Raw genomic sequence first — 57,671 nt, forward strand, 5'->3', positions numbered from 1 at the left:
TGATGACGCCCGACTCCACGCCGTGCAGCACGGTCTCCTGGTCCCTGCGCTGCAGGCCGATGCAGAAGCGGTACGTGATGAAGTACGCGATCGCCGGCCCGACGAAGATGGCCACGCGGCCGACCTCGGTCGTGGTGTACAGCGGGATGTGGAACGTCGAGGAGATCTCGTCGTTGGCGCCCAGCAGCCACAGGATGCCGTAGAACGTGATCGCCGAGATGCCGATCGAGGTGCGGTGCGGGTTGTTACGAGGACGGTCGGTCAGGTGGTGCTCGCGGTTGTCCCCGGTGATCCAGCGCTCCGCGAACGGGTACAGCGCGAGCCCGGTCATGATGATGCCCATGGGCACCAGCGCCGGGATCAGCACGCTCAGCGGCAGCGTGTAACCGAGGAAGTTGATCTCCCACGCGGGCATCAGGCGCAGCGCGCCTTCCAGGAAGCCCATGTAGAAGTCGGGCTGCGAGCCCGCCGAGATGTCGGCCGGCGTGTACGGACCGAACAGCCAGATCGGGTTGATCTGGGCGAACGTGCCGAGCAGCGCCAGCGCGCCGAACGTGAACAGGAAGTACGCGCCCGACTTGACCATGAAGGTCGGGTAGAACGGCGCGCCGACCACGTTGGTCTCGGTGCGGCCCTTGCCCGGCATCTGCGTGTGCTTCTGCACCCACATGAGGATCATGTGCGCGGAGATCAGCGCCAGCAGGATGCCCGGGATCAGCAGGATGTGCAGGCTGTAGAACCGTGAGATCACGTCCTCGCCGGGGTACTCGCCGCCGAAGAGGAAGAACGTGATGTAGGTGCCCACCAGGGGGATCGAGATCGCCACGCCCTCGGTGATCCGCAGGCCCGCGCCGGAGAGCAGGTCGTCCGGCAGGGAGTAGCCGGTGAGGCCCTCGGCGAGCGCCAGGGTCAGCAGCAGGACGCCGATGATCCAGTTGAGCTCGCGCGGCTTGCGGTACGCCCCGGTGAAGAACACGCGGAGCATGTGCACCATCATGCCCGCCACGAACAGCAGCGCCGCCCAGTGGTGGATCTGCCGGATCAGCAGGCCGCCGCGGACGTCGAAGCTGATGTGCAGCGCCGAGGCGTACGCCTCCGACATGTGGACGCCGTACAACTGAGGGTAGGAGCCCTGGTAGACGACCTCGCCCATGCTCGGCTTGAACCAGAACGTCAGGAACGTACCGGTCAGCAGCAGGATGATGAACGAGTAGAGCGCGATCTCACCGAGCAGGAAGGACCAGTGGTCCGGGAAGACCTTGCGCAGGTTGCGCTGGAGGAAGTTCCCGGCGCCGAGGCGGTCGTCGAGGAAGGACGACGGCCCGGCGATGGGCTTCGGGACGGTGTCCAGGCTCATGCCTGCCCCCTAGCTTCGGCCTCAGCGTCCCCGCGCTCCCAGAAGCTGGGGCCCACCGGGACGTTGAAGTCGCTCTGTGCGATGAGGTACCCCTCATTGTCGACGCCGATCGGCAACTGGGGCAACGGGCGGGCCGCCGGGCCGAAGATGACCTTGGCGCCGTCGGCCGCGTCGAACGTGGACTGGTGGCACGGGCAGAGGATGTGGTGCGTCGTCTGCTCGTAGAGCGCCGCGGGGCAGCCCACGTGGGTGCAGATCTTGGAGTAGGCCACGATGCTGTCGTGCGTCCAGTTGAGGTTGACGCCCGGCTTGAGGTCCTCGGGCCTGAACTTGATCAGGATCAGCGTGGCCTTGGCCAGCGCGTTCAGGTCGTCCTCGTGCCCCTGCGGCACCACCGACAGGATGCCGCCGGGGGAGTTGAAGTCCGCCGCGCGGATCGGCTGGCCGGTGCCCTCGACGATCAGGCGCAGGCCCTTCTTCCACACCGTGTGGCGCAGCGAGGTGCCGGGCAGGGGGCCGAGGTCCTTCAGCATCACCAGCGGCAGCAGGCCGAGCGGAGCCGCGGCCAGCAGCAGCGTGCGGCGCAGCAGCTTGTGCCGGACGAAGCCGCTCTCCTCCGCGCCCTCCAGGAACGTGCGGGCGACGTCCGCCCGCACGTCGGGGCCGGAGGCCATCAGGTGGCGCTGCTGCACCAGCGTGTACTTCGGCATGATCTGCCGCGCCCACACGACCAGGCCCGCCGCCAGCGACAGCAGCGCGAGGGCCAGGAAGCCGCCGAGCGCCAGGTTCGAGGTCTGGGTCTTCTCGACCGTGCCGACCTGGAAGATGACGTAGGACGCCACGAACCCGACCGCGGCGAGGAAGGTCACCACGAACAGCAGGGCGGCGCGGCGCTCACCCTTGCGCGCGGCCGCGGGGTCGGGGAACTTCACCTCGCCGACCGCCACCGGCTCGTTGGCCGAGTGCGGGGGCTCGCCCGCCGTGGCCGCGCCGTGACCGCCCGCCCGGGAGCCGCCCTCGGAGGGCTCGCCGAGCAGCAGGCCGCCGCCGCGCGGCGCGGGGGTGCCGATGACACGCCTCGGAAGGCGCTCCTCCGGCTCGATCTCGTTCGGGTTGTCAGTCATGGTTGACCTGCCGCCTCTTCGCGGTGATCCAGATGGCGGCAAGGATCAGCAGGCTGATGCCGCCGACCCACGCGACGAGACCCTCGGTGACCGGGCCGATGCGGCCGAGGCCGTTGCCGCCCGGGTTGGGCTCGTTGCGGACGCCCACGATGTAGGCGATCATGTCGCGCTTCTGCTCGGGGGTGATGGTGCTGTCGTTGAAGACCGGCATCGCCTGCGGGCCCGTGGCCATCGCCTCGTAGATCTGCGTCGGCGTGGCCGGCTGCAGCGAGGGGGCGTACTTGCCGTAGGTCAGCGCGCCTCCGGCGCCGACGAAGTTGTGGCACTGGATGCAGTTGGCGCGGAAGAGCTCACCGCCCTTGGCCGGGTCGCCCTTGGCGGGGTCGACGGCCTCCAGCGACGGCTTGGTCGGGCCGCCGCCCAGCGACTGGACGTACGCCGCCAGCTGCCGGACGGTGTCCGGGTTGACCCACTCCGGGGGACGCTTGCGCGGCGCCTGCGGCCCGGGGTTGCTGAAGGGCATGCGGCCACTGGAGACCTGGAAGTCGACGGCGGCGGCACCGACGCCGATGAGGCTCGGGCCCGATGCACCACCGGGCGTGTAGGACCCCTCGGCGTTCAAACCGTGGCAGCTCGCGCAGTGCGCCGCGAACAGGTCCTTGCCCGCGGCCACGTCGTCCGCCTTGCCGGAGGCGATCGCCGCGTCGGCCCGGTCACCTCCGGGCACCAGCAGGGCGTACACCCCTCCGAGGACGCTCAGGGCCAGAAGGAGGACGACATAGCGCGCGAGTGGATGCCGTCTCCGAGCGGTGATCGAGTTCACCGATATCCTCGTTCCGATCATTTGATGATGTAGATGGTCGCGAAGAGGCCGATCCAGACGACGTCGACGAAGTGCCAGTAGTAGGACACGACGATCGCGCTGGTGGCCTGCTCATGTGTGAAGCGCTTCGCGGCGTACGTGCGTCCCAGCATGAACAGGAACGCGATCAGGCCACCGGTCACGTGCAGGCCGTGGAAGCCCGTGGCCAGATAGAAGATCGAGCCATAGGCGTTCGAGGACAGGGTCAGACCCTCTTCCACGAGGTTGCGGTACTCGTACAGCTGGCCTCCGACGAACCACGCGCCCATGAGGAAGCTGACGATGTACCAGAACCGGAGCTTGCCGACCTGTCCCTTTTCTGCGGCCCACACGCCGAGCTGGCACGTCACACTGGACAGGACCAGGACGATCGTGTTGACGAGCGCGTAGGGGACGTCGAGGTGGACGCCCTCGGGAAGGGTGGGCCAGGGCTTGTCCATGCCCAGGCTGACCGACCGGATCGTGAAGTACATCGCGAACAGCGCCGCGAAGAACATGAGCTCAGAGGACAGCCAGACGATCGTGCCGACGCTGACCAGGTTCGGCCGGCGGGACGATGGGGCTGTCGTCGTCGTGATTGCGGATGCTGTCGCCACGCGCAGCATTATTGCGGCTCGACCGGTCGGGTCGCCGCACGACCCCCCGCTAAGGGGCACTTGACGCGGATAAACCGGACATACGCCGGGTTCTACGCCAAGTATGGCTCGTCTGGGCTTCGGTCGGCGGGGACCGGTACCATCTTTGGTGACCATACCTCGTCAATCGATAGTGAGCGCGACCGTGAGCATGAGGGTTCTCGTCTACAGCGACGACGCCGGCACCCGTGAGAAGGTCCGGCTGGCGATCGGAAGGCGTCCCGCGGCCGACGTGCCCCAGGTCGAGATCGTCGAGTGCGCCACCCAGCCCGCCGTCGTCAAGCATCTCGACTCCGGGAACATCGACGTCGCCGTCCTCGACGGCGAGGCCGTCCCCGCGGGCGGCATGGGCATCTGCCGCCAGGCCAAGGACGAGGTCTACGACTGCCCGCCCATCTGCCTGGTCATCGGCCGCCGCGACGACCGCTGGCTCGCCGAGTGGTCCCGCGCCGACGCCGTCGTCGCCCAGCCGATGGACCCCATCGCCCTCGCCGAGGCCGTGGCCGGCCTCATGCGGCGCCGCTCGGAGACCCGCATCGCCTCCCACTGACCGTCGCCGCCCGTCGCGCCGACGGCCGACGGCCAGGCCGACCGTTGACGGTCCCACCGCCCGCCGACCGTTGGACCATCTCCTGTAGACCAGCTCCTCGACGGCCGACCGCAAGACCGTCTCGCCCACCGATCGTCCGTCACCTGCCGCCATCGACCTTCTCACCGACCGGAGCCCCCATGGACGCGCGCACCACGTGGCCCGCGCTGCTCACCGCCCTCCTGTCCCGCGAGAACCTCACCGCCGACGAGACCGCCTGGGCGATGAGCGAGATCATGTCCGGGTCGGCGACGTCCGTGCAGATCGCGGCGTTCGCCACGGCGCTGCGCGCCAAGGGCGAGACCGTCGCCGAGGTCACGGGGCTCGCGCGCACCATGCTCGCGTTCGCGACCCAGCTCACGATCGACGGCCCGACCGTCGACGTCGTCGGCACCGGCGGCGACCGCGCCCACACCGTCAACGTCTCCACCATGGCCGCCATCGTCGCGGCCGCGGCGGGCGCCAAGGTCGTCAAGCACGGCAACCGCTCGGCGTCCTCCTCCTGCGGCGCCGCCGACGTGCTCGAACAGCTCGGCATCGTCCTGGAGATGAAGCCGGAGGCCACCGCGCGCGTGGCCGCGGAGGCGGGCATCACCTTCTGCTTCGCGCCGGTCTACCACCCCGCGCTGCGCTACGCGGGCCCCGCCAGGTCCGAGCTCGGCGTGCCCACCTTCTTCAACTTCCTCGGCCCGCTCACCAACCCCGCCCGCCCCAAGGCCCAGGCCATCGGCGTCTACGACTCCCGCATGCTGCCGGTCATCGCCGGGGTCTTCGCCGAGCGGGGCGTGTCCGCGCTGGTGTTCCGCGGCGACGACGGCCTGGACGAGCTGTCCACCGCCGGCACCTCCACGGTCTGGGTGGTCAGGGACGGCGCGGCGGTCCAGACGGTCTTCGACCCCCTGGACATCGACGTCCCCCGCTCCGACCCCGGCGCGCTGCGCGGCGGCGACCGCGAGTTCAACGCCAAGGCCGTCCTCGACCTGGTCGACGGCAAGACGGGCCCCGTCCGCGACGCCGTCCTCCTGAACGCCGCCGCCGCCCTGGTCAGCGTCGACGCCCTCACCCTCCCCGCCGGCACCCCGCCCCTGGACGAGACCGGCGCCGGCGAGGCCCTCGTCAGCGCCATGGCCACCGCCTACGCCCGCGCCGCCGAAGCCGTCGACTCCGGCCGCGCCTCGGAGACCCTCACCCGCTGGATCGAGGTCAGCCGCTCCCACGGCTCCTAGACGGCGGACCTTTCCCGCAGGCTCATCGACGAAGCGACGACGGCCGTCGTGTGAACGCCCGGATCGCCTTCTCGGCTCAGTCGTGACGGGGGATGCCTGACACCTCGTGGTCGGCGTGGAAGAGCGCCTCCTTGATGAGAGAGCGGACGTGGACGTCGCGTGCCCGGTAAAGCACCCGGCGTCCGTCCCTGCGCGTCTGGACCAGCCCGGCGAGACGGAGTTTGGCCAGGTGCTGCGAGACCGAGGGGCGGGCGGCCGCGAGGGTTTCGGCGAGGCTGCCCACGTCGTACTCGCCGGAGGACAGCAGCCACATCAATCGCAGCCGGGTGCCGTCGCTGAGCAGGCGGAACGCGTCCACCGCCGCGCTGACCTGCTGGTCGGTCGGCTGCTGTTGCACAGGAGTCGCACCTGATTCGTTGTCGCGTGCGTACATGGCTACATATACTGCCGGGCCAGGCGAAGTCAGGGAAGAAGGGCCGACATGTCGGATGGCGACGGCCACGGTCATGGCCACGGCGGGCACAGGCATGATCACAGCGACGGGCATGAGCAGGGGAGCGAGCTCACCGCGCTGAGGAAGCTGCTCCACACGGTGGGCCATGCCTTCACCCCGCACGGCCACGACAGCACCGGCAAGACGGACGAGGCGCTGGAGTCCAGCAGCCGCGGCATGCGCGTGCTGGCCATCTCCTTCGCCGCGCTCACGGTGACCGCCATCGTGCAGGCGGTGATCGTCGCCTTCTCCGGCTCGGTCGCGTTGCTCGGTGACACCTTGCACAACTTCGCCGACGCCTTGACGGCCGTCCCGCTGGCCTTGGCCTTCTGGGTGGGCCGCCGGGCCGCGACCCGCCGCTTCACCTATGGGTACGGCAGGGCGGAAGACCTGGCCGGCATCGTCATCATCGTGCTCATCGCGGCATCTGCCGGTCTGGCCGGATATGAGGCGGTCAAGCGTCTGATCAGCCCGCAGGACGTGCGGGCTCTGGGCTGGGTGGCCGCCGCAGGCCTGGTGGGCTTTCTCGGCAACGAGTTGGTCGCCCGTTACCGGATCAAGGTCGGCAGGGAGATCGGCTCGGCCGCCCTGGTGGCCGACGGGCTGCACGCCCGCACCGACGGTTTCACCTCCCTCGCCGTCCTGCTCGGCGCCGGTGGCGCCGCTCTCGGATTCCCCATCGCCGACCCGATCGTGGGCCTGCTGATCACGGTGGCGATCGTCTTCGTCCTGCGGGACGCGGCCCGGGAGATCTACCACCGGCTCATGGACGCCGTCGACCCCGAACTGGTGGAGCGCGCCGAACACCTGCTCGCGGAGGTTCCCGGTGTCGAAGGCGTCGGTTCGGTGCGGCTGCGCTGGATCGGCCACACGCTCCGGGCCGAGGTGGACATCGTGGTGAGTCACCGGCTCACCTTGGTCGAGGCGCACGCGGTCGCGGTGGAGGCCGAGCACCGGCTGATCCACGACCTGCCGCGGCTGCGCGCGGCCACCGTGCACGCCGACCCCGACGGCCCGGTCGGCGCCGATCACCACGCGGTGCTGGCCACCCACCGATAGAGCCGAACCAGGAATGCTTCCCCCACCCCGAGCAGCCTCAGGGCATGGTTACACAGCGTGCCGATGTGGGCACAGAATCACCGATCGGGGGCATTGAGAAAGTTCGGGGACGGCCGTGGCGCGCGTGAAGGGGTTGTCGGCACTGATGGCTGCCGCGGTCATGGCAGCCGGATGCTCCCTTGCCGGGGGCGACGCGCGGACCGCCACCGGGGTCGGCTCCGTGCGGCATGACGGCGATCCCGGCGAGACCCCGTCCCCGGCGGCCGGTGGCGAGGCGGAGTGGGAGGGCGTGGCGCGCGCGCTGGGCCGGGCGGGGAAGCTGTCGTCGGACAAGAAGGTCTACCGGGTTTCGTTTCCGCGCTCGGACCTGAAGGTGACCTCCTACGGGGTGAGCATCGAACCGGGCCTCGCCCTCGGAGGGTATGCCGCCTTCACCCGCCACTCCGGCGGCGATGTTCTGATGATGGGCGACCTGGTGGTCACCGAGCCGGAGTCGCAGAAGGTCACCGACGTCCTGCAGCGTCAGGGGATCCAGCAGACCGCGCTGCACAAGCACCTGCTGTCCCACCAGCCGGAGGTGTGGTGGACCCACGTCCACGCCAGCGGACCCGATGCGGTGGCCATCGCCCGCTCCATCCGGGCCGCCCTGGACGTCACCGCCACCCCGCCGCCCCCGGCCGCGGCCCCCAAGCCCGCCCTGCGGCTCGACACCGCCGCGATCGACCAGGCGATGGGGACCAAAGGCACCAACGACGGCGGAATCTACAAGTTCACCTTCAAACGCACGAAGCCGGTCACCGAGCACGGCCGCGTCATCCCGCCCGGGATGGGTGTGACCACGGCGATCAACTTCCAGCCCACCGGCGGCGGCAAAGCCGCCGTCAACGGCGATTTCGCCATGGTCGCCGACGAAGTCCAACGCGTCATCCGGGCCCTGCGCCGCGGTGGCATCGACATCGTGGAGATTCACAATCATGCCCTGCACGACGAACCACGCCTGTTCTACATGCACTTCTGGGCCGACGACGACGCCGTGAAACTCGCCAGGACCCTGCGCCAGGCCGTCGCCGAGCAAGCCGTCACCCCGGCGGCGTGAGAAGGAGCTCGGCCCCTGAGCCCGCGGATGAGGGCGACCGGTCCGCGGCAGGCCCGGGGGAAGTGATCGTTTCCTTCGATCCTGTCAGTCGGCCTCGGTGAAGCCGATGGAGAAGGCGGCGTCGAGGTCGTGTTTGGAGTAGGTGCGGAAGGCGAGGTGGGTCTCGGTGGCGAGGACGCCCTCGACCTTGTTGATGCGGCCGGGGATGACCTCGGCGACGTCGTCGTAGTGAGGGACGCGGACCATGGCGACGAGGTCGTAGTCACCGGTGATCGAGTAGACCTCGCTGACGCCGTCGAGCTCGGCGATCGTCTCGGCGACCTCGGGAATCCGGGCGACCTCCGCCTTGATGTGGACGATCGCGGTGATCATACGCGCTCTCTCCTTCGAGTACCGAGTACGGCCTGGCCCGACTCTAGCGCCGAGCGGCGCCCCCGCCCTCATCGGAGCCGGGCGGGGGCGGTGGCGTGCCTGGCGCGCCGGCGTTGTTCGGGGAGGTCCAGGAATAGGGGACGCCTCAGTACGGGGATGCCGACGAGTAGTGGCGGCCCAGCCATCCCGTGGCCATGTGGTCCCCGCGTTTGGTGAAGATCGCTCCGCCGGTGTCGGCATCGTCGGGGTCGTCGGGGGGACGGGGCGGGTACGCGGCCGTCGCCTTGCCGATCACGGCGGTGGTCGCGGTGGCCCGGCCGTTCCAGGTGATCAGGTGGCCGGCGCTGATATCGGTGACGCTCACGTGGTCGAGGCCCTCGGCCAGCTCGCATCCGGTGGTCCGTTCCCGGAGCAGGCCGATGTACTGATCGTGGTCGAGCTGACAGTCGCGCGGCGGAGTGGTCTGGGCCCAGTCGGGACTGGTGAAGCCCGACTCCGTGGCGCACCGCCACAGGGTCGGGACGAACTCCTTGGCGAGAGGGGCGGTCGCCATCTGCTCGCACATCCACAGCAGCCTGCCGGAGCCTCGCCGGGGACCCCACCGGCGCCAGCGCACCCGGCGGTCGATGTCGCCGGCGACGATCGCGATCCACGGGTGCATGGTCCCCAGGTAGCCCTGCGCTCCGAGCCAGGCGAAATAGCGGGACGCCGCCTCGAGGATCGGGGCGATGGTGCTGGAGGGCAGGCCCGCGACGAAGCGGAAGGACCGCGTGAACAGCCGAGGGCTGTGCGCCGCCAGCAGCAGCGCCGCCCGTGCGAGATCGCCTGGCCCGTACGTGCGGGCGGCGCCGAGCCCGCTGACCGCGCTGCTGGAGTCGTTCTCCTCGCGCCGGCCGCCGGCCCTGATGATCTTCGCCACGACCGGCCGGAGGAAGTCGGCCACCGGGGCGAAGGCGAGCTCGGGCACGAGCGCGGCCACCACGTGGATCAGGACGTCCTCCGCGATGTCGGGATCGGAGGGGACGGGGATCTCGCCCAGTACCGCGCGGAGGTCGGCGGCCACGTCGGTGTTGACCATCAGCCGCGCGGTGAGCAACCCGAGGTCGGTCACGGCGACACGCGTGTCGCCGCCGTTGCCGGGGACCTGCGTGAGGTAGCCGTGGTCGATGAGGAAGTCGACGGCCTCGATCACCGGCTCGGTGTCGTCGTCCCCCTGGTGGTGGCACAGGGTGTGCTTCCACCACTGCTCGGCCTGTTCGACGCTGGTGATGCGCCCCTGGACCACCTCGGCGAGGACATGATCGGTGAGCGTCGCGTGGATCTGTGAATGGACGTGGTATCCGTCCACCAGCGCGCCCTGCCAGTCGGCGCGTTTCACCTCGCTGGTGATGAGATAGGCCCAGCCTTCGTGCTCGCCCGCCCCGACCCGGCCGGCGCGGCCGAACATCTGCAGCAGGGTGGCGACGTCGAGGGGGTCGCGGCCGACCATGGTGTCGCGGACGATGACGGCGCGGGCGGGCAGGTTGACGCCGGCGGCGACGGTGGTGGTGGCCACCAGGACATCGAAGTCGCGGCTGCGGAAGCGGGCCTCGGCCTCGTGCTTGAACTCCCAGTCCTTGTAGTGCAGGCCGATCCTGGCGGCGGTGCAGAGCTCGTTGACGCGGTCGATGTCCTCGTCGTCGACGCCCCTGATGTCCACGCCGCGTTCGGCGGCCAGCGCCAGCGCGGTGACGCGGACGTTGCGTTTGCTCCCGCAGAACACCAGAACGCTCCCGCCGTCGTCGGTGACGCGCCGGGCCAGCACGACGGCGAGGCGGTTGCGCACGCTGTTGTCCGCGGCCTGATCGGGGGTGACGGGGATGGCCGGGAGCTGCCAGGTCAGTCGGCTGGGACGCCAGGCGGTGGAGATGAGCCGGCCGTTGAGCCATTCGGCGATCTCGGCGGCGTTGGACACCGTGGCCGACAGCCCGACGATCCGGACGGGGGAGTTCACACCGCGGACCCGGGCGAGCAGGGCCTCCAGGAGAGGGCCTCGTCCGGGGGAGCCGAGGAGGTGGACCTCGTCGACGACCAGGCAGCCGACCTCGCCGAGCGCGGCCTGCAGGGAATTGGTCCTGCAGATCGCCTCGAACTTCTCGGTGGTGGCCACCCATAGATCCGCGGCGCGGATCCGCTCGATATCGGTGGTGTACTCGCCGGACAGCCGTTCGACGCGGAGTCCCTTTCCGCGCCAGCCTTCGAGTTCCCGGTCCAGTTCGTCGGTCAGGGACCGTTGCGGGACCAGCCACGCCGCCTTGCGCCCCTCGCCCAGGATGGCGCGCAGGACGGCGAGCATGCCGATGACGGTCTTCCCGGCCCCGGTCGGGGCGGTGATGACCAGGTGGCGTTTGGAGTTCAGCACCGCGGGAGCGGCCTGGACCTGGGCCGGGTTGAGCCGGTCGAACGGGAGGTAGTCCAGCCACGCCTGCGGGACCAGGTCGGCCGCGGGGACGAGTTCGGACCGGTGGTCGGTGACCGTCTCCTCGTGGGTGTCCCAGATCTTCTCGAACGCGTCGCGGGCGTTGCAGGCCGGCTGCCCGGATACGGGGGAACGCCAGAAGAGCCTGTCGGCCCCTGGCCGGGTCAGCGCGGTGATGACCGAAAGCGGCGCCGCCCGGCCGTCCGCGCCGACCGTCGAGACGATCTCGTTCTCGGCCCAGTACGCCACCGATCGGTGGGGGACTCCCGCCGCCGCCAGTGTCGTGCGCAGCCGGCCGAACTCCGGCCCGTCGGGGAGGATGACCCGGACGTCGGTGCCCGGTGGCAGCGGCGGCAGCGTCCACCGCGGATTGGTGATCTTGCACCAGTGCAGCAGACGGTGCTCCGCCGGCGGCTGCTCCGTGATCTCCTGAGATGGCTTGGCATCGCGGGCGCCGGATCCCTGGTGAGGGGAGAGATGGGGCAGGAGGCCCAGCATCCGGCCCGCACGGATCGCGGCGACCTGTGACCCTGGCGGCGGCGCCGGGGCGTCGTCGTGGCCCGCCGCGGCCGGGCCGGGCGCGGGCCCTGCCGCCAGCGCGGCGCCGGGATCCTCGAAGGGGGCGTCCACGGGAAGGTCGCCCAGCACGGGACGGCGCGAGATCCTGAGATGTTGCAGGGTGAAGGTCGCGGGACAGGCCGGGCAGACCACGGCGAACTCCGCTCGCCGTGCTCCTTCGACCTGATAGGCCCGGGTCATGCCATGAAGAGCGCCGTCACAGGTCGGGCAGCACAGATCGGTCTGGCGGAGGTACCGCCATCCCGGGAGGGCGAACCGGGCCACCGCCAGGCTGGGGCGCACGCCCCACATCCACTGGGCTACGCCGGCGACGGTCGTGTCGCCGGGCGCGCCACGATCCGCCGCGGACGGGGCCGGTCGTCCTCCCGGCCCCGGCTGCTGGAGAAGATCGGCGTACTCGCGCAGCCTCAGGTCGTCAAGGGTGAAGGTGGCCGGGCAACGCCGGCAGACGACCGCCACATAGGGGGAGTTTCGTCCGTCGCGCTCGTCGGCTTTCCACATGGTGTGCAGAAAAGCGTGACATCGCGGGCATTGAGCGGTGACCTGCTCGCGGTAAGTCCAGCCGGGCTGCGCGAATCGTTCGATCGCCGGTTCGGGGCGAACCCCCCAGAGTGACTCCGCCAATTCCGGGACGGACAGGCCGTCGCTTTCGTGGGAGCTGTCGCCGTTCACTCATACCTCGATCGGGTGAAGTGCCGGACATGTGCTGTCACCTCGGGTAACGCGGCAGGCTCGACGGGGAAGCCGGTGTGGCGGGTCTCGATGCCGAGCACGTCGCGGCCGTCACGCGGAGAGCCGGATCGCGGCGCCGCGAACGCCTTCACAGGGTATAGCGGATATAGGGGTTACGCATGGTTATGAGGAGATTATTTATGCGGGATTATTGGCATTTATCGACGTGAATGCATGACATAAGTGGCGACTTGGAGTTATGTGTGCTCTGGGTGTCTTATGCTTTTGTGTCGGATTCTTTGACCTGCGTGACAGCCGGCGCCAACGAGGTCAACCGATGGGGAAGGGCGACCGGAGCCCTCAGGTGAGCGGCCTGCCCTCACGGCGCTGACGAGGCTCCAGGCCCTGGTAGGCGCGGTCGATGCGGCCCTTGAGGCGGCCCGCGCCGCGGGCGGGGGTGCTCCAGGTGCCGTCCAGGCGGACCAGGCGGACGCCGGGGGAGTCGAGCCAGCGCAGGACGCACTCGGTCTCCTCGGCGATCGCGGCCGGGAGCGGGCCGGGGCCGGGGGTGACGGTCTCGGCGGTGGCGACCAGGGCGTCGACGTAGGGGACCGGGTGCGCGCCGCGCGGCATCACGCCCGCGGCGGCCAGGCGGCCGTGCCGGACGACGTGGATGTCCCAGCCGCCGTCGAACGAGGGGCTCGCGGCGATCAGTTCCGGGATGCCGGTCAGCGACCGCAGGCGCTGCATGCGCGCGGCCGTGCGCACGTAGACGGCGAGCCGGTCGCGGTCGACCGCGGCCTCCTCGTAGCGCTGCTCGGCGGCGAGCCGTTCCATGCGGGCCTGGAGCGCGGCGAACACCGGGCCGGGGTCGTGCTCCATGGCCGAGCGCGCGGCCTCGGCGTGCAGGCCGTACTCGCCGACGGTCTGCCGGCCCTCGCAGGGCGCGCCGCAGCGGCCCATCTCGGCCAGCGCGCAGGCGGACCGGCGGGTGCGCGGGGTGATGCGCTCGGTGCACTGCCGTAAGGGGACGGCCTCGTGCAGCGCCGTCCGGGCGTCCTCGGCGCCGCGGGCCGAGGTGAAGGGGCCGAGGTAGGTGGCGGCGTCGGCCTTGACCTCGCGGACGATGGACAGGCGCGGGAACGGCTCGTCGGTCAGCTTGAGCCAGACGACCTTCTCGGGAAAGCGGGAGCGCCGGTTGTAGCGGGGTTTGGTGGCGCCGATGAGGCGCAGCTCCCTGACCTCGGCCTCCAGCCCGGTGGCGCAGACGATCGGGCGGACGCGCTCGGCGATGCCGATCATCTCGCGGATGCGGGGCCGGGTCTCGCTCGCGGTGAAGTAGGACCGCACGCGGGTGCGCAGGTCGCCGCTCTTGCCGACGTACAGCGCCTCGCCGCGCTCGTCCTCGAAGACGTAGACGCCCGGGGCGCTCGGGATCGCGGCGGCGAGATGGCGCTTGCGCTTCTGCTCGGGGGTGGGGGCGCGGACGAAGCCCCGCAGCTCCTCCAGCGTGTGGACCTCGTAGGCCCCGACGCGCTCGATCAGCCCGTGCAGGACCTCGACGGTGGCCCGCGCGTCGGCCAGGGCCCGGTGGCACGGCTCGGAGGACGACCGGAAGAACCGGGCCAGCGTGGCGAGCTTGCAGTTGGGGACCTCGTCGCGGGTGAGGACACGGCGGGCGAGATCGGCGGTGTCGACCACCGGGTTGGCCGGGGGAGCGTAGCCGCCGGCCTGGCAGCACGCCTTGATGAAGCCGACGTCGAACGGGGCGTTGTGCGCGACGAGGGTGGCGCCGCGGATGAACTCCAGGAAGGACGGCAGGACCTGCTCGACGCGGGGGGCGGCGGTGACCATGACGTCGGTGATGCCGGTCAGGACGGTGATGAACGGGGGAATGGGGCGCCCGGGGTCGACGAGGGTGGCGAACTCGCCGACGACCTCGCCGCCGCGGACCTTGACGGCGCCGATCTCGGTGATGGCGTGCTCGGCGGGGGAGCCGCCCGTCGTCTCGAGGTCGAACACGACGAAGGTCACCTGGTCGAGGGGCGTGCCCAGCTCGTCCAGCGTTCCCTGAATCCCGTTCTCCACGACCAAGACCATACGATCGCCGACCGACAGTTCCGCGTGGGGCACGGGAAATCCGTGCGGAATCCGGTCGCAACCCCGCGGCCCGACGATCGTTATACGACGTGCGTTCGGTGCGCTCCGGCGCCTCGGACGCCGCGCCGGCGGTCTTCCGCCGGCGCGCCGGAAACGGCCGCCCCGCAGGTCAGGGCGGCTTTGATCACTCGACTCCAGAAATATCCGGAGGTGCGCATGCGCAAGCCTGCCATCCTGATCGCGTCTCTCGCCGTCGCGGCGGGAACGCTCCTGTTACCCGCTTCCGCTCAGGCCGCCCCGGTTCCGGGCCGCGCGGAGACCGCCGCCACCACGGGGACCGCCGCCACCGCGGCGCGCTCGGACGCCGCGGCGGCCCGCTCGCGCGTCAACGTCAGCTATCCCAGGGGCATGCGGCGCGGCGGTTACGCGACCTACACCTTCAAGGTGACCGGCGCGCGCCAGATCCAGGACGACGGGCTCGTGCTCGCGACGTTCCTGCCGCCCAAGGAGGTCTCCAAGGTCCGCTTCCTGAGGAAGCCGCCGAACGCCTCGTGCGCGTACCGCAACCCGCGGGTGTACTGCGTGGTCCGGCTCGGCTCCGCCGACACGCTGAGCATGCAGATCCGCGTGTGGGTGAAGTACCGGTACGGCGGCACGTTCATGGCGGACCACTACTGGGCGCCGGTCAGCTTCGAGTCCGGGCTGACCGCCCGCGACTACGTCGACCAGCTCACCCGCGACGACCGGATCGGGCGGTCGAAGACCAAGATCTCGCTCCGCTGAGCGTCCCCCCGGCCCCGCGCGTTCCCCCGCGGGGCCGGGCGGGGCCCGGCCACGACGCGGCGAGGGTCCTCCCAGCTCAGGAGTACCGTCCCCCGGGCCCGCGCGTCCGGGGGCGCGGGTGGCGTCCACCTGGGATCACACCTTCGTCGGGCCGGGCGTGCGCGGCCGGCCCCGCCTGCGACGTCGGCCGGCGCGCGCCGCGCGGAGGGCCGCCGCGCGGGGAACCCGGCACTGTGCGCTCTGACCACGGACGCGTCAGCCGTACCCTTGTCGGATAGGGAGTTTCTGAACGGCCAGTCAGCTAGGGGAAGTCGGATGAGTTCAGCCGGTGAAGGTCTGTCTCGCCCGCTGCCCGAGCAGGTCCGCTTACACGTCGTCGAGCTCGCGGCCCAGGTGCTCGGCTCGATGCAGCCCCCGGCCATCCCGCCTCCGCTGCGCGGCATCGCCAAGTTCGACCCGCGCAAGCGCGCCCGTCTGGGCAGCGCGCCGATCGCCGCGCAACTGGAGACCGACAAGGAGTTCCGCGAGATCGTCGCGGAGGCGCTCCAGGACGCCTGGCCCGAGCTGGTCGCGAGCCTGGAGGAGGGCAACGTCCCGCCGGCCGCCGAGCCGGTGCTCGTGGCCGCCGCCGCCTACCTGACGCGCCCGCCCGGCTGGCCCGGGCTGGTGGAGACCGCGCGCGCCGACCTGGAGCAGGCGGCCGTCGTGGCCGAGGGCAGCGCGCAGGAACAGGCGCTGACGCGGCTGCGCGAGCAGCTCGCCACCCAGAAGACCGCGGCCAAGGAGGAGACCGACCGGCTGCGCGAGCAGCTCAAGGCGTCGCGGGCCGAGGTCGCCGACCTGCGCCGCAAGCTGCACGACGCCCGCGAGCGCGGCCGGCTCGCCGAGGAGCGCGCCGCCGAGCTCGAGGCGGCGGCCCAGGAGGCCAGGGCCGCCGTCAGCTCGGCCGCGAGCGCGGGCGAGACCGAGCTGCGCAAGCTGCGCGAGCGCCTCACCGACGCCGAGCGGCAGCTGGAGGCGAGCCGCCGCGCGGCGCGCGAGGGGCGCAGCATCGAGGACGCCCGCATCCGCGTGCTCCTGGACACCTTGCAGGACGCCGCGGCCGGGCTGCGCAGCGAGCTGGCCCTGCCCGTGGCGATCAGCAGGCCGGCCGACTCGGTGAGCGCCGTCGCTCCCGGCCGTCCCTCGGTCAGGGCCGTGCCCGCCCGCGCGCTGTCCGACGACGACCCCGCGCTGCTCGACCAGCTCCTCGCGATCCCGCAGCTCCACTTGATCGTGGACGGCTACAACGTCACCAAGACCGGCTATCCCACGCTCACCCTGCTGGACCAGCGGTCGCGGCTGCTGACGGGCCTCGGCGGGCTGGCGGCGCAGACGCGCGTCGAGGTGACGTGCGCCTTCGACGGCGCGGAGCTGAACGGCCCGGTGCAGGTCTCCGCGCCGCGCGGGGTGCGCGTGCTGTTCAGCGCGCCCGGCGAGATCGCCGACGACCTCATACGGCAGCTCGTGCGCGCCGAGCCGCCCGGGCGCGCCGTGGCCGTGGTCTCCTCCGACCGCGAGGTGGCCGAATCCGTGCGCCGCATGGGCGCCAGGCCCGTGCCGTCCACGCTGCTGCTGCGCCGCCTCGGCCGCGCCTGACCGGCGCTTTTCCGGGCTCGGGACGGCCTCTCACCGGCCGGGTTCGCGGCGGCGCCAAGAAATCATCAGAAAAGGTGCAGGTATCTGCGGCTTTTCTGTAGGATCACGCCCTGTCTCACTTGTCTCACATGAGGGGGCTGGCGTCCCAGTGCTCGCGCGTGGCATCCGAGGAGTCGGGCGGATTCCTGTCCTCACAGGTCTGATCGCCGCCGTCTTGGTGACGCAGGCGGGCGGGGCCGGCGCCGAGCCGAAGCCGACGGTCGCCCAGGCCAAGGCCAGGCTGGCCAAGCTCAACGAGCGCGCCGATCTCGTCGTGGACAAGTACAACGACGCCGGCGAGCGCTGGAAGAAGGCCCGCAAGGACTACAACAAGGTCAACGGGCGTCTCAAGGAGCAGCTCGGCAGGATCGACGGCCTGCGCGCGGGCCTGGTGTCGATGGCCGTGAGCACCTACCAGTCCGGCGACATGCTGTCCTGGCCGAGCCTGATCACCCAGGGCGATCCGGACGCGCTGCTGAGCGGGCTCGCCTCCGTCGACCAGATGTCGGCGGACCGGGCGCGCAAGCTCGCCGCCTACGAGCAGGCGATCGCGTCGCTCCAGGGCGAGCGCGACGACGCCAAGAAGTCCTACGACAAGGCGATCGAGCTGCTGAACGAGCTCAAGCGCCAGAAGAAGGACGTCGAGAAGCTCGTCGGGGAGCAGGAGCGCCTGCTGCGCAGGCTCAACGCCTACAACCCCGGCAACCCCAACAGCCCGGGCATCAAGTACACCGGTCCGGCGTCCGGCAACGCGCGGGCGGCGCTGCAGTACGCCTTCGCGCAGGTCGGCAAGCCGTACCGGTACGGCGGCACCGGTCCCGACGGCTTCGACTGCTCGGGTCTCACGCTGATGGCCTGGCGGGCCGCGGGCGTCACGCTGCCGCGCACCGCCGCCCAGCAGTACAACTGGGGCGCCTCGCGGCGGGTGCCGCTCAGCGCGCTCCAGCCGGGCGACCTGCTGTTCGCCTCGGGCCTCGGCCACGTCGGGATGTACGCGGGCGACGGCAAGATGGTGCACGCGCCGCGCACGGGCACCGTGGTGAGCGTCGTCCCGCTGTCGTCGTACCGGGGCATCTTCGCCGCCGTGCGTCCCTGACGCGGGACACGATCCCCGGCGGCGCCGTTCTCGGCGCCGGATCGCCGGGATACGGAAATCCGGCATAGTTTCCTATTGACGACGCCTTGCCGCCGTGCAGCGGACGCACCTCACGGTAAGACTAATATTCTGGCCGGTAATTCGGTTTAACCCGCAGAATATCCCGATATAAGCCAAATTATGCGGCTTAGGGGTGCTCGGCATTCCCGGGGTCGCGGGCGCGGATTCGTTGAACGGTCGTGCGGTCATGGTGACATTTGATAAGAAATGAGCACTCTTGATCGGGCGTCCGGACGTCCCTGTGACTCGGGCCGCGCGGCCCGTTCCGGTCCTGGAACGGGCCGGTTTCTCACGCCTCGGCGGCGGGTGCCGTAGGCAGGTCGCGGTCGCGCCGCAACGGCCCCGCGAACAGAATGAGGCCGCTCAGGGCCACTCCCGCCATCGCGACCCACATGGCGGGGCGCACGCCGAGCGCGTCGCCGAGCGCCCCGGCGGCCACGGCGCCGACCGGAATCGTGCCCAGGTTGACGAACTGCATCGTGACCGAAACCCGGCCGAGCAGATGGCGCGGGCAGTACGCCTGCCGGAACGCGCCTTTGATCACATTTCCCGCCACGACGCCCGCGACCACCATCAGGGCGCCCGCGACCCCTAGGGCCAGCCACGGCCCGGGACGCGCGGCGGGGAGCAGCAGCCCGAACGGCGTGCACGCCACCTCGCAGACGATCAGGGCCCTGGCGCTGCCGAGGCGGCGGGAGATCCAGGTGGCCAGGGCGGCGCCCGCGACGCCGCCGACGCTGGTGGCGGCGATCAGGCCGCCCGCCGTCCCGGCGCTCACACCGACGTCGCGCACCAGGAAGACCACGAGGATGGCCTGGTAGCCGACGAGGAACAGGTTCGACATGGCCCCGAACAGGGTCAGGACCCGCAGGTAGGGGTCGCGCAGGACGAACCGCATGCCCTCGCCGATCTGCCGGCGCAGCGTGGCCGTCTCGCGCACCGGGGCGGCCGCCTCGCGCGCCCGCATCGCGAGCAGGCAGACCGCGGAGATCACGAAGGTGGCCGCGTCGGCGAGCAGGCCGGCGACCGCGCCGAACGCCTGGGCGGCCAGGCCGCCCGCGCCCGGGCCCGCGACCTGGGCGGCCGACTCGCCGCCCTGGAGCTTGGCGTTGCCCTCCCGCAGGTCGGCCGTGGCGACCACCGAGGGCAGCAGGACCTGGTAGGCCGTCTGGAAGAACACCTTGGCGGCGCCGGCGACCAGGGCCGCGGCCATCAGGTGGCCGATGGTGAGCACGCCCAGCCACGCGGCCACCGGGACGCTGCAGAACGCCAGCGCCGACACCACGTCGCAGGCCAGCATGACCGGGCGCCGGGGCAGCCGGTCGACCCAGGCGCCCGCGGGCAGGCCGATGAGCAGCCAGGGCAGCCAGGCCGCGGCGGTCAGCACGCCCACGGCCAGGGCGTCGGCGTGCAGCACGGTGACGGCCACCAGGGGCATCGCGACGCTGGTCACCGAGCTGCCGAACGCGCTGGAGGTCTCGCCGATCCACAGCAGGCGGAAGTCGCGCTCGCGCAGCAGGCCCCCGACGCCGCGGCGCGCGGGGGAGCGGCCGGAGGGGCCCGGCTGCGGGGATCGCGCCTCCAGGGCGTTCATGGCCGCCCCGGGACGCCGAAGGCGAACAGGAACACCGGGTCCCGCCGGGCGCCGTCGTCGGGGACGTCACGGGCCGCCCAGCGCTCGAACAGGGCGATGACCTCCCCGCTCAGCTCGGCGAGCTCGGCGGGCGTCAGCCGCAGCCACTTGTCGGCGGAGAAGGGCGCGTTCTCCCAGGCCGCGCGCTCGTCCTCGGTCATGGCGTAGTAGGCGCGGACGATGCCCACGTGGTGGTCCAGGTTGATCGACTCGGCGGCGCCGGCCACGGCGGCCGAGGCGGGGTCGGACTCGAAGTCGCGGGTGGACCACCGGAGCGACGCCGACACCAGGCGCCACCAGCGCTCGCGCCGGTCGCGGGCCAGCTCGGGGGCCTCCTCGACCAGCTCTCCCGAGGCGAGGACGCGCAGGTGGTGGCTGACGTTGGCCACGGCCTGCCCGGTGTGGTCGGCCAGCATGCTGGCGGTGCAGGGCCCGTAGACCTTGAGCGCGTCCATGAGGCGGCGCCGCAGGGGGTGTGCCAGGGCGGCCAGCACGCGGGAGTCGGTGATCTGCCGGACGTTCTCGTTCTCCATGGGTCCCACGCTGGCATGGGCAACACTCCTTGCGCAAGAGCCATTGCTAAAGACCTCTTGCGTATTGACATCTCTGGAGAGGCCCGCAACCGCCGATCCGGCCCGTCAAGATCAAGAACTGGTGGGACGGATGTGACGGATGTGACGAAGGTCGGGCCCTGTTTCCACGCATGTGAGAGGAATCACATTCGGGTAACAGAGGGCATTGATATCCAGGCGTTATCGGTTAGTGATCAGTCGTAATGATCTACGTTGTGCTGACCCACCCTTTGCTGGAATTTCGCAATCTGTGTAGCTTCTGGGCCGCGGCGAGCAACGCCATGCCGTCGCGAACGAGGGCCGATCCGCAAGATCGGCCGACGCACCACCCATCCATTCGGCCGTCGTCGCCGGCGCATGCCGGCGAAACCGGGGACCCGACAAGGAACCCACCCCTCGGCGGCCTGCCGAATCCGTGCGGCAAGGAGCACGGAGCCGGGGACCCAATTGACCTTCCACCCGGGAGGTCGGGGGTGAATCGGCGCCTCGCGCGCCGTAGGGCTGCTTCCCTGCCCGAATCCGTCAGCTAACCCGGTAGGCGTAAGTGGAAGATCCTAGGAGCGATCCTGTCCAGCACCACCCCTAGCCCCCGCCTGCCCCGAATCGCCAGGTTCTCCTTCGGCGGCGCCGTCCTCACCGTGTCGGCCTCCGTCGCCCTGGCGGCCCTGCAGGTCCCGGCGGCGCACGCCGCCACGCCGGTCACCCCCGTCGTTCCCCCGGTCGCCACGGCGGAACCCGCCGCGGCTCCCGAGAGCGAGGCGGCGGCGACCACCACGGGCTCCACGGCCGCGAAGACCTCCAAGACCAAGAAGGCCAAGAAGACCAAGCTGACCAGGGCCGCGCGGCAGCGCGTCAAGGCGCGCACCGCCGTGGCCGTCGCCAAGCGGCAGATCGGCGACCCCTACCGCTGGGGCGCCGCCGGCCCCGGCGCGTTCGACTGCTCGGGTCTCGTCCTGTACTCCTGGCGCAAGGCCGGCGTCAAGCTGCCCCGCGTCACCGGCGCGCAGTACCGCTCGGTGCGCAAGAAGGTCGCGTGGAAGAACCTCAAGCCGGGCGACCTGATGTTCTTCCGCGGGCTCGGCCACGTCGGCATGTACGTGGGCCACGGCAAGATGATCCACTCCCCGCACAGCGGCGCGCGGGTGCGGATCGACAAGCTCAACGGTTACCGCAAGGGCAGCTTCGTCGGAGCCGTCCGCCCCGGCGCGTGACCGGTCCCGGCAGGCGCCTCCGCGCGGCCGTCTCCCCGCGGACGCCCCCGCGCTGAGCGCACCAGGCCGTGAAGGCCCCGTCCACCCTCACCCCTCGCGGGCGGACGGGGCCTTCACGTTCCCGGCGCCCGCCGCCCCTGCCCGTCCCGGGCCGCGTTGGCGGGGCGGGCCGCCCGGTAGATTGCCCGCATGCGCGTCGTCCGGCTGGGGGCCTCACTCGCGGGCCTGCTGGCGGCCCTGAGCGCGCCGGCGGCGGCTCCGGCGCTCTGGGACGCCCTCCCGGCCGCGCCCGGGGCGTCAGCGGCGCTCTCCGGCGCGCCGGCCGTCCCCCGGGCCGCCACCGCCGACCCGGGAAGGCTCGCGCGGGCCGCGGTGGCCGAGCGCCCGGACGTCTGGGCGGGCGCGAGGATCGTCATCGGCGAGCGCTCCGTCGTGGTCGGTGCGGCACGGACGGGCGCCGCCGAGGCGGCCGATCTGGCCCGCAGGGCCGACCGTGCCGCCCGCGTCGTGGCGCGGCTGGCCGGGCCGGTGCGCCCGCTGGTGCTGCTGCCCGGCACGACCGCGCAGGCCGCCGCGCTCGCCGCGCCGGCCTCGGTGCGCGGGCTCGCCGCGGTCGCGGCCGTGGACCACGTGATCGTCGAGCCGGGCGCGTACGCGCGGCTCAGCGACGCCGGGCGCGACGTCGTCCTGGCCCACGAGCTCACCCACCTCGCCACCGGCGCGGCCACGGACGCCCGCACGCCCAAGTGGCTCATGGAAGGCTTCGCCGACTACGTCGGCTACCTGGACTCGGGCATCCCCGCGCCGGCGGCCGCCGCCGAGCTGGCCGCCGAGGTGCGCGCGGGCCGGCGCCCGATCGCGCTGCCGGGCCCGCAGGCCTTCGCGCCGGAGTCCCCGCGCCTGGCGCAGGCGTACGAGGAGGCGTGGCTCGCCTGCCGGTATGTCGTGGCCCGTTACGGTGAGCGCGCCCTCGTCGCCCTCTACCGTGAGTTCAGCGGGGGCGGCGCGCCGGGCGCGCTTCCCCGCGTGCTCGGAGTGAGCGCGGAGCGGTTCACCGCCGCCTGGCGCGCCTACGTGGTGGCGGAGCTGTCGTGACCGCCCGCCGCACGCGCGCCCGGGGCCGTCGTGACCGCGCGGCACGCAGGAAAGGCTGGTATCGGTGGCGGAGCTGACCGAGGAGACCCGCCCCGGCGGGCGGGCGGGCGGCGGAGCCCGGGCGGCGGGCGTCGCGCTCGTGGCGCTCGGCGCGGTCATGGCCGCCGTCGTCGCGCTGACGACCCCCTGGGACCCCTTGGGCGGCGCCCCCGCCGTGCCGGCCGACCCCGCCCGCGACTTCACCCCCGCGCAGATCTCCCGGGCCGCCGCCTTCGACGCCGCCGTCAGCCCGCCGTCCTACCTCTCGCTGGCCGTGACGCTGCTGGTGGCGGGCGCGCTGGTCCTCACCCCGGTGGGGGCGTGGGCGGTGGGCAGGCTCAGGGGGCCGTGGTGGCTGCGGGCCCTGGCCGGGGTGCTGCTGCTGTCCGCGGTGACGCTGCTGCTCAAGTGGCCGTTCGGCATGTGGTACGAGACCCGGCTGCGCGCGTACGGGCTGTCCACGCAGGGCTGGGCGGGGTGGTCGGCCGACCGGCTGAAGAGCTTCGCCGTGCAGACCGTGCTGGTCGCCGTGATGATCCTCGCGGTCGTCTGGCTGGCCCGCCGGCTGCCGGCCCGCTGGTGGATCCCCGCCGCCGCGGGGGCCTTCGTCCTCACCGTCGCCGCCTCGTTCGCCTACCCCGTGGTCGTGGAGCCGCTGTTCAGCGACTTCAAGCCGCTGCCGCGCGGGCCGCTGCGCGCCGAGCTGATCGCCATGGCCGGCCGCGACGGCGTCCCCGTCCGTGACGTCCTGGTCGCCGACGCCTCCCGCCGGACCAGCGCGCTCAACGCCTACGTCTCCGGCTTCGGTGCGACCCGGCGGGTCGTCGTCTACGACACGCTGCTGCGGGCTCCGGAGAAGGAGGTCGTGCTGGTGGTCGCGCACGAGCTCGGCCACGCCCGCGAGGACGACGTGCTGTACGGCACGCTGGTCGGCGGGCTCGGCGCCGCGGCGGGCGCGTGCCTGCTGTACCTGGTGGCCGGCGCGCCGGCGGTGCGCCGCCGCGCCGGGACGCCCTCGGTGGGCGACCCGCGGTCCGTGGGGCTGCTGCTGGGCCTGATCACGCTCGCCTCCGTGCTGGCGGGACCGGCCGAGAACGTGGTGAGCCGGGCGATCGAGGCCAGGGCGGACGTCCACGCCCTCGACCTCACCCGGGACCCGGCGACGTTCGTGGCGATGCAGAAGCGGCTGGCCGTCACGAACCTCTCCGACCTGTCGCCGGACGCCGTGGACTACCTGCTGCACGCCTCCCACCCCACGACCCCGCAGCGCATCGCCCTCGCACGCGCCTGGGCCCGCGAGAACGGGCTGCCCGAGCCGTGAACCCCCGGGGCCGCGTCCTCATCGTCACCAACGACTTCCCGCCGCGCCCGGGGGGCATCCAGGCGTTCGTGCACGCCCTCGCCGAGCGCCGGCCGCCCGGCTCGACCGTGGTGTACGCCTCGCGCTGGCCCGGCTGGGAGGAGTTCGACGCGCGCCGCCCCTACCGGGTGGTGCGCCACCCCACCTCGCTGATGCTGCCGCTGCCCGGCGTGGCCCGGCGCGCGGCGGCGCTGGTGCGGCGGGAGAAGTGCGAGACCGTGGTGTTCGGCGCCGCGGCCCCGCTCGGCCTGCTGGCACCGGCGGTGCGGGCGGCGGGGGCGCGCCGGGTGGTCATGCTGACCCACGGCCACGAGGCGGCCTGGGCGGGCACGCCGCTGGCGCGCGGCGTGCTGGCCAGGATCGGCGCCCACGCCGACGCGATCACCTACCTGGGCGAGTACACCCGGGAGCGGCTGGCCCGGGTGGTGCCGCCGTCCCGGCTGGTCAGGCTGGCCCCGGGCGTGGACACCGAGCTGTTCCGGCCCGGCGCGGGCGGGGCCGGGGTGCGCGCCGAGCTGGGCATCGGCGGCAGGCCGGTGGTGGTGTGCGTGTCGCGGCTGGTCGCGCGCAAGGGCCAGGACACGCTGGTGCGCTGCTGGCCCGCCGTGCTGCGCGCCGTGCCCGACGCGGTGCTCTTGCTGGTCGGCGGCGGCCCGTCGCGGCGCGCCCTGACGCGGCTGGTCGCGGCGCGCGGGCTCGGCGGCTCGGTGGTCATCACCGGGCCGGTGCCGTGGAGCAGCCTGCCCGCCTACTTCGACGCCGGGGACGTGTTCGCCATGCCCTGCCGCACCCGGCTGCGCGGCCTGGACGTGGAGGGGCTCGGCATCGTCTACCTGGAGGCGTCCGCCACCGGGCTGCCCGTGGTCGCGGGCCGCTCGGGCGGCGCGCCGGACGCGGTGCGCGAGGGGGAGACGGGCCTGCTGGTGGACGGCGACCGCCCCGAGCAGGTGGCCCGCGCGCTCGCCGTGCTGCTCAAGGACCCGGACCGGGCCCGCGAGATGGGCGCACGCGGCCGGGCGTGGATCGAGCGGGAGTGGCGCTGGGACCTGGTCGCCGGGCGGTTCTCCGAGCTGCTGACCGGCGGGTGACCGGGTCATCGCGTTCGCACATGTCAATCGCGAGGGTGTGCACTCGCTCCGACATGTTCCCCCACGCTCGCACACGACCGCGCCGGGCGCGGGTGGCCGATCGGGGCCGGCCCCCTCTGCCCGGCCCCGATCGGCGGCCCCGCGGGGTCAGCGGGTGGCGCCCAGCTTCCTGGAGACGCGCAGCGCCGCCTCGGCCACCAGCGGCCCGAGCTGGCGCACCCGGGCGGCCGTGATCCGCGAGGTCAGGCCGGAGACGGAGATCGCCGCGGTGACCGCGTCGCCGTGGCCGAAGATCGGGGCGGCCACGCAGCGCACCTCGGGCTCGTTCTCGCGGTCGTCCACCGCGTAGCCGCGCTGGCGGATCCTGCTGAGCTCGGCGCGCAGGTGCGCCGGGTCGGTGATGGTGAAGCGGGTGACGGCGGGCATCCCGGCGGCCACGACTTGCTGCAGGTCGGCCTCCGGCTGCCAGGCGAGGATCGCCTTGCCCACGGCGGTGCGGTAGGCGGGCACGCGGCTGCCGATGCGCGAGGCCATCCGCACGGTCGCGGTGTTCTCCACCTTGTCGATGTAGACCACGTCCGGCGGGTCGTACACCACCAGGTGGACGGTCTCGCGGACCTCGGTCATGAGCCGGTGCGACTCCTCGGCGGCGACGGTGCGCAGGTCGAGGGTGGCGAGGTAGGCCTGGCCGAGCAGCAGGGCGCCGTGCCCGAGCCGGTAGGCGCCGGTCCTCCGGTCGCGTTCCAGCAGCCTGGCCTCGATGAGCGGGGTGGTCAGCCGCAGCACGGTGCTCTTGGAGACCCCGAGCTCCTCGGCCAGCGAGGTGAGGGACAGGCCCTGGCCGGTGCCGGCGTGGGCGCGGACGTGGTCGAGCACGGCCAGCGCGCGCCGCAGCGACAGCGACTGGTTGCGCGCGGGGGTGGCGGGGCCGGTCAGGGGGGTCGTGGAACGGTGATCCGGCTTATCGAACACGCAGGTCAACTTAGGCGCAAGATTGCCAGTGACGCCACTTTGCACCATGAAATTCCGCAATGCACAACAAATCACCCTGGCTCTTCCCGTGATCGCGGACCGCTTTCTAAGGTCTGCCGCCAACGGGAGGAGACTGCTGTGAGAATGCTTGACCGGGCGGTCGCGGGACTGGCCCTGCTGGCCCTGGCCGCCTGCGCGCCGTCCACCGCCCCGGCGACGAGCGGCGGAGACGAGAAGTCGGGAACGCTGCGGGTCTGGCTCTTCGACGAGCCGAACCGGGCCCCCAAGGAAAAGGTCGTCGGCGAGGCGATCAAGGAGTTCACCGCCGCGAACTCGGGGGTGACGGTCGAGGTGTCCTACATCCCGACGACCCCCGCGCGGCACGAGAAGTTCAAGGGCGCGTTCAACGACCCCGCCAGCGCCCCCGACGTCGCCGAGTACGGCAACACCGACCTGGCCGAGTACGCCGCCGCGGGCGGGTTCGCCGACCTCGGCGCCGACCTTCAGGCGTGGACCGAGGGCAAGGACGTCAACGCGGAGCTGCTGAAGACCGCCACGGTCGACGGCAAGGTGTACGGCCTGCCCTGGTACATCGGCATCCGCGCGCTGTACTACCGCACCGACGTCTTCGACGAGCTCAAGCTGAAGCCGCCGGCGACCATCGACGAGCTGATCACCACCGCGCGGAAGATCCGCGAGAAGAAGCCGGACCTGTACGGCCTCGCCGCCGGCGGCGAGTACACCTTCGGCGCCCTGCCCTTCGTGTGGAGCGCGGGCGGCGACATCGAGAAGCTCGACTCGCCCGAGTCGCGCAAGGGCGTGAAGCAGTACACCGACCTGCTCGCGGACGACAACTGCCCGCCCCAGGCGTGCGCCGGCCTCACCGGCGGCAAGACCGTCGAGCTGTTCGCCAGCGGCAAGGCCGCCATGGCCATCGGAGGCAACTTCAACAGGTCGGCCATCGACGCCGGGGCCGCCGCCGGCAAGTACGCCGTCGTGCCGCTGCCCGGTCAGGAGTCCGGCTCGATCGCCCCGGCCTTCGCGGGCGGCAACAACCTCGGCGTCATGAAGAACAGCAAGCACCGCTCGCTGGCCGTGAAGTTCCTGCAGCTTCTCGGCGGCAAGACCTACCAGACGAAGATGTACGAGGCCATGGGCAACCTGCCCACCCTGACCTCGGCGCGCGACGAGCTGGCGGCCAAGGAGTCGTTCCTCAAGCCGTTCATGGACACGGTCGCCTCGGGCACCCGGTTCGTGCCCGTCGACCCCGCCTGGGTGAAGATCGACAACCAGAAGGTCATCCCGACCATGTTGCAGAAGGTCGCCACCCAGCAGGCCACCGTCGAGCAGGCCACGACCGAGGCCGCCGCCGCGGTCAAGGCGGCGTTCGGCGGCTCATGACGACGGCCACCACGGCGCCCGCCGGCCCGGCCACGAGCGCCGGGCGGGCGGCGCCGCGCCGCGCCGGCCGGCTGCGGCCCTGGATTTACCTGCTCCCCTCGGCGGCGGTCCTGCTGCCCCTGCTCGGCTACCCCGTCTACATGCTCGGCCTGCTGTCGGTGTTCGACTACCGGCAGGCCCAGGTCAGCGGCGGGGAGCCGACCCGCTTCATCGGCCTGGCCAACTACGCGGCCCTCGCCGGAGACCCGCGGTTCTGGTCGGTGCTCGCCCAGACCGTGGTGTTCGCCGCGGCGCTGGTCGTCGCCACGCTGGCCGTCGGCGCGGCGCTCGCCGTGGTGCTGACCAGGGCGGGACGGGTGCCACGCCTGCTGCTGTCGCTGGCGGCCATGGCCGCGTGGGCGGCGCCGGCCGTCACCGGGTCCACGGTGTGGATGTTCCTCTTCGACGCCGACCTCGGCCTGGTCAACCAGGTGCTCGGCCTCGACGGCCACAACTGGTTCTACGACAAATGGGTCGCGTTCCTGATCATCGGCGCCACCGTCGTGTGGCACTCGTTCCCCTTCGTCATGGTGACGCTCTACGCGGGCATCCAGGCGATCCCCGGCTCGGTGCTGGAGGCCGCGGCGCTGGACGGCGCCTCGGCGTGGCAGGCGTTCTGGCGGGTCATGGTGCCCATCCTGCGGCCGCTCATCACGATCGTGGTCATCCAGTCGATCATCTGGGACTTCAAGATCTTCACGCAGGTGTACGTGATGACCAGCGGCGGCGGCATCGCGGGACAGAACTCGGTGCTGAACGTCTACGCCTACCAGACCGCGTTCGGCTCCTCGGAGTACGGGCTCGGCTCGGCGATCGGCGTCGTCATGACCCTGATCCTGCTGGCCGTCACCCTGCTCTACATCCGCGCCCTCTACCGAGGAGGGGAGAAGCTGTGACCTCCCGCGCCCCCGCAGGAACGCCGGGACCGCACGCCGCCCGCGGGAGGACGCCGTGAACAGGTCCCGCCTGGTCGCGAGCACGATCGCCGTGGTCGCGGCCCTGGTCACGCTCTTCCCGATCTACTGGATGGTGCTCTCGGCGTTCAAGCCGCCGGGGGAGATCCAGTCGCTGGAGGTCCGCCCCTGGACGCTGCACCCGACGCTGGAGAGCTTCCGGCGGGTGCTCGGCGGCGAGGACTTCGGCCGGTACTTCCTCAACAGCCTCGGCGTCGCCCTCACGGTCGTCGTCCTGTCGGCCGTCGTGGCGTTCCTCGCCGCCGTCGCGGTGACCCGGTTCCACTTCCGGTTCCGCACCACCGTGCTGATCATGTTCCTGATCGCGCAGATGGTGCCGGTCGAGGCGCTGACCATCCCGCTGTTCTTCCTGGTCCGCGACATCGGCACGGTCGTGCCCGGCGTCGGGCTGAACACGCTCGGCTCGCTGGTCCTGGTCCACCTGGCGTTCTCGCTGCCGTTCGCGATCTGGATGATGCGCGGCTTCGTCGCGGCGGTCCCCGAGGCGCTGGAGGAGGCCGCCACCATCGACGGCGCGAGCCGCGCGGTGATCCTCTGGAGGATCCTGTTCCCGCTGGTCGCCCCGGGCCTGGTCGCGACCAGCGTGTTCTCGTTCATCGCCGCCTGGAACGACTTCATCTTCGCGAGGACGTTCATCATCTCGGCCAAGGACAACCAGACCCTGCCCGCCGCGCTGCTGGTCTTCTTCAAGCCCGACGAGAACGACTGGGGCGGCATCATGGCCGCCTCCACCCTCATGACCATCCCCGTGCTGATCTTCTTCGTCGCCGTCCAGCGCCGCCTCGTCGCCGGCCTCGGCGGCGCCGTGAAGGACTGACCCGCCGGGCGGCGGCCCTGCCGAGGTCCGCCGCCCCGCACGGTCAGAGCCGCAGCCAGCGCTGCATGCGGTCGATGAGCTCCTCGGAGTCGACGGGCTTGGTGACGTAGTCGCTGGCGCCGGAGGAGAGGGTCTTCTCGCGGTCGCCGTGCATGGCCTTGGCGGTGACGGCGATGATCGGCAGGCTGGCGAAGCGGGGCATCTCGCGGATCGCGGCCGTCGCCGCGTAGCCGTCCATCTCCGGCATCATGATGTCCATCAGCACCAGGTCGACGTCGTCGTTGCGCATCAGCATCTCGATGCCCTTGCGCCCGTTCTCGGCGTAGAGCACCTGCATGCCGTGCAGCTCCAGGATGTTGGTCAGCGCGAAGACGTTGCGCACGTCGTCGTCGATGACCAGCACCTTGCGGCCGAGCAGGCCGCTGTCGACCTTCTCGACGTCGCGCGGGGCCTCCTCGAGGGTGGCCTGCACCAGCGGCAGGACGTCCCCGGGCCCCGTGGCCGACAGGTGCAGCGTGATGCGCTCGCGCAGCTCGTCCAGGCTGGGCAGGCGCTCCAGCGGCTGGGTGCGGGACCGGCCCTGCAGCAGCTTCTCCTGGTTGTGGGTCAGCTTACGCGTGTGGTGGGCCAGCACCGGCAGCGTGCGCAGCACCGGGTCGTCGTCGAGCCTGCGCAGGAACTCGGCCGCCGCGTCGTGCGGCATGCCGAGGTCGAGCACGATGCAGTGGTAGTCGGCCGCGGCGAGCGCGGCCATGGCGCTGTCGGGGTCGCTCGCCGTGGTCACCCGCACCGCGCCGTGCGTCACCGACAGGTCGGCGACCACGCTCTGCGCCAGCAGCGACAGCAGGCCGTTGGCCCGGCCCTCCACGACCAGCAGCCTGCGGCCCTGCTCGCCCGGCGCGGTGTCCGGCGGCACGGGGGCCGGCAGCTTGATCGGCTCGCGGAGCAGGATCTCGGGCACGGCCGGCGCGGCGGCCACCGGGCGGGCCTCGGCGGACGGCTGCTGGGCGAAGCCGTTCATCGGCAGGTACAGGCTGAACGTGCTGCCCTCGCCGAGCGTGCTCACCGCGCGGATCTCGCCGTTGAACAGGGCGGCGATCTCGCGGCTGATCGACAGGCCGAGCCCCGTGCCGCCGTACTTGCGGCTGGTGGTGCCGTCGGCCTGCTGGAAGGCGTCGAAGATCTGCGACAGGTTCTCGTCGGCGATGCCGATGCCGGTGTCGGTGACGTGGAAGACCAGCGCCTCCTGCGGCGGGCCGCCCTGGGGCTCCAGCGTGCCGCGCTCGACGCGCAGCTCGACCGACCCGGCCTCGGTGAACTTCACCGCGTTGGACAGCAGGTTGCGCAGCACCTGGCGCAGGCGCTGCTCGTCCATGAGGAGCTGGGTGGGGACGTCCGGGGCGATCCGCACGTCGAACCGCAGCCCCTTCTCGGTGGTCATCGGGCGGAAGGTGGCCTCGACGTAGTCCAGGAGCTGGCGCAGGTGGAACGGCTCCAGCGTGAGGTCCATCCGGCCCGCCTCGATCTTGGACAGGTCGAGGATGTCGTTGATGAGCTGCAGCAGGTCGGTGCCCGCCGAGTGGATCACGTTGGCGTACTCGACCTGCTTGGCGGTCAGGTTGCGCGCGGGGTTCTGGGCGAGGAGCTGGGCCAGGATGAGCAGCGAGTTGAGCGGGGTGCGCAGCTCGTGGCTCATGTTGGCCAGGAACTCGCTCTTGTACTTGGAGGCCAGCGCGAGCTGCTGCGCGCGTTCCTCCAGCTCCTGGCGGGCCTGCTCGATCTCGATGTTCTTGGTCTCGATGTCGCGGTTCTGCTGGGCCAGCAGCTCCGCCTTCTCCTCCAGCTCGGCGTTCGAGCGCTGCAGCTCCTCCTGCCGGACCTGCAGCTCGGTCGCCAGGCGCTGCGACTCGGCCAGCAGAGCGTCGGTGCGGGCGTTGGCGACGATCGTGTTGACGTTGACGCCGATCGTCTCGACGAGCTGTGCGAGGAACGCGCGGTGGACCTGGGTGAAGTTGTTGAGGGAGGCCAGCTCGATCACGCCGAGGACCTGGTCCTCCACGACGATCGGCAGCACGATCAGGCTGACCGGGCCCGCCTGCCCGAGGCTGGAGGAGATCGTGAGGTAGCCGGGCGGGACGTCCTCGACCAGGATCGTCCGCTTGGCCAGCGCCGCCTGGCCCACCAGCGAGTCGCCGAGGGAGTGGCGGCGCGCGACCTCCTGGTGGCCGTAGGTGCCGACCACGCGCAGCTCGGTGCCGCGCGAGGTGTCCTCGGCGAGCAGGAACGTGCCGTGCTGGGCCAGGACCAGCGGCGCCAGCTCGTTCATGACCAGCTCGGCCACGACCGCGAGGTCCCGGTGGCCCTGCATGAGGCCGAAGATGCGGGCCAGGTTGGTCTTCAGCCAGTCCTGCTCCTCGTTGGCTCTGGTGGTCTCGCGCAGGGACTTCACCATGGAGTTGATGTTGTCCTTGAGCTCGGCCACCTCGCCGGAGGCGTCGACGGTGATCGAGCGGGTCAGGTCGCCGGAGGTCACCGCGCTGGTGACCTCGGCGATCGCGCGGACCTGGCGGGTCAGGTTCCCGGCCAGCTCGTTGACGTTCTCGGTCAGGCGCTTCCAGGTGCCCGACACGCCCTCGACCTCGGCCTGGCCGCCCAGGCGGCCCTCGCTGCCCACCTCGCGGGCCACGCGGGTGACCTCCGCCGCGAACGAGGAGAGCTGGTCGACCATCGTGTTGATCGTGGTCTTCAGCTCCAGGATCTCGCCGCGGGCGTCCACGTCGATCTTCTTGGTCAGGTCGCCCTGGGCGACCGCCGTGGTGACCTGGGCGATGTTGCGCACCTGGCTGGTCAGGTTGTTCGCCATGGAGTTGACGTTGTCGGTGAGGTCCTTCCAGGTGCCGGCGACGTTCGGCACCCGCGCCTGGCCGCCGAGCTGGCCCTCGGTGCCGACCTCGCGGGCCACGCGGGTGACCTCGTCGGCGAACGCGCTCAGCGTCTCCACCATCGTGTTGATCGTCTGGGCCAGCGCGGCGACCTCGCCCTTGGCCTCGACGGTGATCTTCTGCGAGAGGTCGCCGCGCGCCACGGCGGTGGCGACCTGCGCGATCGAGCGGACCTGGCTCGTCAGGTTGGAGCCCATGACGTTGACGTTGTCGGTCAGGTCCTTCCAGGTGCCCGACACGCCGCGGACGGTGGCCTGGCCCCCGAGGTTGCCCTCGGTGCCGACCTCGCGCGCCACGCGGGTGACCTCGTCGGCGAACGCCGAGAGCTGGTCGACCATCGTGTTGATGGTCTCCTTCAGCTCCAGGATCTCGCCGCGGGCGTCCACGCGGATCTTCTGCGACAGGTCGCCCTTGGCGACGGCCGTGGTGACCTCGGCGATGCTGCGGACCTGCGCGGTCAGGTTGTCCGCCATGACGTTCACCGACTCGGTGAGCGCCTTCCACGTGCCCGACACGCCCTTGACGTCCGCCTGGCCGCCGAGGCGCCCCTCGGTGCCGACCTCGCGGGCCACGCGGGTGACCTCGTCGGCGAAGGAGGAGAGCTGGTCGACCATCGTGTTGAGGGTGTTCTTCAGCTCGAGGATCTCGCCGCGCGCCGAGACGGTGATCTTCTGCGAGAGGTCGCCGCGCGCCACGGCGGTGGCGACCTGCGAGATGTTGCGGACCTGGTCGGTGAGGTTGCCCGCCATCGAGTTCACCGAGTCGGTCAGGTCGCGCCAGGTTCCGGCCACCCCGGTGACCTGCGCCTGGCCGCCCAGCCTTCCGTCGGTGCCGACCTCGCGGGCCACGCGGGTGACCTCGTCGGCGAAGGAGGAGAGCTGGTCGACCATGGTGTTGATCGTGTTCTTCAGCTCGAGGATCTCGCCGCGCGCCGAGACGGTGATCTTCTGCGAGAGGTCGCCGCGCGCCACGGCCGTGGTGACCTGGGCGATGCTGCGGACCTGGTCGGTGAGGTTGCCCGCCATGGCGTTCACCGAGTCCGTCAGGTCCTCCCAGGTGCCCGACACGCCGGGGACCTCGGCCTGGCCGCCGAGCTGCCCCTCGGTGCCGACCTCGCGCGCCACGCGCGTCACCTCGGAGGTGAACAGCGAGAGCTGGTCGACCATGCCGTTGAAGACGGTGGCGATCTCCTTGTAGAGGCCGTCGCCGTCCTCGGGGAGCCGCGTGCCGAAGTCGCCGTCGCGGACGGCCGTGAGCCCGGCCAGCAACTGGCGAAGGTCGACGTCCGGGCTTCCCGTCCCGCCGCGGGAGGGTCGCCCGCGTTTGGCCGTGCTCACGTTCTCCACCATGACCACCTTTGACAATCCGGGCCTCAACACCCCGTCACGCCATCGTATAGAGGCGATTCCGGTGCGATGAGGGCTCGGCGGGCAGCTCCCGGGCCGGTCGCTGCCCTGGGCAGGCCAATCTAACCTTGTGGGGAACGGGGCCCGCGCCCGGCCTACCCCTGCGCGGAGCGGGCGAGCGCGAGGCGGACCAGCTCGGCGTTGCCGCTCACCGGCTCCCCGGACGGCCCGTGCAGGACGTCCTCCAGGCCCATGCGCCCGGGCAGCCCGCGGCGCACCGCCTCCTCCAGCAGCGGCCAGGCCGCCGTGCCCTCGCCGTGCAGCAGGCGCGGAGCCGTCAGGCCGAGGGCGTCGAGCCCGTCCAGGACGCGCGCCGCCTCCGGCACGGCGTCCTCCGCGGACGCGTCCATGATCTCGACGAGCACGCGCATGACCCGGCCGGCCAGACCGGAGGCCGCCAGCTCCTCGGCGTCGTCCCGCGACCACACCCCGGCCTCCACGCCCACGCCGGACCCCAGCACGGCCACGGCCAGGTCGTGGAACCCCGGCTCCGAGACGTTGCAGGAGGCGAAGTCGGGCCGTTCCTCGTCGGGGAGCGACGCCCACGCGCGCACCGCGCGCAGCCGGGCCTCCACGTCGCCGCCGGTGATCCACAGGCCCGTGGAGACGCCCACCGGCAGCCCCGGCACGGCCCTGCGGATCGCGGAGACGGCGGCCCCGACCGCCGGGGCGTCGAGCGTCTCCAGCCCGCCGGCGTCACGGGGATGGGCGTGGACCGCCGACGCTCCCTGCGCGGCCACGGCGCGGGCGTCGTCGGCCAGGTCCTGAGGAGTGAGCGGCAGCGCGGGATGCTCGCCCGGCGCGCGCCCGCCGTTGAGGGATGCCTTCAACCACACCCGGCCACCGTACCGGGGACGCCTATGCTCGGGTGTCCACCGCGTACAGATTGTCGATGTCCTTGCCGAAGTCCCGCACGACGAGGTTGCGCTTGACCTTCAGCGAGGGGGTGAGATGTCCGCTCTCCTCGGTGAAGTCGGTGTCCAGGATCACGAACTTCTTCACCTGCTCGGCCTTGGAGACCAGCGTGTTGGCCTCGTCCACCGCCGACTGGACCGCGGCCACGACGGCGGGGTCGGAGGCGAGCTCGGCGAGCGAGGCCCCCTGCCTGCCGTTGGCGTTCTTCCATTGGCCGAGCGCCTCGGGGTCCAGCGTGACCAGCGCGGCCACGTAGGGACGGTCGTCGCCGACCACCATGGCCTGGCTGACCAGCGGGTGGGCGCGGATGCGGTCCTCCAGCGGGCCGGGCGCGACGTTCTTGCCCGCCGCGGTGACGATGAGCTCCTTCTTCCTGCCGGTGATGCGCAGGTAACCGTCGGAGTCCAGCTCGCCGACGTCGCCGGTGTGGAACCAGCCGTCCGCGTCGACGGCCTCGGCGGTGGCCTCGTCGTTGTTCCAGTACCCGTCGAAGACGTGGCGGCCCTTTACCAGCACCTCGCCGTCGCCGGCCACGCCGATCGTCACGCCGGGGAACGGCTTGCCCACCGTGCCGATCTTGTTGGCGCCGGGGATGTTGACCGTCGAGGGCGCGGAGGTCTCGGTGAGCCCCCACCCCTCGAAGACCTCGATGCCCGCGCCCCTGAAGAAGTGGCCGAGCCGCTCGCCGAGCGCCGACCCGCCCGACACCGCGGCGGTGAGCCGGCCGCCGGTGGCCGCGCGCAGCTTGGCGTACACGAGCCGGTCGTACAAGGCCCGCCGCAGCCGCAGCCCGGCGCCCGCGCCGCCCGAGCTCTCCGCCTTACTCCACGCGATCGCGGTGGCCACCGCGCGGTGGAAGATCGCGCTCTTCAGCCCGCCCCCGGCCGCGGCCTTCTGCTCGGCCGCGTTGTAGACCTTCTCGAACACCCGCGGCACGCCGAGCAGGAACGTCGGCCTGAACGCCGCGAGGTCGGGCGCGACGTTCTTCATGTTGGGCGTGTGGGCGAGCACCGTGCCGGTCTCCACGAGCACGACCTGGATGAGGCGGGCGAAGCTGTGCGCGAGCGGCAGGAACAGCAGCGCGGCCCGGTCGTCCTGCTCGAACAGGGCCTCCAGCGGGCCCGTGGCGACGTTGCGCGCGGTGAACAGCAGGTTGTCGTGGGTGAGGCGGCAGCCCTTGGGGCGCCCGGTCGTGCCGGAGGTGTAGATGATCGTGGCCAGGTCGCGGCCGCTGCGGGAGGTGCGGCGCTCCTTCAGCGTCTCCTCGGGCACGTCGGCGCCGCCCGCGGTCAGCCGCGAGAACGCGCCGCCGTCCACGCACCAGATCGACGGCTTGTCCGGCAGGCCGGCGACGGCCCGCGTCACGACCTTTTCGTGCGCCTCGGTCTCGACGATGACGGCGGTGGCGCCGCTGTCGGAGACGATCCAGTTGACCTGGTCGGCGGAGGAGGTCTCGTAGATCGGCACGCCGACCCCGCCCGCCGCCCAGATGGCGTAGTCGGCCACCGTCCACTCGTAGCGGGTGCGCGACATCAGGGCCACCCGGTCGCCGGGGCGCACCCCCGCGTCGATCAGGCCCTTGGCGACCCCGGCGACCTGGTCGCGGAACGCGGCGGCGGTCACCGGGACCCAGGCCCCGCCGTCACCGCGGCTGATCACCACGGCGTCCGGTTCCTGCTCGCCTCGGGTGAAGACGGTGTCGGCGCAGTTGGCGGACGCCGGGACGTCCACCAGCACGGGAACGCTGTACTCGCGCACGTTCAACTCCTCTGGCGGGCCGCCGGTAGTTCCGTCACAGACGCCTTAAAGGGCGAATCCACGCTATCAGTGTCATCCGTCGGGTAACCCTGTCGTGAGCAACGTGTCGCTCACCCGGCCAAGCGGTAGGTAGGCCGCCGGCGCGTCTACGATGTCCGTCATGCGGGTGCATGTCGTCAGTGACGTCCACGGGCGCGCCGACGCCCTGGCCCGGGCCGCGGACGGCGCCGACGCGCTGGTCTGCCTGGGCGACCTTCTGCTCTTCGTCGACTACGCCGACCACTCCCAGGGCATCTTCCCCGACCTGTTCGGCGCCGAGCGCGCCACCGAGTACGTCCGGCTGCGCGCCGCCGGACGCCTGGACGAGGCGCGGGACATGTCCGCCGCGCTGTGGCAGGACCTCGGCGGCGACCCGCGCGAGCACATCGAGCGCGCCGCGCGGGAGCAGTACGCCCGCCTGTTCGCCGCGATGCCCACGCCCGCCTACCTCACCTACGGCAACGTCGACCTGCCCGCCCTGTGGGCCGACTACGTCAGGGACGGCCACCACGTGCTCGACGGCCAGACCGCCGAGATCGGCGGTCTCACCTTCGGGTTCGTCGGCGGCGGCCTGCGCACCCGCTACCGCACCCCGAACGAGGTCGACGACGAGGAGTTCGCCGCCAAGGTCCGCGCGGTCGGCGCCGTGGACGTCCTGTGCTGCCACATCCCGCCCGCCGTCCCCGGCCTGCTGTACGACGTCGTGGCGCGGCGCTTCGAGCGGGGCAGCCAGGCCACCCTGGCCGCCATCCGCGAGACCCAGCCCCGCTACGCGCTGTTCGGCCACGTCCACCAGCCCCTGGCGGCCCGCACCCGCATCGGCCGCACCGAGTGCGTCAACGTGGGCCACTTCCGCGGCCGGGGAAGCCCCTTCGTCCTCGATCTCTGATCCCCGGCCCCCGGCCCCTCCGGCCCCGGCCTTCCGCGCGGGCGGCGCGGCCCGGCGCGCGCACGTCCGCGGGCGCGGAACGAGTACGGTAAGCCCATGGCTGATCGCACCATCTCCAGCATCACGATCGCGGCCGATCCGACGGCCATCGTGGCGGTCATCGCCGACTTCCCCGCCTACCCCGAATGGGCCGGTCAGGTGAAGGCGGCGAAGATCCTTTCGGTGGGCGAGGACGGCCGTCCCGAGACCGTACGCTTCGCCCTCGACGCCGGGATGATCAGCGACGAGTACACCCTCGGCTACACCTGGCGCGGCGACGAGGCCGTCGACTGGCACATCGTCGAGCCCGGCAAGATGCTCTCCGCGCTCACCGGCGCCTACCGCCTCACCCCGGCGGGGAACGGCACCGAGGTCACCTACGAGCTCGCCGTGGACCTGAAGGTCCCCATGATCGGCATGGTCAAGCGCAAGGCCGAGAAGGTCATCGTCGACACCGCGCTCAAGGGCCTCAAGAAGCGCGTCGAGGGCCGATGAGCGCGGCCGGCGGCGCCGGGGCGGCCGGCCCCAGGATCCTGCTGTTCACCGGCAAGGGCGGCGTCGGCAAGACCACCGTCGCCGCGGCCACCGCCACCCTCGCCGCCCGCCAGGGGCGCAAGACGCTCGTGGTCTCCACCGACACCGCGCACTCCCTGGCCGACGCGCTCGGCGTGCCCGGCGCCGGCGAGCCCGCCGAGATCGCCCCGAACCTGTACCTCCAGCAGGTCGACACCCAGCGCGCCCTCGAGCGTCACTGGGGCGACCTGCGCGACTACGCCAGGGGAGTGCTCGCCGAGCTCGGCCTCGACGAGATCACCTCCGAGGAGCTGACCGTCCTGCCCGGCGCCGAGGAGGTCATCGCCCTGCTGGAGCTGCGCGAGCAGGTCGGCACCGGCCGCTGGGACGTCATCGTGGTCGACTGCGCCCCCACCGCCGAGACGCTGCGCCTGCTCGCCCTGCCCGAGGCCCTCGACTGGCACGTCAACCGCCTGCTGCCCGCGGGCCGCAGGCTGCTGCGCGCGCTGGCCCCCGTGATCCGGCACGTCGCCAGGCTCAGCCTCCCCGAGGACACGGTCGTCACCGCGGGCGAGCGGCTGCACACCGGGCTCATGGGCGTGCGCGACCTTCTGACCGGCGACAACGCCTCCGTGCGCCTCGTGCTCACCCCCGAGGCCGTCGTCGTGGCCGAGGCCCGCCGCACCTTCACCTCCCTCAGCCTGTACGGCTACCGGGTGGACGCCGTCGTCGCCAACCGCGTCTTCCCCGACACCGGCTCCGACCCCTGGCGGCGCGGCTGGGTGGAGTCCCAGGCGCGCCACCTGGCCGCCGTCCACGAGTCGTTCGCGCCGTTGCCCGTCCACACCGTCCCCTACCTCCCGGCCGAGCCGATCGGGCCCGAGGCCCTGGCCGCGCTGGCCGGGGAGCTGTACGGCGAGGCGGACCCGTTCGCGCCGCCGTCCGGCGAGCCGCCGCTGGTGATCCGCGCCGACGGCGAGGTGCACGAGCTCAGCCTCGCCCTGCCGCTGGCCGGCCGCGACGAGGTGGGCCTGGCCAGGAAGGGCGACGAGCTGATCATCACCGCCGGGTCCTACCGCCGCGTGCTGGCGCTGCCGGCCGCGCTCGCCAGAAGATCGGTGCACGACGCGGCGCTCCGCGACGGCCGCCTCCGGGTACGGTTCGAGGCAGGAGGGGCCTGATGACGGAGATGAACGACAACACCGGCGGCGCCGTGCCCGGCGGGCGCGACGACCGTGAAGAGTGGCTGAGGAGCCGGGACGAGGAGCGGCGCGCGGAGCGCGACTCCGCCACGGACCCGGCCAGGGACGCGGGCCGGTACATCGGCTCGGACGCCGGCCCTGACGGCGGTTCCGGGACGGGCCGCGACGCCGTCGGGGACCCGGGCAGGGATACGGACAGAGATACTGACAGGGACACGGGCAGGGACACGGGCTGGGACACCGGCCTGGACTCGGCCGCCGGGTGGGCGAGGGACGCCGCGCTGGGCGCGGCGCGTGACGTCGCCCGCGAGGTGCCCGACGCTCTGGGGTCGATGGCGGGCGAGGCGCGCAAGCTCTTCGACTCCCTGCAGCAGCGGGTCGGCCGCGAGATCGGCAAGGGCTTCGTGAAGGGCGGCGTCAGCGGCCTCGGCCAGGGGCTCGGCCAGGCGTTCGGCGGTGGCGGCGGCGCCCGCGCGCACGGCGGCGACGTGTGGGGCGAGGCCGTGAGCGGGCACCACGACGACGAGTACATCTGCCGGGCCTGCCCCGTGTGCCGGCTCAAGGCGGCGCGGCGCGAGGCCGGGGGCGACGTCGGCGACCATCTGGTGGCGGCGGCCGGCGAGCTGTTCGCCGCGTTCCGCCAGGCGGTGGACGCCGTCGCGCGGACCGCCGAGCCCGGGCGCACGCACGCCCAGGGCCGCCAGGGGGGCGCGGGCGGCTCGGCAGGGGGCGCAGCAGGGGGCACGGACACCCGGGTGGAGCACATCGACCTGGGCTGAGGGCCCGGTGGCACGCCCCGGGGGAAGGGAAGAGACATGGCGCTGACGATCGGCGTCGACGTCGGTGGCACGAAGATCGCCGCCGGGGTCGTGGACGAGGACGGCCGCATCGTGGAGGACCTGCTGCGGCACACGCCCGCCGAGAGCCCCGACCAGGTCGCCGACACGATATCCGAGGTCGTGCTGGAGCTCGCGGGCCGTCACGACGTCGAGGCCGTGGGAGTCGGCGCGGCCGGGTTCGTCGACGAGACCCGGTCGATCGTCCGCTTCGCCCCGAACCTCGCCTGGCGCGAGGAGCCCTTGCAGAAGAAGGTCGCCGAGCGGGTCGGGATGCCGGTCGTCGTCGAGAACGACGCCAACGCCATGGCCTGGGGCGAGTACCGCTTCGGCGCCGGACGCGGCGAGAGCCACGTCGTGTGCGTCACGGTCGGCACCGGCATCGGCGGCGGCCTGGTCTTCGACGGCGCCCTGTACCGGGGACGCTGGGGCATGGGCGCCGAGATGGGGCACATGCAGGTCGTCCAGGGCGGGCGGCTGTGCGGCTGCGGCAACCTCGGCTGCTGGGAGCAGTACGCCAGCGGCAACGCCCTGGTCCACGAGGCCCGGGTGATCGCCGCCGCCGACCCCGGGCGCGCCGCCCGCATGCTGGAGCTGGCCGGCGGCTCGGTGTCCGACATCGAGGGCGAGCACATCACCGACGCCGCCCGCGAGGGGGACGAGGCCGCGCTGGCCGCGTTCTCCTCCCTGGCCGGCTGGCTCGGCCAGGGCCTGGCCGACGTCGCCGCCGTGCTCGACCCCGGGTGCTTCATCCTCGGCGGCGGCGTCTCGCGCGCCGCCGACCTGTGGCTGGACCAGGCGCGCACCGCGTTCCTGAGCGCCCTGACCGCGCGCGAGCACCGCCCGCACCCCGACCTGCGCGTGGCCGAGCTCGGGCCCTCCGCGGGGCTGGTCGGCGCGGCGGACCTGGCGCGGCGGCCCTGAGGACCCGCGTCCGGAGCACGTCATGATCCGCGTCGGCACCTACAACGTCCGGTCGATGTACGACGACACGGCGGCGCTGGCGCGGGTGATCACGGCCATGGCCCCGGACGTCCTGTGCGTCCAGGAGGCCCCGCGCTTCGGCCGCTGGCGGCGCAGGCGCGCCGAACTGGCGCGCTCCGCTGGCCTGCGCGTGGTCGCCGGCCGGCGGTTCGGGGGTGTCGCGGTGCTCGCCGCCCCCGGCATCCGCGTCCTGCACGCCGAGAGCCACCTGCTGCGCCCGTTCGCCGGGCTGGAGCGGCGCGGGGTCGCCATGGCCGTGGTCGCGCACGCGGGCATGCGCGTCACCGCCGTGTCGGTCCACCTGGACCTGCACGCCGCCGCGCGCCTGTGCCACGCCGTCGAGATCATGCGGCTGGTGCGCCCCGTGTCCCTGCGGTACGGCGCGCCGGTGGTCATCGCGGGCGACCTCAACGAGCGCCCCGGCGACCCGGTGTGGGCCTACCTGACCCGCGGCCTGGCCGACTGCTACGCGCTCGCGCCGCGCGGCGAGGGGCTCACCTACTCGGCGCGCGAGCCGCGCGACCGCCTGGACGCCGTCCTGGCCGGGGAGGGGCTCGCGGTGCGGTCCTGCGGCGGCGTCGAGGCGCCGGTCGCCGACCTGCGGGCCGCCAGCGACCACCTGCCGGTCGTCGCCGAACTCGCCACCCGCTGAGGCGTTCCGCCGCCGCGCCGGCCGGCGTCGGCATGGGGACGGGCGGGCCGAGTTCAGGTGACCTTTCGGTCAACACTGGCGTACCTTACGCGCACGTGATGACGGGACACGTACGATTTGGTCATGTCCCGCCGCCTGTCGCGGCGTGCCCTGCCCTTGTGCGTGTTGCTGACCGGCGTGCTGACCGGTGGATTCCTGCGCGCCACATCCGCGGCGCACGCCCACGTCGACCCGGCCCGGCCGCACGCCGCCGACCGGTCGCCGTCCGCGCTGCTCCAGCAGTCGGCCACCGCGCGCCTGAAGGCCGACGCCTCCCTGTCCGACGTCGCCGGCCTGTCCCCGAACGACATCTGGGCCGTCGGCCAGGAGGACGTCTGGGAGGCGTGGCAGAACCGCAGCGTGATCACCCACTGGGACGGCTCGGCGTGGACCGAGGTCGGCATCCGCAACGACGCCTCCGGCGCCGGGCACCTGCGCTCGGTCGCCGCCCCCTCCCCGCGCGAGATCTGGGCCGTCGGCGACGGGCACGACGGACTGCCGTACGTCGTGCGCGGCGACGGCTCGGCCTTCGACCGCGTCAGCGTGCCCCAGTTCGGCTCCACCGACTGGGTCGGCGGCGTGACCGCCGTGCCCGGCCGCGCGGTCGTCGTGGGCAGCCGCGGCAAGCACCCCCTCATCGCCACCGCCACCTCCGCCGGCTGGACGGTCAGCGAGGGCGAGGAGAACGGCACCCTGTACGGCGTCGCGCTCACCCGCAAGGGCGACCAGGGGTGGGCGGTCGGCGACGACGGCACCCGGCCGGTGATCATGCGCTTCGACGGCGACACCTGGGACCCGATGCCCGTTCCGTCCATCGATGGCGGCTTCCTGCGCGACGTCGCCGTGGACGGCCCCAAGAAGGCCGTCGCCGTGGGCGGCGTCTACCGCGACGGGGAAGAGGTCGCCCCCCTCGTGCTCACCTGGAACGGCAAGCGGTGGAGCCGGGCCGATCTCCCGGTGCGGCACGCCGAGCTGTACGGCGTCGCCGGGGACGGCAAGGGGCGCTTCTGGGCCTCCGGCTACGACCCCGACCACGCGGGCCAGGCGTTCCTGCTGCGCGGTACCGGCTCCTCGAACGGCTCCGCCTGGCGCGTCGTGCGGGGACGCCCCGCCGCCGCGCCGCGCACCATGCGGCTGCAGGCCGTCACCCACGTCGGCGACCTCACCCTCGCCGTGGGGCACGTCGTCGACGCCGGCGAGCGGTACACCGACGCCGTCGAACGCTTCCGGCCGGACACCACCAAGGGCGGCTCCTCGGACGGCGCCGGCACGCCGCGGCCCCAGACCTCGCCCGTCCAGCGGTGACCGCGCGGCTCAGGGGCGGCCGGGACGGTCAGATGACCGCGCCGTCGTCCCAGCCCGAGTCCGGGGGAGGGCCGTCGCCCATGCGCACGATCAGCGCGACGAAGCCGCCGATGAACGCGGCGATGGCCGCGAAGATGATCCAGCCGTCCATCGGCCACGTCAGCAGCGCGGCGAGCAGCAGGTAGGCGGGGCCGCCGAACAGCGCCAGCCAGGCGATCTTCGTGCCCGGGTCCATCTTGGGCAGCGGCGGAGGGGGAGGCGGGATGTAGTGATCGTCGTCGTCCTCCGGCGGCGCGAGGGGACGCTCGTCACCGGTCTCCTCGCGGGCCTCCACGGGGGGCCGGGCCGTCACGGCCTGGGGGGCGTCCTCGGCCGGGACGTTCTCGCGGTCCGGCCAGGGCTGGGCGGCCGAAGGGGCTTCGGCGGTCTCGTTGAAGGAGGCGACGATCTGACGCCAGACCTCGTCCTCATCGCTCTGCGGCGTCACCGGTCACTTCGATTCGTCCAATGCTCATGATCATGACTGGTCGGCTGGTGCTGATCGCGTTACCGGCCCGGCTCCGCCGCCGGCGGCCCGGCGCGGAGGTCCGCCGCCATGCCGCCTCGCCGTGAGGGCCGGTCAGTCTCTTTGCAAGGGTACCGAGGCGTGGATCCTGATGAATTCGAGGCTGCCCTCGAAGATCTCGGGGGCATCGTTGTCCAGAGTCGCGACGTGGTAGCTGTTGACACATTCACGCACCGTCAGGTTGTCGCCCAGCGTCTCGCTCAGCAGCTTGACGCTCGCGGGCTTCACGACATGGTCCTCCGGGCTGTGGTAGACGAGCACGGGCTGGGTCACCGCGCCGAGCTCCGACCGCACCAGCGACCACAGCCGCGGCAGGGTGGCGGCGGCGCTCACCGGAGTGCGGGTGTACCCCAGCTCGGCCACCCCCTCGCGCTTGATGTCGCCCGCCACGCCCGCCACCGAGGCCACCACGAACTTCAGCACCGGCGCCAGCCTCAGCAGCGGCACGTCGTTCACGATGGACGGGTTGACGATCACCAGGCCCCGCACCAGCGGCCCATGGACCTCCGCGAGCCGCAGCGCCATGCACCCCCCGAGCGACAGGCCCATGACGAAGACCTCCGCGCAACGCCCCCGCAGGGACTCGAAGGCACGCTCCAACTCGGCGTACCAGTCCTCCCAGCGGGTGCGGTTCATCTCCTGCCACGTCGTGCCGTGACCCGGCAGCCGGGGGAGCGACACCGTCAGGCCCGCCGCCGCCAGGTACTCCGCCCACGGGCGCAGCGACTGCGGGCTGCCGGTGAAACCATGACAGAGCAGGACGCCGATCTGGCCGCCATCGTGCTCGTACGGCTCGGCGCCCGGCATGAGCGGCATGACGTTTCCTTCCTGTCCCCACCCTGACACGCTCGCCTGATCGTCGCACGTTCCCGGCTCCGCCGCGAGATCCGTAAGCTCGGTGTCGCGGTTGAGGGGCTCGCAAGTGTAGGTCCGGTGCGCCGGGCATGCGAAGATGACGCCACGCCGCGGCACACCGCCGTGATCGTCAAGAAGGCCCGACGACGCCGGACCGGCCGGAGCCAGAGGAGAGGTGCCCCGCGTGTTCTACTGGGTGGTCAAGGCCGTTCTCGGCCCGTTCCTCCATCTCCTGTTCCGTCCCTGGGCGGAGGGGAAGGAGAACGTCCCGAGGCACGGCCCGGCGATCCTCGCCGGCAACCACCTGTCCTTCGCCGACCACTTCTTCGGCCCGCTGCCGCTGCCGCGCAAGGTCATCTCGCTCGGCAAGGCCGAGTACTTCACCGGCAAGGGCGTCAAGGGCTTCTTCACCCGGCTCTTCTTCACCGGGGTCGGCACCGTGCCGATCGACAGGTCCGGCGGCAAGGCCAGCGAGGCGGCGCTGCGCACCGGCCTGCGCGTGCTGCGCGAGGGCGAGCTGCTCGGCATCTACCCCGAAGGCACCCGCTCGCCCGACGGGCGGCTCTACAAGGGCAAGACCGGCGTCGCCCGGCTCGCGCTGGAGTCCCGCGTCCCGGTGATCCCCTGGGCCATGGTCGACACCTTCGAGATGATGCCCCCCGGCCGGCCGTTCCCCAAGTTCGGCATCCGCCCCGGCGTCCGCTACGGCAAGCCGCTCGACTTCTCCCGCTACTACGGCATGGAGGAGGACCGCCTGGTGCTGCGCGCCGTCACCGACGAGATCATGTACGCGCTCATGGAGCTGTCCGGCCAGGAGTACGTCGACAAGTACGCCGCCAGCGCCAAGGTCGAACTGGCCCGCGCCGCCCGGCGAGCCGCCCAGTCCTCGTCCTGACCCGGCCCGCGCGCGACCGGCCCTCGCGGGGGTACTGGAGGAAGGATCCCCACGAGGTGAGTGAGGCGATGACCGAGCGGTTCGCGATCTCGCCGGCGCGGTCGAGGATCGGCTTCGAGGCGAGCAGCAGCGTCCATCCGATCCACGCCGAGGCCGACGGCGTGACCGGCCACGTCGAGGGCGCCTTCACCGGCGGCCTCCTCGACCTCGCCACCACGCCCCGGATGAGCCTGGAGCTCCCCGTCGAGCGCCTGCGCTCGGGCAACGCCCTGTACGACGGCGAGCTGCGGCGGCGGGTCGACGTCCGCGCCCACCCGCACGTCGCCGGCGAGTCCACCGACGTGACGGCCCTGCCCGGCCCGGGCCGCTACCTGGTCCGCGGCCGGCTCTCCTTCCACGGCGTCACCCGGCCCGCGGAGGGAGAGATCACCATCTCCGCACCGGACGACCACACGCTGCTCATCGAGGGCGAGCAGGTCTTCGACATCCGCGACTTCGGCCTCCAGCCCCCACGGGTGCTGATGCTCCGCGTCCACCCCACGGTCCGGGTCCGCGTCCACCTCGTCGCGGAACGAGAGCGATAGCGGCGGCGGGGACACCGCTCACCCGAGGTGGCCGAGGGCGGAGGCCACCGCCGCCTGGCCGAGGCTGATGCCGCCGTCGTTGGGCGGGACGTTCCTGTGGGTCAGGACGGTGAAGCCGCGCTCCTCCAGCCCGGCCGTCGCCGCGGCGACCAGGCGCGCGTTCTGGAACACCCCGCCGGACAGGGCCGCCACGCACAGCCCCGTCTGCTCGCGCACCCGTGCGCATCCCTCCACGATCAGACGGGCCACCCCGTTGTGGAAGCGCGCGGCGACCACCCCCGGGTCCGTGCCCGCCCCGAGGTCGTCCACCACCGCGCGCACCAGGTCGTGTCCCGTCGCGACGAACATCTCCTCCCCGCCGTCCACGCGCCCGGCTCCGGCGATCCGGCACGGGTACGCGCCCGCCTCGCCGGGGACGGCGGCGCGTTCCAGTTCGACGGCGGCCTGCCCCTCGTAACCGGCCGTGTCGCGGCCGACGACGATCGCGGCGACCGCGTCGAACAGGCGCCCGGCACTGGAGGTGAGCGGGGCGTTGACGCCGCGCGCGGCCAGCGCGGTCACCGCGTCCCACCGCGCCGCGTTGCGCGCGCGCACCGCGAGGCCGGCCGTCCCGGCGTCTCCACCGGAGGAGCCCCGCCGCCCGCCCTCGGGAACGCCCGCCGAGAGGTCCGCGAGGTAGGCGGCCGCCATGCGCCAGGGCTGGCGGATCGCCGCCGCGCCGCCCGGCATGGGGACCGTGGCCAGGTGACCGGCGCGCCGGAACCCGGTCAGGTCGGCGACCAGGAACTCCCCGCCCCACAGCGTCCCGTCCAGGCCGTATCCGAGGCCGTCGAAGGCGACCCCGATCACCGGGCCCGCGGCGCCGTTGTCGGTGAGGCACGACGCGACGTGCGCGTGGTGGTGCTGCACGGCGACCGGCTCGGCGTCCTCCCGCTCCAGCGCGTACTTCGTCGACAGGTACTCCGGGTGCGGGTCGTGGGCCACGATCTCCGGGCGGATGCCGAAGAGCCGCTCGAAGTGGCGCACCCCCTCGGTGAACGACCGCAGCGTCTCGTGGTTCTCCAGGTCCCCGATGTGCTGTGACACGAACGCGTGCCGCCCCCGCGCCAGGCAGAAGGTGTGCTTCAGCTCGGCCCCGCACGCGAGCACCGGGCGCCGTGCCGCGCGCACCAGCGGGGACGGCCGGGGGACGTGCCCGCGCGACCGGCGCACCGGCAGCTCGCGCCCCCGCACCACCCGGACCACCGAGTCGTCGGCGCGCGCGCGGATGGCGCGGTCGTGGAGGAGGAAGGCGTCCGCCAGGCCGCCCAGCAGGGACAGCGCGTCGGCGTCCAGGTAGGCGATCGGCTCGTCGGACACGTTCCCGCTGGTCAGGACGATGGGCTGCGGGAACTCGCGCAGGAGCAGGTGGTGCACAGGGGAGTAGGGCAGCATGACCCCGAGCGTCCGCTCGCCCGGCGCCACCGAAGGGGCGATCGTGGCGGCGTCGCCGCGTCCGCGCAGGAGCACGATGGGGCGGCGGGGGGCGATGAGCAGCCGTTCCTCCTGCCGGTCGATCCGGCACAGCCGGTGAGCCGTCGCCAGGTCCGGGACCATCACCGCGAACGGCCGTTCCGCGCGGCGCTTTCTCGCGCGCAGGGCGGCCACCGCCTCCTCCAGGTCGGCCCGGACCGCGAGGTGGTAGCCGCCGATCCCTTTGACGGCCGGCACGCCGCCCCGGCGCAGGACGTCCGCCGCCCCCGCGATCGGATCACCGGCGGCCTCGGCCCACTCTCCCGCCCGCCGCGCGTCCTCGCCTCCGGCCGCCACGAGGAGACGCAGGCGGGGGCCGCAGGCCGGGCAGCACACCGGCTGGGCGTGGAAGCGCCGGCTCGACGGGTCGTGGTACTCGGCCGCGCACGCCGGGCACATGGCGAACGGCGCCATCGTCGTGTCCGCCCGGTCGTACGGGGAGGCCGTGACGATCGTGAACCGCGGCCCGCACGCCGTGCAGTTGACGAACGGGTACGAATACCGGCGATCGGCGGGGTCGAACAGTTCGCGCAGGCAGTCGTCGCAGGTGGCGACGTCGGGGGAGATGAGCGCGCGGCCCTGGTCGCGGCCGGTGCTCGGCACGATGCGGAACCCGGGCTCGCCGGTCACCGGGAGCGGGCGCGCGGTCACCCGCTCGACGCTCGCCAGGGGAGGCGGCCGGTGCCGTACGGCGTCCATGAACGCGGCCACGGCCTCCGGGTTCCCCTCGACCTCGATCAGCACGCCGCGCTCGTCGTTGCCCACGACGCCCCGCAGGCCGAGCCCCGTGGCGAGCCGGTGCACGAAGGGGCGGAACCCGACCCCTTGGACGATGCCGTCCACCCTGACCTCGACCCGCGCGCACGCCCCCACCCGACCAGTCTCGAATGGGCTCTGACCAGGGACAACGACCGGACGGCCCGCGTGTCGCGCCGCGGGTCACATCGCGCGGGTCGACTCGCGGGGGACCAGTTCGGGCTGGAAGACGATCTGCCGGTGGGCGTGGGTCTCGGGGTTCTCGCACTCGTCGATGAGGAGCTCGGTGGCGACGCGGCCCAGCCTGCCGGTGGGCCGGCGGACCGAGCTCAGCGAGACGGCCGAGGCCGCCGAGAGGTCCACGTCGTCGTAGCCGATCAGGGCGACGTCCTCGGGGACGCGCACCCCCGCGCGCAGCAGGCCGCGCAGCAGGCCGAGGGCGAGCGCGTCGTTGGCGCAGAAGATCGCGTCGGGGAGGTCGTGCCCGGCCAGCAGCGTCTCGGCGGCCCGCCGTCCCGCCGGGGCGTCCATCGCCGCCACCTCGATCACCTGGAGGGCCGTGCCGGAGTCCGGCCCCGCCGCGCCGACCGCGTCGGCGGCGCCCCTGCCCCGGTCGCGGCACCGCCGGATCGCGAGCGGGCCGGTGACGTACGCCAGGCGGGTGGCGCCGGCGGCCATGAGGTGCCCGGCCGCCATGTGACCGCCGGAGAAGTCGTCCACGGCGACCCAGCACTGGTCGGGGCGGCGGACCCGGTGGTCGACCAGGACGACATGGATGCCGCGGTCGCGCACGACGTCCAGGCGGCGCGGATCGTCGCCGGACGGCGTGATGATCAGCCCGCGCACCCGCTGCTCGGCGAAGACGCGCAGGTTGCGTTCCTCCCTGGCCCGGTCGCCCGCGGAGTTGCCGAGGATCACCGCGTAGCCGCGCTCGCTCGCCGTCGCCTCGACACCGGCGGCGACGCCCGTGCAGAACGGGTCGGATATGTCGGTCAGCGCGAGGCCGATCGTCCGGCTGTGGCCCGCGCGCAGGGTGGAGGCCGAGCCGTGCCGGACGAAGCCGAGCTCGCTGATCACCTGCTCGACGCGGGAACGCGTCCTGGCCGCGACCTTGTGGGGACGGTTGAGCACGTTGGACACGGTTCCGGGGGAGACGCCGGCCTGCGCGGCGACCTCCTTGATGCTGACCGGCCCCGCGGCACTCCCCGTGGTCATCCGGACCCCTTCCGTGTTCGGGCGTTCATTAAAACGTGCGACCGCCGACCGGCGCCAGAGCCCAGGGGGAAACACCGATCCCGCCGCCGGACCCGCGCCCCGCCCCTGGTGACGCGGCGGACGGATGGCGTTCGCGCGGGCGGGGGAGCGGGGTGATCCGGTGGCTCAGGGGTGTGCCGGGGTGCGGTGTGAGGGGGGTTGTCCGGTGGCTTGGGGGGTGGTGCGGGTGAATGTGGGGGTGTACCCGGAGGTGGGATGATCTGACGGCGTCTGTATCGTCGTGCGTGTTCTTGATCGTCAAGCGAGCATCGGAGGGCCCGCACGTGACCGCATCCCCCTCGGCCACGGGGCCCGAGGCGCCCGCGAAGAGGTCCGGCATGGTCGTCGCGGTGCTCGCGTTCTGCGGGATCGTCGTCGCGCTGATGCAGACGCTCGTCGTGCCGCTGATCCCGGACCTGCCGCGCCTGCTCGGCACCTCCGCCTCCGACGCCTCCTGGGTGATCACCGCCACGCTGCTCGCCGCCGCCGTCTGCAACCCCGTCAGCGGACGGCTCGGCGACCTGTACGGCAAGCGCCGCGTGATGCTGGCCAGCCTCCTGCTCATGGTGGTGGGTTCGGTCGTCTGCGCCGTGTCGAGCGGCCTGGTCCCGGTCGTGGCCGGACGGGTGCTGCAAGGGTGCGCGATCGGCGTGATCCCGCTCGGCATCAGCATCATGCGCGACGAGCTGCCGCCGGAGAGGCTCGGCTCGGCGATGGCGCTGATGAGCGCGACGCTCGGCGTCGGCGGCGCGATCGGCCTGCCCCTGGCCGCGTTCGTCGCCGAGCACGCGAACTGGAAGACGCTGTTCTGGATGTCGGCGGGCCTCGGCGCCCTCAACATGCTGCTGGTGCTGCTCCTGGTCCCGGAGTCGCCGCTGCGCGCGGGCGGCCGGTTCGACGTGCCGGGCGCGATCGGGCTCACGGCCGGGCTGTCGTGCCTGCTGCTGGCGATCAGCAAGGGCGGCGACTGGGGCTGGGGAAGCGGCGTGACGCTGGGCCTCTTCGCCGCCGCGGCGGTGATCCTCACCGGCTGGGCGCTCATGGAGCTGCGGGTGCGCGACCCGCTCGTGGACCTGCGGACGACCGCCCGCCGTCAGGTGCTGCTGACCAACCTGGCCTCGGTCCTCATGGGCTTCGCGATGTTCGGCATGTCGCTGGTGCTGCCGACGCTGCTGCAGAGCCCCCGCGCCTCGGGATACGGCCTCGAGCTGACCCTGTTCCAGGCGGGTCTGTGCCTGGCGCCGGGCGGGCTGATGATGATGCTGCTCTCACCGCTGTCGGCCGGCGTCTCGCGCCGGTGGGGGCCGAAGATCGCGCTCATGCTCGGCGCCCTGGTCATCACCGGGGGGTACGCCGCCGCGCTGGGGCTGATGGGCTCGGCCTGGGAGGTGGTCCTGGCCTCCTCGGTGATCGCCGCGGGCGTGGGGCTGGCGTACTCGGCCATGCCCGCGCTGATCATGACGGCCGTGCCCGCGTCGGAGACGGCGGCGGCCAACGGGCTGAACGCGCTCATGCGGTCCATCGGCACCTCCACCGCCAGCGCGGTGATCAGCGTCGTCCTGGCCCACATGACCGTCTCCCTCGGGACGTTCACGCTGCCGTCGCTGCGCGGCCTGCAGGTCGCGCTCATCGTGGCCGCCGGGGCGGGGATACTCGGCCTGCTGATCACCGGCTTCATCCCGGGGCGCGGACGCTCCGCCGCCGGTAGGCGTCAGGACAGGCTCGCCCGGATCTGACGGATGTGCTCGGGCGTCGTACGGCAGCAGCCGCCGATCAGCGTCGCCCCCGCGTCCCGCCACTCCCGGGCGGCCGCGCCGAACTCCCGCGGGTCGGCGAGCCCCAGCCAGCGGCGCCCCTCGGCGTCCCAGGTCTCCCCGGAGTTGGGGTAGACCACGATCGGCGAGCCGGTGACGTGCCCGATCAGGCTCTTGACGTGGCTCGGCGCTGTGCAGTTCACGCCGACGCCGACCACCTGGGTGTTCCCGGCGAACAGCTCCGCGCACGCGGACAGCGGCGTCCCGTCGCTGATGCGCTCGCCGTCACGGCAGGAGAAGCTCACCCACGCGTTGACGTTCGGGGTCTCCTCGAGCAGCCGGGCGATCGCGCGCGCCTCGGTGAAGGACGGGATCGTCTCGCACGCCAGCAGGTCGGCCTGGCTGTCGGCGAGCACCTCCCAGCGGGGGCGGTGCCAGGCGAGCAGGCCCTCCTCGTCGAGGTCGTAGTCCCCGGTGTACTCGGCGCCGTTGGCGAGGCTCGCGCCGTACGGCCCCACGCTGGCCGCCACCAGGCCGCCGCCCACCTCGTCCCTGGCCTGCGCGGCGAGTTCCACCGACAACTGCAGCAGCGCCTGGACCTCCTGGGCGACGTGCCCCCGGCGCATCAGGGCCGGGAAGCTCGCCTGGTAGCTCGCCGTGGTCGCCACGTCCGCCCCGGCGGCGAAGAAGTCGCGGTGGGCGCGCAGGATCGCCTCGGGGTTCTGCAGCAGCAGGCGGGCGGACCACAGCTCGTCCCGGAGGTCGCAGCCGAGCGCCTCCAGATGCGTGGCGAGACCGCCGTCGAGAATCAGGACGTCGGTCTCATCAAGCTCGGAACTCACGCATATACCCTATGTGGGGGCTGGTCACTCTTCGGCCACGCGGGACCCGCGAACCACGACCCGCCGCTCACCTACCGTCGCTGACCTGGGCATATGCCATCGCGACCGGCACGGCCACGAGAGGCGCGGCGGGCGGGCGCGCGCCGCGGACCCTGGCCGGGAGGTACGGTGCGGTGGCCGGAAGGCGCGTAACACCGGCGCGCCGGGAGCCGATCTGGTAGGACGGCCGGTCGAGCGGGGAGACGGGGGTGGCCGAGTGCTCGTGGTCCACGGTGCCTGGACCAACGGGGGCCCACTGCTATGGGCGGAGGACACCTCCGCGCGCGGGGCCGCCGCGGCGGGGGACGAGATCGTGCGCGGGGGGTCGTCCGGGCGGGCGCGCGCAGGACGCCGGGGAGTGCGGCCGCATCCGTTCGCGGCCGGGGCGGGCCTGCTCGCCGCGGCGCTGGGGGAGGGCGCCGCCGGGGCCGTTCCGGCCGAGACCACGCTGCTGTTGCCGGGGTCGGCCAGGGAGCCGGTGCCCTCGCCGGAGTCCGGTCTCGACGGCGCGGCCCGCGGCGCCCGGATCTCGCCGTGGATAGTCCCGGCGCTCGCCTTCCCGGCCTCGGGCGCGCTCGCCCTGCTGGAACGCCTGTCCTCGCCCCTTCCCGGCGAGCCGGGCGCGCCGGAGTGGGGGCCCGGCGCCGCGCTGCGCTACCTCGCCGTCGTGGCCGAGCACGCCGAGGCCCTGGTCAGGCGGGGCCGGGTGCTGCCCCAGCTCGTCATGGAGGACGGCGCGCACGCCGCCCGCTGGGTGCCGGTGATCACCGGGGCCGACGCCACCGCCTTCCGCGAGCTCGCCGCCGCCATGCCTCCGGTGTGCCGGGCGGCCGTCGAGGAGCGTCCCTCCTCCGAGGTCCTGCGCGCGGCGCTCGGCGCGCTCGCCGACGCCGCGACCCGCCGGGCGCTCCCGGACAGGCTGCTGCGCGGCAACCGCGGCGGGCCGAAGAGCCCTCTCGCGGAACGCTGGCTGTTCGCCCTCACCCGCGAGGACCCGGCCCTGCCCGGCGCCGGCGCGCGCGAGGCCGCGGACCTCGGCGACGCGCTGCGCGGCTGGCTGGAGTCCGCCCACGACCTGGAAGGCCCGATCCGCGTCTGCTTCCGCCTCTCCGAACCCCGGCCCGGGCCCGGCCAGGAACCCGGAACCGAGGCGGGCGCAGGGGACGGGACCGGCGTCGCGGCGGGAGCCGGGGCCGCGAGCGACGGTGACGCGTGGGAGTTGGAGTTCGCGCTCCAGTCCGTGGACGACCCCAGCCTGTACGTTCCCGCGTCGCTGCTGTGGGACGGCACGCGCGTCCCCGGCCTGCCCCGCCGGCCCGACGAGACGCTGCTCGCCGGGCTCGGCCGCGCCGTGCGCCTCTGCCCGGAGCTGCACACGGCGCTGCGCGACCCCCGGCCGTCCCGCATGATCGTGGACACCGCGTGGGCGTTCGGATTCCTGCGCAGGTCCGCGCCCCTGTTGCAGGCCGCGGGGTACGGCGTGCGGCTGCCCGCGTGGGCCGGGCGCAAGGGGCTCGGCCTCAAGCTGACCACCCGCTCGCGCGGCTCCACGCCGGCGCGGGCCGCGTCGGGGCAGGGGTTCGGCCTCGGCGAGCTGGTGGACTTCCGCGTCGACCTGGCCGTCGGCGACCACACCATCGGCGAGGAGGAACTGGAGGAGCTGGCCCGGCTCAAGGTGCCCCTGGTCCGGGTGCGCGGCCAGTGGGTGGAACTGGACGACCGCCAGCTCAAGGCCGCGCTGTCGGTGATGGAGCGGCGCCGCTCGGGCCAGATGACCGTCGCCGAGGTCCTCCAGGAGGTCGTCACCGGCGGCGACGAGGAGCTGCCGCTCGTCGAGGTGGACGCCGACGGCGCGCTCGGCGACCTGCTGTCCGGCGAGGCCGACCGCCGTCTCACCCCGGTCGCCACCCCGGCCTCCTTCAACGGCGCCCTGCGCCCCTACCAGGAGCGCGGCCTGTCGTGGCTGGCCTTCCTGTCGCGGATCGGGCTCGGCGGGATCCTCGCCGACGACATGGGGCTCGGCAAGACGGCCCAGACGCTGTCGCTCATGCTGGAGGAACGCGCCGCCGGGCCCGTGCCGCCCACGCTGCTGGTCTGCCCGATGTCCCTGCTGAGCAACTGGCAGAAGGAGGCGGCGCGGTTCGCGCCGTCCCTGCGGGTCTACGTCCACCACGGCGGGACGCGCGGGCGCGGTGAGGAACTGGACGCCGCCGTGGCGGGCGCCGACCTGGTGGTCACCACCTACGGCACGGCGCTGCGGGACGCCGAGGTCCTGCGGGGGTTCGCCTGGGGCCGGGTGGTCTGCGACGAGGCGCAGGCGATCAAGAACAGCGGCGCCCGGCAGGCGCAGGCCGTCCGCTCGATCCCGGCGGGCACCCGGCTCGCGCTGACCGGCACCCCGGTCGAGAACCACCTGGCCGAGCTGTGGTCGATCATGGAGTTCTGCAACCCCGGCCTGCTCGGACCGGCCAAGCGGTTCCGTGAGCGCTACCAGGAGCCGATCGAGGCGCGCGGCGACGAGCAGGCCGCCCATGCGCTCAAGCGGGCCACCCAGCCGTTCGTGCTGCGCCGCCTCAAGACCGACAAGACGATCATCTCCGACCTCCCCGAGAAGCTGGAGATGAAGGTCTGGTGCACGCTCACCCCCGAGCAGGCCAGCCTCTACCAGGCCGTCGTCAACGACATGCTCACCAAGATCGACCAGAGCGAGGGCATCGAGCGGCGCGGCAACGTGCTGGCCACGATGACCAGGCTCAAGCAGGTCTGCAACCACCCCGCCCACCTGCTCAAGGACGGCTCCCGGCTCGCCGGCCGCTCCGGCAAGCTGGCCCGGCTGGAGGAACTCGCCGAGGAGATCGTCGAGGAGGGCGACAAGGCGCTCGTCTTCACCCAGTACGCCGAGTTCGGCGCCCTGCTCCAGCCCTACCTCGCCGCCCACCTGGACCGCCCCGTCCTCTGGCTGCACGGCGGGCTGCCCAAGAAGCGGCGCGACGAGCTCGTCGAACGCTTCCAGCACGACGACGACCCGATGATCTTCCTGCTGTCGCTGAAGGCCGCGGGCACCGGGCTCAACCTCACCGCCGCCAACCACGTGGTCCACGTCGACCGCTGGTGGAACCCGGCCGTGGAGGACCAGGCCACCGACCGGGCCTTCCGCATCGGGCAGACCAGGAACGTCCAGGTCAGGAAGTTCATCTGCGCGGGCACGCTGGAGGAGCGCATCGACGAGATGATCGAGCGCAAGAAGGCGCTGGCGGAGAGCGTCGTCGGCGCCGGCGAGGACTGGATCGCCGACCTGACGACCGAGCAGTTGCGCGAGCTGTTCCGGCTCGGCCCCGAGGCGGTGAGCTGAGGTGCGGCCGGTGACCACGGGCGCGCCCCGGCCGGGGGAGGAGGACTGAGATGCCGGTCGGCAAGGACGGATGGTTCGAGGCGGCGGCGCCGATCCGCGTCGAGGGGGGCATCCGGGCGCGCGGCAGGCGCGGGTCCCTCGGCGAGCAGTGGTGGTCGCGCCGGTTCGTCGACATCCTGGAGCGCGTCTGCGACCCCGGCCGTCTCACGCGGGGACGCGCCTACGCCAGGAAGGGCCAGGTCCTGGAGATCCACCTGGAGCCGGGCGTCGCCCGGGCCCGCGTCCAGGGCTCCCGGCCCGACCCGTACGAGCTGTCGATCACGATCGGCGCCTACGGCGAGGCCGAGTGGGAGAGCGTCCAGGAGGCGCTGGCCGGCGAGGCGCTGTACCGGGCCGCGCTGCTCGCCGGCGAGATGCCCCCCGAGATCGTCGAGGTCTTCGACCGGCTCGGCCTGCCGCTGTTCCCCTCCGAGCTGGACATGGAGTGCTCCTGCCCGGACTGGGGCCTGCCCTGCAAGCACCTGTCGGCCGTGCTGTACCTGCTGGCCGAGTCGTTCGACGAGGATCCCTTCCTCGTGCTCGCCTGGCGCGGCCGGGCCAAGGACGCCCTGCTGGACGCGCTGCGCGGCGCCGGCGACGACGACGTGCCCGCCGACCCGCTGCACGTGGAGGACGTGCCGTTCGCCCGGCGCGCGGGCGACTTCTACGGCCCCGCGGTCCCGCCGGGCCGGCTGCGCCCGCGCCCCACGCCCGCCGGCGCGCCGCCCGAACTGCTGCTCCGCGCCCTGGAGCCGCCGCCCGTCAAGGTGCGCCACATCCCGTTGCTGGACATCCTGCGCCCCGCCTACCGCGAGCTCGGCACCCGCGCCGACGGCCCCTGACCCCGCCCGGGCGCGGGGCCGCCGCACGCGGTCGTGATCAGGAGCGCTTCCAGAAGGACGGGCGGAAGCCGCGTCCGTGCTCCGGGCCCGCCGACCCGCCGTGCCCGCCGCCGTGTCCTCCGCCGTGCCCGCCGGTCAGTTCGGCGAGAAGGGCGTCCGTCCGGTGCCATAGCGCGTCCACGTCGGCGTCCGGGGACGTCTCGCACGCCGACAGCTCGGCGGCCAGGGCGGCGAGACGGTCCTCGCCGCCGAGGTAGGACACCAGGGCCGCCAGGCGGCTGCCCAGGTCGGCCAGGTAGCGGCGCCGCTCCAGGCCGGGCAGGTCCGCGGCGGCGCGCAGCCGGGTCAGCTCGGCGGTGAGCTGCGGCATGACGGTGTCGGGCGACAGCCGCACCGGCGGGGGCGGCGCCGGGGCCGCCTTGGGGCTCGGCGCGCGGAAGAAGGACCTGCCCCGCGCGGCCCCGGGACGCTGGGTCGTCCGCGGCAACGGGTCCAGCAGGTCGGGCACGTCCAACTCCTCCTCGTCCCCGCCGGGCACCCTGAAGATCGCGGGCGCCGCCGTCGCGAAGGCCATCGGGGCGGCCGCCGCCATGGGCGCGGGCGGGGCCGGCATGTCCCAGCCGCTCGGCATCTCCACCGGCTGGACCACCCGGTGCCGGGGGCCGCCCTCGGCGACCACGCGGGTGTCGACGGCCACGAACGCCGTGAACCGGCACAGCACCCCGTGCCGCAGCGACGCGGCGACGATCTCGTGCTCCAGCCCGTGCTCCCCGGTCGCGTAGCGGTCCTCCAGGCGGCGCAGGTGCGCCCTGGCCCAGATCGCCCGCGCGGCCGTGCCCGTGGCCGGCGTCCCGGTGAGGCGCCGCTCCCACGGCCGCCCCTCGGCGGTCAGCCCGTGGACGGTGATCGCGCCGCTCGCGGGGCCGCGGAACCGTCCCGAGACGGTGAGCGGCACCCCCGAGTACAGGGAGCCGAGGTGGGTGACGGTGGCGGGCAGCACGTCCAGGCCCTCGGCCTTGAGGGTCAGGCCGGTCACCAGCGGGGAGCCGATCCTGCGGTGGATGTGCTCCATGGCCTCGTCCAGCCGGTCCTCGGACTCGACCAGCTCGCACCGGCCGGCGCCGAGCCCGGCGAGCCTGCCGAGGAACCCGGCGTTGACGGCCCGGTCGATGCCGACGGTGTGGACGCGCACGGCGGCGAGCCTGGCGCCGAGGCGTTCCAGGATCTGGTCCTCGTTGCCGACCTGGCCGTCGGTGACCAGCACCAGCACGCCCTCACGCGCCGGGTCGGCCAGCAGGCCGAGCCCTTCCTCCATCGGCTGCAGCAGCTCGGTGCCGCCCCGGGCCTCCAGGCGGGCCAGGTGTTCGACCGCGCGGTACCGGTTGCGGTCGGAGGCGGGGACCAGGCCGGGGTCGAGGCGCTCG

46 protein-coding genes and 1 riboswitch (2 of these 47 only partly in view) are annotated in these 57,671 nt (G+C 72.9%); of the genes, 26 read left to right on the forward strand and 20 right to left on the reverse strand.

Features of this window, described 5'->3' with window-relative positions; translation table 11 throughout:
* The 4 genes in view from qcrB to ctaE are tightly spaced (at most 17 nt apart) and all read right to left on the reverse strand, a layout consistent with a single transcriptional unit that may run on beyond the window.
* Positions 1-1,357: the 5' portion of a cytochrome bc1 complex cytochrome b subunit gene (qcrB, locus tag BJ981_RS24260; protein ID WP_184614042.1), read on the reverse strand. Its footprint begins 293 nt before the window's first position; only the first 1,357 of its 1,650 coding nucleotides appear in the window; it begins with the start codon at positions 1,355-1,357; its stop codon lies beyond the left edge, outside the window.
* A complete protein-coding gene (gene qcrA / locus BJ981_RS24265; RefSeq protein ID WP_184614044.1) occupies positions 1,354-2,481 on the reverse strand; it encodes a cytochrome bc1 complex Rieske iron-sulfur subunit in 1,128 nt (375 codons plus the stop codon). The genes qcrB and qcrA overlap by 4 nt, the downstream gene beginning before the upstream one ends.
* Entirely contained in the window at positions 2,474-3,304 is an 831-nt protein-coding gene (gene qcrC / locus BJ981_RS24270; RefSeq protein WP_184614046.1) for a cytochrome bc1 complex diheme cytochrome c subunit, read from the reverse strand. The genes qcrA and qcrC overlap by 8 nt, the downstream gene beginning before the upstream one ends.
* Before the next feature lie 17 nt (positions 3,305-3,321).
* Positions 3,322-3,948, reverse strand: coding sequence for an aa3-type cytochrome oxidase subunit III (ctaE, locus tag BJ981_RS24275; RefSeq protein WP_184614048.1), 627 nt, complete (start codon positions 3,946-3,948; stop codon positions 3,322-3,324).
* Between the two features lie 181 nt (positions 3,949-4,129).
* Between ctaE and BJ981_RS24280 the strand changes: the two genes are divergently transcribed.
* Positions 4,130-4,528, forward strand: coding sequence for a hypothetical protein (locus BJ981_RS24280; protein WP_184616371.1), 399 nt, complete (start codon positions 4,130-4,132; stop codon positions 4,526-4,528).
* Positions 4,529-4,707: 179 nt separating this feature from the next.
* On the forward strand, positions 4,708-5,793 hold the full coding sequence (gene trpD / locus BJ981_RS24285) for an anthranilate phosphoribosyltransferase (protein WP_184614050.1): 1,086 nt from the start codon (positions 4,708-4,710) through the stop codon (positions 5,791-5,793).
* Positions 5,794-5,869: 76 nt separating this feature from the next.
* Here trpD and BJ981_RS24290 read toward each other — a convergent pair whose 3' ends face one another.
* Entirely contained in the window at positions 5,870-6,190 is a 321-nt protein-coding gene (locus BJ981_RS24290) for an ArsR/SmtB family transcription factor (protein WP_239138967.1), read from the reverse strand.
* A gap of 84 nt (positions 6,191-6,274) precedes the next feature.
* Here BJ981_RS24290 and BJ981_RS24295 point away from each other — a divergent pair, with 84 nt between their 5' ends.
* A complete protein-coding gene (locus tag BJ981_RS24295) occupies positions 6,275-7,345 on the forward strand; it encodes a cation diffusion facilitator family transporter (protein ID WP_184614054.1) in 1,071 nt (356 codons plus the stop codon).
* Between the two features lie 145 nt (positions 7,346-7,490).
* Complete coding sequence (locus BJ981_RS24300; protein WP_184614056.1) at positions 7,491-8,441, forward strand: DUF1259 domain-containing protein; 951 nt, start codon at positions 7,491-7,493, stop codon at positions 8,439-8,441.
* A gap of 84 nt (positions 8,442-8,525) precedes the next feature.
* On the opposite strand, the gene BJ981_RS24305 is transcribed toward BJ981_RS24300, so the two are convergent.
* The 3 genes from BJ981_RS24305 to BJ981_RS24315 all read right to left on the reverse strand — a co-directional run bounded on the left by BJ981_RS24305 (position 8,526) and on the right by BJ981_RS24315 (position 14,610).
* Positions 8,526-8,813, reverse strand: a complete 288-nt coding sequence (locus BJ981_RS24305; RefSeq protein ID WP_184614058.1) for an Lrp/AsnC family transcriptional regulator — start codon at positions 8,811-8,813, stop codon at positions 8,526-8,528.
* A gap of 145 nt (positions 8,814-8,958) precedes the next feature.
* Positions 8,959-12,351: a DEAD/DEAH box helicase gene (locus BJ981_RS24310; protein WP_204069979.1), complete on the reverse strand. Its 3,393-nt coding sequence runs from the start codon at positions 12,349-12,351 to the stop codon at positions 8,959-8,961.
* 531 nt (positions 12,352-12,882) lie between these two features.
* Positions 12,883-14,610, reverse strand: coding sequence for a DEDD exonuclease domain-containing protein (locus tag BJ981_RS24315; protein ID WP_239138966.1), 1,728 nt, complete (start codon positions 14,608-14,610; stop codon positions 12,883-12,885).
* Between the two features lie 228 nt (positions 14,611-14,838).
* On the opposite strand from BJ981_RS24315, the gene BJ981_RS24320 reads away from it, so the two are divergent.
* From BJ981_RS24320 to BJ981_RS24330, 3 genes are all read left to right on the forward strand, one after another.
* Entirely contained in the window at positions 14,839-15,405 is a 567-nt protein-coding gene (locus BJ981_RS24320) for a hypothetical protein (RefSeq protein ID WP_184614060.1), read from the forward strand.
* 315 nt (positions 15,406-15,720) lie between these two features.
* Positions 15,721-17,043 carry an NYN domain-containing protein gene (locus BJ981_RS24325; RefSeq protein WP_184614061.1) on the forward strand — a complete coding sequence of 441 codons (1,323 nt, stop codon included), beginning with the start codon at positions 15,721-15,723 and terminating at the stop codon, positions 17,041-17,043.
* A 217-nt stretch (positions 17,044-17,260) separates the two neighbouring features.
* On the forward strand, positions 17,261-18,178 hold the full coding sequence (locus BJ981_RS24330; protein WP_239138978.1) for a C40 family peptidase: 918 nt from the start codon (positions 17,261-17,263) through the stop codon (positions 18,176-18,178).
* 349 nt (positions 18,179-18,527) lie between these two features.
* On the opposite strand, the gene BJ981_RS24335 is transcribed toward BJ981_RS24330, so the two are convergent.
* Together BJ981_RS24335 and BJ981_RS24340 are read right to left on the reverse strand one after the other, a co-directional pair.
* Positions 18,528-19,832, reverse strand: a complete 1,305-nt coding sequence (locus tag BJ981_RS24335) for an MFS transporter (protein ID WP_184614063.1) — start codon at positions 19,830-19,832, stop codon at positions 18,528-18,530.
* On the reverse strand, positions 19,829-20,404 hold the full coding sequence (locus BJ981_RS24340; protein ID WP_184614065.1) for an ArsR/SmtB family transcription factor: 576 nt from the start codon (positions 20,402-20,404) through the stop codon (positions 19,829-19,831). Before BJ981_RS24340 ends, BJ981_RS24335 begins: the two co-directional genes overlap by 4 nt.
* Positions 20,405-20,838: 434 nt before the next feature.
* Positions 20,839-20,999: riboswitch (cyclic di-AMP (ydaO/yuaA leader) on the forward strand.
* A gap of 82 nt (positions 21,000-21,081) precedes the next feature.
* On the opposite strand from BJ981_RS24340, the gene BJ981_RS24345 reads away from it, so the two are divergent.
* The 4 genes from BJ981_RS24345 (at position 21,082) to BJ981_RS24360 (ending at position 25,236) form a co-directional block, all read left to right on the forward strand.
* A complete protein-coding gene (locus BJ981_RS24345) occupies positions 21,082-21,654 on the forward strand; it encodes a C40 family peptidase (RefSeq protein WP_239138965.1) in 573 nt (190 codons plus the stop codon).
* A gap of 189 nt (positions 21,655-21,843) precedes the next feature.
* A complete protein-coding gene (locus BJ981_RS24350) occupies positions 21,844-22,749 on the forward strand; it encodes a peptidase MA family metallohydrolase (RefSeq protein WP_184614067.1) in 906 nt (301 codons plus the stop codon).
* A gap of 64 nt (positions 22,750-22,813) precedes the next feature.
* Positions 22,814-24,109 carry a M48 family metallopeptidase gene (locus BJ981_RS24355; protein WP_239138964.1) on the forward strand — a complete coding sequence of 432 codons (1,296 nt, stop codon included), beginning with the start codon at positions 22,814-22,816 and terminating at the stop codon, positions 24,107-24,109.
* Positions 24,106-25,236, forward strand: a complete 1,131-nt coding sequence (locus tag BJ981_RS24360; RefSeq protein WP_239138963.1) for a glycosyltransferase family 4 protein — start codon at positions 24,106-24,108, stop codon at positions 25,234-25,236. The genes BJ981_RS24355 and BJ981_RS24360 overlap by 4 nt, the downstream gene beginning before the upstream one ends.
* A gap of 147 nt (positions 25,237-25,383) precedes the next feature.
* Here the strand turns inward: BJ981_RS24360 and BJ981_RS24365 are convergent, their stop codons facing one another.
* A complete protein-coding gene (locus tag BJ981_RS24365) occupies positions 25,384-26,208 on the reverse strand; it encodes an IclR family transcriptional regulator (protein WP_239138962.1) in 825 nt (274 codons plus the stop codon).
* A gap of 144 nt (positions 26,209-26,352) precedes the next feature.
* On the opposite strand from BJ981_RS24365, the gene BJ981_RS24370 reads away from it, so the two are divergent.
* From BJ981_RS24370 to BJ981_RS24380, 3 genes are read left to right on the forward strand one after another with little or no spacing between them, the layout of a single operon-like run.
* A complete protein-coding gene (locus BJ981_RS24370; RefSeq protein WP_184616378.1) occupies positions 26,353-27,609 on the forward strand; it encodes an extracellular solute-binding protein in 1,257 nt (418 codons plus the stop codon).
* On the forward strand, positions 27,606-28,544 hold the full coding sequence (locus tag BJ981_RS24375) for a carbohydrate ABC transporter permease (protein WP_184614072.1): 939 nt from the start codon (positions 27,606-27,608) through the stop codon (positions 28,542-28,544). Before BJ981_RS24370 ends, BJ981_RS24375 begins: the two co-directional genes overlap by 4 nt.
* A 55-nt stretch (positions 28,545-28,599) precedes the next feature.
* Positions 28,600-29,439, forward strand: coding sequence for a carbohydrate ABC transporter permease (locus tag BJ981_RS24380; RefSeq protein WP_184614074.1), 840 nt, complete (start codon positions 28,600-28,602; stop codon positions 29,437-29,439).
* A 43-nt stretch (positions 29,440-29,482) separates the two neighbouring features.
* Here the strand turns inward: BJ981_RS24380 and BJ981_RS24385 are convergent, their stop codons facing one another.
* The 3 genes from BJ981_RS24385 to BJ981_RS24395 all read right to left on the reverse strand — a co-directional run bounded on the left by BJ981_RS24385 (position 29,483) and on the right by BJ981_RS24395 (position 36,460).
* Positions 29,483-33,730: a HAMP domain-containing protein gene (locus tag BJ981_RS24385; protein WP_184614076.1), complete on the reverse strand. Its 4,248-nt coding sequence runs from the start codon at positions 33,728-33,730 to the stop codon at positions 29,483-29,485.
* Positions 33,731-33,882: 152 nt separating this feature from the next.
* A complete protein-coding gene (locus BJ981_RS24390) occupies positions 33,883-34,623 on the reverse strand; it encodes a 3-keto-5-aminohexanoate cleavage protein (RefSeq protein ID WP_184614079.1) in 741 nt (246 codons plus the stop codon).
* A 22-nt stretch (positions 34,624-34,645) separates the two neighbouring features.
* Positions 34,646-36,460, reverse strand: a complete 1,815-nt coding sequence (locus BJ981_RS24395; protein ID WP_184614081.1) for an AMP-dependent synthetase/ligase — start codon at positions 36,458-36,460, stop codon at positions 34,646-34,648.
* 160 nt (positions 36,461-36,620) lie between these two features.
* Here BJ981_RS24395 and BJ981_RS24400 point away from each other — a divergent pair, with 160 nt between their 5' ends.
* The 7 genes from BJ981_RS24400 to BJ981_RS24430 all read left to right on the forward strand — a co-directional run bounded on the left by BJ981_RS24400 (position 36,621) and on the right by BJ981_RS24430 (position 42,958).
* Entirely contained in the window at positions 36,621-37,388 is a 768-nt protein-coding gene (locus BJ981_RS24400) for a metallophosphoesterase family protein (RefSeq protein ID WP_184614083.1), read from the forward strand.
* Between the two features lie 96 nt (positions 37,389-37,484).
* Positions 37,485-37,922 (forward strand): SRPBCC family protein, encoded by a 438-nt coding sequence (locus BJ981_RS24405; protein ID WP_184614084.1) that lies wholly within the window; start codon positions 37,485-37,487, stop codon positions 37,920-37,922.
* Positions 37,919-39,121, forward strand: a complete 1,203-nt coding sequence (locus BJ981_RS24410; protein ID WP_184614085.1) for an ArsA family ATPase — start codon at positions 37,919-37,921, stop codon at positions 39,119-39,121. Before BJ981_RS24405 ends, BJ981_RS24410 begins: the two co-directional genes overlap by 4 nt.
* Positions 39,121-39,921 (forward strand): hypothetical protein, encoded by an 801-nt coding sequence (locus tag BJ981_RS24415; RefSeq protein WP_184614086.1) that lies wholly within the window; start codon positions 39,121-39,123, stop codon positions 39,919-39,921. Before BJ981_RS24410 ends, BJ981_RS24415 begins: the two co-directional genes overlap by 1 nt.
* Positions 39,922-39,957: 36 nt before the next feature.
* Positions 39,958-40,902 carry an ROK family glucokinase gene (locus tag BJ981_RS24420; protein WP_184614088.1) on the forward strand — a complete coding sequence of 315 codons (945 nt, stop codon included), beginning with the start codon at positions 39,958-39,960 and terminating at the stop codon, positions 40,900-40,902.
* 22 nt (positions 40,903-40,924) lie between these two features.
* Positions 40,925-41,614 (forward strand): endonuclease/exonuclease/phosphatase family protein, encoded by a 690-nt coding sequence (locus tag BJ981_RS24425; RefSeq protein WP_184614090.1) that lies wholly within the window; start codon positions 40,925-40,927, stop codon positions 41,612-41,614.
* Positions 41,615-41,737: 123 nt separating this feature from the next.
* The gene (locus BJ981_RS24430) at positions 41,738-42,958 is read left to right on the forward strand and encodes a hypothetical protein (RefSeq protein ID WP_239138961.1); all 1,221 of its coding nucleotides are present in this window, start codon (positions 41,738-41,740) and stop codon (positions 42,956-42,958) included.
* 28 nt (positions 42,959-42,986) lie between these two features.
* Here the strand turns inward: BJ981_RS24430 and BJ981_RS24435 are convergent, their stop codons facing one another.
* Both BJ981_RS24435 and BJ981_RS24440 read right to left on the reverse strand, forming a co-directional pair.
* Positions 42,987-43,445, reverse strand: a complete 459-nt coding sequence (locus BJ981_RS24435) for a hypothetical protein (RefSeq protein ID WP_184614092.1) — start codon at positions 43,443-43,445, stop codon at positions 42,987-42,989.
* A 132-nt stretch (positions 43,446-43,577) separates the two neighbouring features.
* Positions 43,578-44,339 (reverse strand): alpha/beta hydrolase, encoded by a 762-nt coding sequence (locus BJ981_RS24440; RefSeq protein ID WP_184614094.1) that lies wholly within the window; start codon positions 44,337-44,339, stop codon positions 43,578-43,580.
* Between the two features lie 223 nt (positions 44,340-44,562).
* Here BJ981_RS24440 and BJ981_RS24445 point away from each other — a divergent pair, with 223 nt between their 5' ends.
* The gene (locus BJ981_RS24445; protein ID WP_184616380.1) at positions 44,563-45,273 is read left to right on the forward strand and encodes a lysophospholipid acyltransferase family protein; all 711 of its coding nucleotides are present in this window, start codon (positions 44,563-44,565) and stop codon (positions 45,271-45,273) included.
* 56 nt (positions 45,274-45,329) lie between these two features.
* Positions 45,330-45,857, forward strand: a complete 528-nt coding sequence (locus tag BJ981_RS24450) for a YceI family protein (RefSeq protein ID WP_184614096.1) — start codon at positions 45,330-45,332, stop codon at positions 45,855-45,857.
* Positions 45,858-45,875: 18 nt separating this feature from the next.
* Here BJ981_RS24450 and hypF read toward each other — a convergent pair whose 3' ends face one another.
* Positions 45,876-48,242 (reverse strand): carbamoyltransferase HypF, encoded by a 2,367-nt coding sequence (hypF, locus tag BJ981_RS24455; protein ID WP_184614098.1) that lies wholly within the window; start codon positions 48,240-48,242, stop codon positions 45,876-45,878.
* Between the two features lie 66 nt (positions 48,243-48,308).
* On the reverse strand, positions 48,309-49,340 hold the full coding sequence (locus tag BJ981_RS24460; RefSeq protein ID WP_184614100.1) for a LacI family DNA-binding transcriptional regulator: 1,032 nt from the start codon (positions 49,338-49,340) through the stop codon (positions 48,309-48,311).
* Between the two features lie 323 nt (positions 49,341-49,663).
* On the opposite strand from BJ981_RS24460, the gene BJ981_RS24465 reads away from it, so the two are divergent.
* Positions 49,664-51,115 carry an MFS transporter gene (locus BJ981_RS24465; protein ID WP_239138960.1) on the forward strand — a complete coding sequence of 484 codons (1,452 nt, stop codon included), beginning with the start codon at positions 49,664-49,666 and terminating at the stop codon, positions 51,113-51,115.
* On the opposite strand, the gene mmuM is transcribed toward BJ981_RS24465, so the two are convergent.
* Complete coding sequence (gene mmuM, locus BJ981_RS24470) at positions 51,091-51,975, reverse strand: homocysteine S-methyltransferase (RefSeq protein WP_184614103.1); 885 nt, start codon at positions 51,973-51,975, stop codon at positions 51,091-51,093. The two genes, BJ981_RS24465 and mmuM, sit on opposite strands and share 25 nt — an antisense overlap.
* A gap of 256 nt (positions 51,976-52,231) precedes the next feature.
* Between mmuM and BJ981_RS24475 the strand changes: the two genes are divergently transcribed.
* Together BJ981_RS24475 and BJ981_RS24480 are read left to right on the forward strand one after the other, a co-directional pair.
* Positions 52,232-55,366 carry a DEAD/DEAH box helicase gene (locus BJ981_RS24475; RefSeq protein ID WP_184614104.1) on the forward strand — a complete coding sequence of 1,045 codons (3,135 nt, stop codon included), beginning with the start codon at positions 52,232-52,234 and terminating at the stop codon, positions 55,364-55,366.
* Positions 55,367-55,416: 50 nt separating this feature from the next.
* Positions 55,417-56,247: an SWIM zinc finger family protein gene (locus BJ981_RS24480; RefSeq protein ID WP_184614105.1), complete on the forward strand. Its 831-nt coding sequence runs from the start codon at positions 55,417-55,419 to the stop codon at positions 56,245-56,247.
* 37 nt (positions 56,248-56,284) lie between these two features.
* Here the strand turns inward: BJ981_RS24480 and BJ981_RS24485 are convergent, their stop codons facing one another.
* Positions 56,285-57,671, reverse strand: partial view of a VIT domain-containing protein gene (locus BJ981_RS24485; protein WP_184614106.1) — the 3' portion only. 1,085 nt of this gene lie beyond the right edge of the window; only the last 1,387 of its 2,472 coding nucleotides appear in the window; its start codon lies beyond the right edge, outside the window — the gene reads right to left on this strand; its stop codon occupies positions 56,285-56,287.

This window comes from Sphaerisporangium krabiense (assembly GCF_014200435.1).
GTDB classification, from domain to species: Bacteria; Actinomycetota; Actinomycetes; order Streptosporangiales; family Streptosporangiaceae; genus Sphaerisporangium; species Sphaerisporangium krabiense.

Excerpts from the sequence above, each read along its gene's own strand:
- BJ981_RS24300 (WP_184614056.1), top strand. The coding sequence starts at position 7,491 with ATGGCTGCCGCGGTCATGGCAGCCGGATGCTCCCTTGCCGGGGGCGAC.
- BJ981_RS24410 (WP_184614085.1), top strand. The coding sequence starts at position 37,919 with ATGAGCGCGGCCGGCGGCGCCGGGGCGGCCGGCCCCAGGATCCTGCTG.
- BJ981_RS24340 (WP_184614065.1), bottom strand. The coding sequence starts at position 20,404 with ATGGAGAACGAGAACGTCCGGCAGATCACCGACTCCCGCGTGCTGGCC.
- BJ981_RS24305 (WP_184614058.1), bottom strand. The coding sequence starts at position 8,813 with ATGATCACCGCGATCGTCCACATCAAGGCGGAGGTCGCCCGGATTCCC.
- BJ981_RS24385 (WP_184614076.1), bottom strand. The coding sequence starts at position 33,730 with ATGGTGGAGAACGTGAGCACGGCCAAACGCGGGCGACCCTCCCGCGGC.
- BJ981_RS24375 (WP_184614072.1), top strand. The coding sequence starts at position 27,606 with ATGACGACGGCCACCACGGCGCCCGCCGGCCCGGCCACGAGCGCCGGG.
- BJ981_RS24335 (WP_184614063.1), bottom strand. The coding sequence starts at position 19,832 with ATGAACGCCCTGGAGGCGCGATCCCCGCAGCCGGGCCCCTCCGGCCGC.
- BJ981_RS24420 (WP_184614088.1), top strand. The coding sequence starts at position 39,958 with ATGGCGCTGACGATCGGCGTCGACGTCGGTGGCACGAAGATCGCCGCC.
- BJ981_RS24425 (WP_184614090.1), top strand. The coding sequence starts at position 40,925 with ATGATCCGCGTCGGCACCTACAACGTCCGGTCGATGTACGACGACACG.
- BJ981_RS24350 (WP_184614067.1), top strand. The coding sequence starts at position 21,844 with ATGCGCGTCGTCCGGCTGGGGGCCTCACTCGCGGGCCTGCTGGCGGCC.
- trpD (WP_184614050.1), top strand. The coding sequence starts at position 4,708 with ATGGACGCGCGCACCACGTGGCCCGCGCTGCTCACCGCCCTCCTGTCC.
- ctaE (WP_184614048.1), bottom strand. The coding sequence starts at position 3,948 with ATGCTGCGCGTGGCGACAGCATCCGCAATCACGACGACGACAGCCCCA.
- BJ981_RS24400 (WP_184614083.1), top strand. The coding sequence starts at position 36,621 with ATGCGGGTGCATGTCGTCAGTGACGTCCACGGGCGCGCCGACGCCCTG.
- BJ981_RS24310 (WP_204069979.1), bottom strand. The coding sequence starts at position 12,351 with ATGTGGAAAGCCGACGAGCGCGACGGACGAAACTCCCCCTATGTGGCG.
- BJ981_RS24415 (WP_184614086.1), top strand. The coding sequence starts at position 39,121 with ATGACGGAGATGAACGACAACACCGGCGGCGCCGTGCCCGGCGGGCGC.
- BJ981_RS24480 (WP_184614105.1), top strand. The coding sequence starts at position 55,417 with ATGCCGGTCGGCAAGGACGGATGGTTCGAGGCGGCGGCGCCGATCCGC.
- BJ981_RS24430 (WP_239138961.1), top strand. The coding sequence starts at position 41,738 with ATGTCCCGCCGCCTGTCGCGGCGTGCCCTGCCCTTGTGCGTGTTGCTG.
- BJ981_RS24440 (WP_184614094.1), bottom strand. The coding sequence starts at position 44,339 with ATGCCGCTCATGCCGGGCGCCGAGCCGTACGAGCACGATGGCGGCCAG.
- BJ981_RS24320 (WP_184614060.1), top strand. The coding sequence starts at position 14,839 with ATGCGCAAGCCTGCCATCCTGATCGCGTCTCTCGCCGTCGCGGCGGGA.
- BJ981_RS24370 (WP_184616378.1), top strand. The coding sequence starts at position 26,353 with ATGCTTGACCGGGCGGTCGCGGGACTGGCCCTGCTGGCCCTGGCCGCC.
- BJ981_RS24280 (WP_184616371.1), top strand. The coding sequence starts at position 4,130 with ATGAGGGTTCTCGTCTACAGCGACGACGCCGGCACCCGTGAGAAGGTC.
- BJ981_RS24325 (WP_184614061.1), top strand. The coding sequence starts at position 15,721 with ATGAGTTCAGCCGGTGAAGGTCTGTCTCGCCCGCTGCCCGAGCAGGTC.
- qcrA (WP_184614044.1), bottom strand. The coding sequence starts at position 2,481 with ATGACTGACAACCCGAACGAGATCGAGCCGGAGGAGCGCCTTCCGAGG.
- BJ981_RS24405 (WP_184614084.1), top strand. The coding sequence starts at position 37,485 with ATGGCTGATCGCACCATCTCCAGCATCACGATCGCGGCCGATCCGACG.
- BJ981_RS24295 (WP_184614054.1), top strand. The coding sequence starts at position 6,275 with ATGTCGGATGGCGACGGCCACGGTCATGGCCACGGCGGGCACAGGCAT.
- BJ981_RS24460 (WP_184614100.1), bottom strand. The coding sequence starts at position 49,340 with ATGACCACGGGGAGTGCCGCGGGGCCGGTCAGCATCAAGGAGGTCGCC.